Source organism: Stenotrophomonas sp. BIGb0135, assembly GCF_024810105.1.
Classification (GTDB): Bacteria; Pseudomonadota; Gammaproteobacteria; order Xanthomonadales; family Xanthomonadaceae; genus Stenotrophomonas; species Stenotrophomonas maltophilia_AB.
On the sequence record NZ_JANUDX010000002.1, the window covers coordinates 508842 to 563879 of the forward strand.

Sequence of the window (55038 nt, forward strand, 5' to 3'; positions counted from 1 at the left end):
CGGCGAGCACGTCGGCCATCTTGGACGAGTCGTACTCGTTCATCTGGCAACCGTGGGTCTTGATGTACAGCTTGCCGCGCACCGGGCCGTTCACCTGCGGCCGGCTACCGGGCAGGGGGATCAGGTCGGGGCGGGGTGAATCGGGCGAGGCGGAGGCAGGCAGGGCGGAGCCGGCCGAAGTCGGCACGGTCGAAGCTGGCGTCCCGGTCATGGCGCTTATTCCAGTCGGGTGGGCGGGCAGGCAGCCGGAAAGGCTGCGGAGTAGCCGCGCATTGTAGCCGGGAAGGGAGCCGTGGGCCGCCGGGGGGTGAAGGACTTGGCAACGCTCCGTTAACTTGGGACACTCGCGCCCATGAAGGGGATCTTGGGGATCTTTGCGCTGGCCTTGGCTGCGCTGACCGCTATGCCGGCCAGTGCGGGCACGCTGTACAAGTGTGTCGGCGGCGACGGCGTGCCCAGCTACGTCAGCAAGCGCATCTCCGGGGCGGCCTGCAGCGTGGTCAGCAGCTACCGCCCCGACCGCACCGCCCCGCGGCGCCAGGTGCCGTCCGCCGTTGCCGCCCCAGCGCCGGCCCCGAGCGTCACCGCCAGTGCAGCCACGCCCCCGGCCGACGGGGCCAGCGCCGGCGTCGCCCTCACCTCCACGGTCCTGGCCCAGCCGGCCACCGTGCTGACGGCGCCTGCGGCGGCCCCGGCCGCGCGCACCGGCAAGGCCGGCCGCGTCGTCAACGGCCAGGTCTATTCGTACATGAAGGACGGGGTGCGCCACTACACCAGCGCCCGGCCCACCCAGCTGGCCAGCCTCGGCCAGGTCCGCACCATCCACTACAGCTTCATCGAGCGCTGCTACGCCTGTGGCGCCAACCCCGGGGTCAACTTCGGCTCGGTGCGGCTCAACACCACCGCCTTCCAGACCGAGATCGCCGCCGCGGCGCGCGAGTTCGGGGTCGAGGAGGCCGTGGTACGCGCCATCATCCACGCCGAGTCGGCCTACAACCCCACCGCGCTCAGCCGCGCCGGCGCGCAGGGCCTGATGCAGCTGATGCCGCCCACCGCGCGCCGCTTCGGCGTCACCGATTCCTATGACGCAGCGCAGAACATCCGTGGCGGGGTGCAGTACCTGTCGTGGCTGCTCAAGCGCTTCAACGGCAACCTCACCCTGGCCGCCGCCGGCTACAACGCCGGCGAAGGCGCGGTCGACCGCCACGGCGGCGTTCCGCCCTACAGCGAGACCCAGTACTACGTAAAGCGGGTGGCGCAGCTGGCCGAACGCTATCGTGGTGCGCAGGCCACCACCCAATGAGCCGTCGCGCCGATGGCGCTGACCGGCCTTCATGCCGTAATGTCGTGTCGTGATGTGGTTCCGTAGTACCGCGTTGTGTGGCCGACTTCGGTTCAGCTACACTCGCGGCTGATTCAATGTGGACTGGCCCCCACCGGTCCACTGGCAGCCTCAAGCTACCTAAATCAATATCGGAGTGCCGGATGGCCAACGATGGGGTAAACGATCCAGTCAACACCGGACGTCGACGATTCCTTTCAGCAACCACTGCGGTGGTCGGAGCGGTCGGCGTCGGATTTGCAGCGGTACCGTTCATCAAGTCCTGGAATCCCAGCGCCCGCGCCAAACTGGCCGGTGCCCCTGTGATTGCCGATATCAGCGCCCTGCAGGAAGGCCAGCGACTGGTCATGGAGTGGCGTGGGCAGCCGATCTGGATCGTCAAGCGCTCCAAGGCGATCCTGGACGCGCTGCACGGCCTGGACGGCCGCCTGAAGGATCCCGAGTCGGGCGAGAAGGACCAGCAGCCCGCGTACGTGCTCAAGCAGAATCCCGAATTCCGCTCGATCAAGTCCGAGGTCTCGGTCCTGGTCGGGCTGTGCACCCACTTGGGCTGTTCGCCGGAGATGGTCGCCGAGATCCGCCCCGAGCCCTACGACCCGCAGTGGAAGGGCGGCTACTTCTGCCCCTGCCACAAATCGCGTTTCGACATGTCCGGTCGCGTGTTCAAGGATGTCCCGGCGCCGATCAACCTGCTGGTGCCGCCGCACCATTACCAGGACGACAACACCATCATCATCGGCGTTGACCCGCAGGGGGCGGCTTGATCATGGCCAACATCCTTACCCGCACCGCCACCGGCGTGGCCGACTGGGTCAACGCACGCGCCCCCGGCCTGATGCCGGTGTACCGCAAGCACGTGAGCGAGTACTACGCGCCGAAGAACTTCAACCTCTGGTACTACTTCGGTTCGTTGGCGCTGCTGATCCTGGTCAACCAGATCGTGACCGGCATCTTCCTCACCATGCACTACAAGACCAGTGCGGCCGAGGCGTTCAACTCCATCGAATACATCATGCGTGATGTCGAATGGGGCTGGCTGATCCGCTACATGCACTCCACCGGTGCCTCGCTGTTCTTCATCGTGGTCTACCTGCACATGTTCCGCGGGCTGCTGTACGGCAGCTACCAGAAACCGCGCGAACTGGTGTGGATCCTCGGCATGCTGATCTACCTGGTGCTGATGGCCGAAGCCTTCATGGGCTACGTGCTGCCGTGGGGCCAGATGTCGTTCTGGGGCGCCAAGGTGATCATCTCGCTGTTCGGCGCGATCCCGGTGATCGGCACCGGCCTGACCGAATGGATCATGGGCGACTACCTGCCCAGCGACGCCACCCTCAACCGCTTCTTCGCCCTGCACGTGATCGCCCTGCCGCTGGTGTTGTTGCTGCTGGTGGTGCTGCACCTGGGGGCGCTGCACGAAGTGGGGTCCAACAACCCCGACGGCGTGGAGATCAAGAAGGGCCCGAAGGGCAACCGCTGGTCGGCCACCGCGCCCACCGACGGCATCCCGTTCCATCCGTACTACACGCTCAAGGACGGGGTGGGCGCCGGCTTCCTGCTGGTCATCGCCGCCTTCATCATCTTCTTCGCCCCGGCCTTCGGCGGCCTGTTCCTGGAGCATGACAACTTCACCGAGGCCAACCGCCTGGTCACGCCCGAACACATCAAGCCGGTCTGGTACTACACCCCGTACTACGCGATGTTGCGGGTGGTGCCCAACAAGCTGGGCGGCGTGATCGTGATGTTCTCGGCGATCGCGATCCTGTTCCTGGTGCCCTGGCTGGACCGCGCGCGGGTGAAGTCCTACCGCTACCGCGGCTGGCTGTCGCGTGCCCTGCTGGGCGTGTTCGCGGTGTGCTTCGTCTGGCTGGGCGTGATCGGCTCGGGCCCGGGTACCGACGCGCACGAAACCTACGTCGGGCGCGTGCTGACCTTCCTGTATTTCGCCTTCTTCATCACCATGCCGGTATGGACCAGGCTGGACAGGACCAAACCGGTACCGGATCGGGTGACCACGCATGACTGACCACTGGATTGTCCGGCTGGCCTGCGCGGCCGCCATGATGCTGGCCAGCAGCCTGGCCGGCGCCGCCGAAGGCGGTGCGACGCTGCAGGCCGGCAACGACCTCGGCGACCGCGCCTCGCTGCAGCGCGGCGCGCAGCTGTACATGAACTACTGTTCCGGCTGCCACGCGCTCAAATACCTGCGCTATTCGCGGATGGGGCAGGACCTGGGGCTGAGCGAAGAAGAGGTCATGACCAACCTCAACTTCACCGGCGTGCCGATCGGCGAGCCGGTGCCGGTCACCCTGCCCAAGGCGCAGGCTGAAAAATGGTTCGGCAAGATGCCGCCGGACCTCAGCCTGATCTCGCGCGTGCGCGGCAGCGACTGGATCTACACCTACCTCAAGTCGTTCTACCTCGACCCCAGCCGGCCGCTGGGCTGGAACAACCGCCTGTTCCCCAACGCCTCCATGCCCAACCCGTTGTGGGAGATGCAGGGCCTGCAGCACGCCGTGCATGGCAAGCCGGAGAGTCCCGGCGCCGACGCGCCGGTGACCGGGCTGACGATCGAACAGCCGGGCAACGTGAGTGCTGCCGAGTACGACCAGAACGTGCGCGACATCACCAACTTCCTCGAGTACGCCGGCGAACCGGCCGCGCTCAAGCGCCAGAAGCTCGGCGTGTGGGTGATCCTGTTCCTGGCTCTGCTCACCTTCCTGGCGTACCTGCTCAAGAAGGAATACTGGAAGGACGTGCACTGAGCATCATCGCGCCGCCGAGCATCGATCGATCCGACCACGGGTCGATCAGCCTATTGGCTTTTGTGATGGGCAGTTGCACACTCGGGTACTGTGACGACCGCTGGCAATGGGCTGGCGGCGCCGATACGACCGGCGGTTACCGGTCGTTGGAGAGCCTTTGATGGCGGCGAGCGTACGCATGCGGAACACCCTGACGCTGTTTTCCTCGAACGACGATGTCCTGTGCCATCGCGTGCGCCTGGTACTGGCGGCCAAGGGCGTGACCTACGACTTCGTTCCGGTCGACCCGCAGAACCCGCCCGAGGATCTGATCGACCTCAATCCGTACCACTCGGTGCCGACCCTGGTCGAGCGCGAACTGGTGCTGTATGCGGCATCGGTGGTCAGCGAGTACCTCGACGAGCGCTACCCGCACCCGCCGCTGATGCCGGTCGACCCGCTCTCTCGCGCGCGCATCCGCTTGGCGATGTTGCGCATCGAGCACGACTGGGTGCCGCAGGTGCAGGCCATCCAGCTCGGCAACAAGACCCAGGCCGAGGCCGGGCGCAAGCGCCTGAAAGAGCTGCTGACCAGTGCGGTACCGCTGTTCAAGGCCAGCAAGTTCTTCCTCAATCCGGAAATGAGCCTGGCCGACTGCGCGATGGCGCCGATCATCTGGCGGCTGCAGTCGCTGGACGTGGCGCTGCCCAAGGACGGCAAGTCGATCGAGGATTACGGCAACCGCATCTTCCGCCATCCGGGGTTCATCCGCAGCCTGACCGACCAGGAAAAGAAGCTGCGCGATCTGCCCAGCTGAGCCGGCCCCACCGGGCCATCGACTGCATCGACGCTTTACGCCGGGCGCGTGGGTGCTGACCGGCGCGGGTGCGGGCGCGTACACTTGCGGCAGGCAATCCGGATCAAAACAGCCGAGCATGGCTCGGCTCTACCCCATGACAGAAGACACTTTCCGCATGACCAGCCACCGCCCGTACCTGCTTCGGGCCCTGGTGGAATGGATCAACGACAACGACCTGACGCCGCACATCCTGGTCGACGCCGGCATGCCCGGCGTGCAGGTGCCGCAGAGCGCGGTCAAGGATGGCAGGGTGGTGTTGAACATCGCCGAGCGCGCCGTCGTGCGCCTGCACATCGACAATGACAGCGTGAGCTTCTCGGCGCGCTTCTCCGGCACCAGCTACCCGGTGCAGGTGCCGATCTCGGCGGTACTGGCCGTGTATGCCCGCGAGACCGGGCAGGGCATGGCGCTGCCGGACGACATCCCCGGCCACGATCCCGGGCCGGACGATGCGCTGCCACCCGACGACACCCCGACGCCGCCGGATGACACCCCGCCCAAGCCGAGCGGCCGCCCGCACCTGCGCGTGGTCAAGTAACGCATCCGTGGCCGCCGCAAGGCGGCCATTTTGTTGGGGCGCCGAGCGATGGTCGGGGGTTCACACGTCTTCGGCCCCGCTGGTATCCACCCCACGCCGGATCTCGCTGATCCGCGCCGCCGACGGCCCCACGAACGCCACCAGTTCGTCACCCCGCAGCACCATGCGCCCGGTATGGCGGTCCACGCCGTCGTGCGAATACTCGAACTTGAACGTGCGCTCCCAGCCCAGCCAGCCGTTCGGCTTGCGGCAGACGCGCAGGCCGGTGCCATGCACGCTCTGGTCCAGCCATTGCACATCGGCGGCGCGGCAGGCATTGCGCCCGAGTTCACCGGCGCGCTCGGCGGCGGCCCGCGAGGAATTCCAGAACGCGTAGGCGAGCGCGCCGCCAATCATCAACAGGATCAAACTGGGCATCGGCGACTCGGTGCGGTCAAGGAGGTCGAACCTCCAAGATGGCGACGAACGCGGTGCGGATCAAGCCAGCCGCGCGATCGCGATCAGGGCGTGCGCGGTGGCGGGACCGGTGTCGGTGGCTGAGTGGGAGCAGGCGTCGGGCTCGCTGGCGGTAGCGGGGTCGGGTTCGCGTTTGGCAGCGGCGGACGCGGCGGCACCACGGTGGGCGCTCGGATCGGTGCCTGGGAAGCCGGGGCTGCCATCGGCGGTGCCGTCGTCCCGGTACCGGGCAGGATCGCCGGCTCCGCGGCGCCCGTCGGCAACGTCGCCGGCGCGGTGGCCACCAGCTTCAGCAGGGCCGCCCAGTCCTGCCGGTTGAAGCTGCATTCCTCCTCGCGCCCGGGCGTGCAGCCCGGATCGACCCCGTCGCTGGCCGAGGCCTTGGCCGGCGGCAGCTCGATCCGGCCGCTGCGGTCCAGGCCGAGTTTGCGCATCGCCACCGTGTTCATCACATTGCCACCGATCAGGTACAGGGTGTGGTCGCCGCCCATGTTGGCGGCGATCACCACTTCGCAGTGCGATTTCCAGTGCGTCACCGCGCCGCTGCCCAGCGACTGCACCAGCCCGCTGTAGCTCAGCGTCTCGCGCCGGTCGCGCAGGTAGCACAGCAGGTCGCCCGGCGCCGGCTTTTCCTGCGCAGGATCGGCCATCCGGTACGGCCCGCTGTTCTGGTAGGCGGCGCGGATGTAGTCGATGTGGCGCGGCGAGCGGGTGAAGCCGGGCACGCTGGCGCGGGTCATCACCCAGGAAATGAAGGCGGCCGACCACGGGTTGTCGACCAAGAAAGCACGGCAGTCGGTGTCGGTGTAGCGCGTCCCCGGCGGGGCCATGCAGCTCGACGCGCCCGGCTGGTTGCCCATCGGTGACAGCGTGCCGCTCTGCCGCCAGTAGCCGACCACGCGCTGCCAGGCCACCAAGCCGTTGTCGGCCAGGTGCACGTCCTCGGCCTCGGTCACGCTTAGGCTGGCCGCGCGGCCATCGCGATCGATGAAGGGGCGGTACCAGAGGCGGTGTTCGTTGCAGGCGGTCTGCACGACGCTCACCGCCAGCGGGCTCAGGCCGAAGCGCGGGGGGATATCGCAGACCTCGGCGGCGGATGCGGTGGTCGGCAGCAGCGTCGCCAGCGGCGACAGGCACGCAAGCAGGAGCAAGGGGCGCATGCGCGCTCTCCGGGTGGGGGCAGGGCAAGCCTCGCAGACCCGATCTGCCCGTGCCGTGAAAGCAGGGGGCAGATGCACGCGTCGCGCCGACACGCCCGGGTGGCGCCGGCCGCTGCCCGGCGCCCGACCGACGCGGGGAGCCGGCCCACGGCCGGCACGACCCCTGCGGTCGGTGTCGACCGCAGGTCGACACGCGCATCAGCCTGGCGGCGGGCCCAGTTTCAACGACAGGTCGATCGCCTGCACATGCTTGGTCAGCCCGCCGATCGAGATGCAGTCCACCCCGTCCTCGGCGATCGCACGCAGGTCTTCCAGGCCGACGCTGCCGGACACTTCCAGCGGAATCGCGCCAGCGGCGATCCGCACGGCCTCGCGGCGCATCTCCGCGTCGAAGTCGTCGATCAGGATGCGCTCGCAGCCGACTGCCAGCGCCTCGCGCAGCTGGTCGAGGTCTTCGACCTCCACCACCAGCGGCAACTGCGGCCACTGCGACCGTGCCGCCTGCACCGCCGCAGTCAGCGAGCCGGCGGCGCGGATGTGGTTTTCCTTCAGCATCACCGTATCGAACAACCCCATCCGGTGGTTGTCGCCGCCGCCGCAGCGCACCGCGTACTTCTGCGCCACGCGAAGTCCCGGCAGGGTCTTGCGGGTGTCCAGGATGCGCGCGCCGGTGCCGGCCACGGCCGCCACGTGACGCGCGGTGGTCGTGGCGGTGCCGGACAGGGTCTGCAGGAAATTCAGCGAGGTGCGCTCGGCACTCACCAGACTGCGGTTGCGCCCGTGCAGGATCGCCAGCACCGTGCCGGCGACCACCGCGTCGCCCTCGGCCACGCGCCACTCGATGCGCACCTCCGGGTCCAGCGCGCGGTGGGTGGCGTCGAACCACGGCCGGCCGGCAATCACCGCATCCTGCTTGCACAGCAGATAGGCGCTGTCAGGGCGGTCGGGCAGCAGCGCGGCGGTGACATCCCCGCTGCCGATGTCCTCGGCCAGTGCACGCGCCACATCGGCCGCGACCACGGCGGCATCGGGTGCCCCAAGCACGGCCGGACTCATTTTTCCGGGAAATCGGCGATCTGGGCGGTCGCGATGGCCTCTTCGGCCAGCAGCACCGGGATGCCGTCGTCGACGCGGAACACCTGCTTGCGGTCGCGGGTCAGCAGCGCTTCGCGCAGGGCCAGGGCCTGCGTACTGCCGTCGGCCTTGACCACGGCGCCGGCGCCGATGGCGCGGTTGAGTGCCTCCAGGCCCTTGGCATCGAGCAGGGACAGGGGCTGGCGGGTGTCCGGCGAACACAGCAGGTCAAGCAGCTTGCGATCCATGGATTCTTCGTCTTGCGTGGAAGATGGCTAGAATACGTCTTTAAGGCAGGTGACGGCCAATGACCCCCAACCAATCCGCGCCGCTCGTCGGCATCGTCATGGGTTCCCGCTCCGACTGGGAAACCATGCAGCACGCCGCCCAGAAGCTCGATGCGCTCGGCGTTCCCTACGAAGTGAAAGTGGTCTCGGCGCACCGTACGCCGGACGTGCTGTTCACCTATGCAGAGCAGGCCGGCGGGCGCGGCCTGCGTGCCATCATCGCCGGTGCCGGGGGCGCGGCCCACCTGCCGGGCATGATCGCGGCCAAGACCGCCGTGCCGGTGCTGGGCGTGCCGGTGCAGTCCAAGGCCCTCAACGGCATGGATTCGCTGCTGTCTATCGTGCAGATGCCGGCCGGCATCCCGGTCGCCACCTTCGCCATCGGCAATGCCGGCGCCTCCAACGCGGCGCTGTTCGCCGCCGCCATGCTGGCCTCGGACCAGCCGGCGATCGGCCAGGCCCTGGACGCCTTCCGCGCCCGCCAGACCGAAGACGTCATGGCCCACGACGATCCGCGTCAATGACCATGAAGACCGTTGGCATCCTCGGTGGCGGGCAGCTGGCCCGCATGATGGTGCTGGCCGGCGCTCCGCTGGGCCTGCGCTTCGAACTGTTCGACCCGGCTGCCGATGCCTGTGGCGCGCAGCTGGCACCGCTGCAGGTGGCGGCCTTCGAGGATGAGGCGGCGCTGGCCGCGTTCGCCGCGCGGGTGGACGTGGTCACCTTCGATTTCGAGAACGTGCCGGCGCACAGCGCCCGCTTCCTGGCCGCGCGCGTGCCGGTGCATCCCCATCCGGATGCGCTGGCGGTGGCCCAGGACCGGCTCAGCGAGAAGACCCTGTTCCAGCAGCTGGGCATCCCGCTGCCGCCGTTCGCCGACATCCGCAGCCGCGACGAGCTCGCCGCCAGGGTGGCCGAGTTCGGCATGCCCTGCATCGTCAAGACCCGCCGCCTGGGCTATGACGGCAAGGGCCAGTTCCGCATCCGCAGCGCGGCCGACATCGATGCCGCCTGGGCCACCCTGGGGGATTACGTCGAGAATACCGGGCTGATCCTGGAGGGCTTCGTCGCCTTCGATCGCGAAGTGAGCGTGGTGGCCGTGCGCGGCCGCGACGGCGAGTTCCGCGCCTGGCCGGTGACCGGCAACTGGCACGTCGACGGCGTGCTGTCGGCCAGCCTGGCACCGGCCCAGTTGAGCCCGGCCCTGCACGAACGGGCCATCGGCCATGCGCGCGCCCTGGCCGAGCGCCTGGATTACGTGGGCGTGTTCGCGCTGGAGCTGTTCTGCCGGGGCGATGAGCTGCTGGTCAACGAGATGGCCCCGCGCGTGCACAACTCGGGCCACTGGACCATCGAAGGCAGCGAAACATCGCAGTTCGAGAACCACCTGCGCGCCGTGCTCGGCCTGCCGCTGGGCGACACGCGCATGCTCGGCCATGCCTGCATGCTCAACTGGCTCGGGGCCATGCCCGAGGCGGCCGCCGTACTCGGCCGGCCGGGCGGGCATTGGCATGATTACGGCAAGCAGCCGCGCGCCGGTCGCAAGGTCGGGCATGCGACGCTGCGCGACGCCGATGCGCAGGCCTTGGCCGACGCGTTGGACGCGGTCGGCACGCAGTTGGACCGCACCGCCCAGGTCGCCCCGGTGATCGCTGCGCTGCGCAGCTGACGCGGGCGCGCGGCCTGCGCGCCCGCGCCCCCCAACCGACGGCGGCGGAACCAACGGCGAGGCAACCGGCAGGGCCGGCCACTCGCCGGCGCCTCACACCCCCGGCAGCCTGGGCGTCAATCCCGCAGCTGCGCGGCCACGAAGTCCCAGTTGACCAGCTTCCAGAACGCCTCCAGGTAGCGCGCGCGCTCGTTCTGGTAATCGGTGTAATACGCGTGTTCCCACACGTCGCAGGCCAGCAGCGGCCTGCTCTGCCCGGTCAGTGGGGTACCGGCGTTGCGCGTGGCCTGGATCGCCAGCGCACCGGTCGGGTGCTGCACCAGCCACACCCAGCCCGAGCCGAACAGGCCCAGCGCGGCGCGGTCGAACTCCTCGCGCAGGCGGCGGATGTCGCCGAAGTGGCGGGTCACCAGTTCGGCCAGGCGGTCCTTCGGGTCACCGCCGCCGCGCGGATGCAGGCACTGGAAGTAGAAGGCATGGTTCCAGGCCTGGGCGGCGGCATCGAACAGGCTGCCCTGGCTCTGCCGTACGATGTCCTCCAGCGGCAACTCGGCCAGCTCGGTGCCGTCGATGCGCGCGTTGACCGCCTCGACATAACCGCGATGGTGGCGGCCGTGGTGCAGGTCCAGCGTCTCGGCCGACAGGTGCGGCTGCAGGGCGGTACGGTCGTAGGGCAGGCGGGGCAGTTCGAGGGGCATGGCTCGCGACGGATTGGGGAGAGGGGCGCCGGAAGGCTTACAATGGCGCTGAGGGAAGTCTAGCCGACCGGCCAGGTCGGGTTGTCCCACCTGCAGGGAGAGTCGTTGTGGCGGTGATGCAGCAGATCCAGTCCGAAGTGGAACGTTACCCCCTCGTGTTGTTCATGAAGGGCACCCCGCAGTACCCCATGTGCGGTTTCTCCAGCCGGGCCATCCAGGCCCTGATGGCGGCCGGCGCCGTCGCCCTGCGCACGGTCAATGTGCTCGAGGAGCCGGAGGTGCGGGCCAACCTGCCGCGTTTCTCCAACCTGCCCACCTTCCCGCAGTTGTTCATCCACGGCGAGCTGATCGGTGGCTGCGACATCGTGCTGGAGCTGTTCGAGTCCGGCGAACTCAAGCGCATCGTCGAAGAGGCATCGCAGGCATGAGTGCCGTCCCGTCCGTCGCGGTCGGGACTGGATCGCTTGCCGATCGCGTCATTCTCATTGCCGGTGCCGGCGGCGGCTTCGGCAGTGCCGCCGCGGTGGCCTGCGCCTCCGCGGGTGCAACCGTGGTCCTGCTGGGGCGCAAGCCGCGCCGGCTGGACCGGGTCTACGCCGCCGTGCAGGCGGTGGGGCCGGAACCGTTGCTGTACCCGCTGGACCTGGAAGGGGCCACCCCCGACGACTACGCCGCCCTGGCCGAGCGCCTGCAGTCCGAGCTGGGCCGGCTGGACGGCCTGCTGTTCTGCGCCGCCGATTTCGCCGGCCTGACCCCCTTCGAGCTGGCCGACCCGGGCGCCTTCGCCCGCGCGGTGCACGTCAACCTCACCGCCCCGGCGTGGCTGGCCCAGGCCTGCCTGCCGCTGCTGCGCCAGCGCGACGACGCCGCGCTGGTGTTCACCGTGGACGACCCGGCGCGGGTAGGGCAGGCCTACTGGGGCGGCTACGGCGCGGCCCAGCACGGGCTGCGCGGCCTGATCGCCAGCCTGCACGACGAACTCGGCCGCAGCCCGGTGCGGGTCAGTGGCCTGCAGCCGGGCCCGATGCGCACTGCACTGCGCGCCCGTGCCTTCTCGCTGGACGAGGACCGCAGCGCCCGCGACCCGGTCGACTGCGCCGCCAGCGCGGTGCTGCTGCTTTCGGCCGCCGGTGCCGCCCACCGCGGCCAGATCGTGGACGCCTGACAAGGCCGTGCGGGCCGCAGGCCTGCTCCCCGGCAACCCGCCCCGGTCACATCTCCGCAGTGTTTCACGCCTAACCTGCACACCCCGCGTCCCATTCAGCCGATCACGGTCGAATGTGAAGATGGCGTCACGATAGCGTTGTGATGGCGTGTGTTTTGTCGCCAAACCGTCACAATCCAGCGCTACCGTGTTAATCTAGTGTTAACCGTTGCGGCTGAAACCAGCCCTCGGCTAGGGAACCCAGATAAAAGTCCAGTCAGCCGCCAGCAAGGCTGCTTGGGCGCGTTTTTTTCTCCGCCATCGCCAATCTCGCATCGAGGCTACTCCCCAATGACCCACTCACGTTGTCTCCGGATGTCCAAGCTCACCCTTGGTCTCGTGGCCGCACTCGCTGCCGCTCCCGCCTTCGCCCAGAGCACCTCTGCCGGTGTCGGCGGTCAGGTCACGTCCGCCTCAGGTTCGCCTGTTGCCGGTGCCGAAGTCACCATCACGCACACCGAGTCGGGCACGGTCAGCCGTGCGACCACCGATGCGGCGGGTCGTTACAACGCGCGCGGCCTGCGCGTGGGTGGTCCGTACACCATCACCATCACCAAGTCCGGTGAAGGCACCAAGACCGAAGACGGCGTGTACCTGGGCGTCAACCAGACCGGTACCGTCAACGCCGCCCTGACCGGCGACCTGGCCGCGACCAACCTGGACGCCGTGCAGGTGGTTGCCGTCGCCGCCGGCTCGGAAGTGTTCAGCGCCACCAAGATGGGCTCGGGCACCAACATCAGCCAGCAGCAGATCGAAGTTGCCCCGTCCATCGGCGGCAACATCCAGGATCTGATGCGCCTGGATCCGCGCGTCACCTTCATCGACCGCGCCTCGGGCTCGATCTCGGCCGGTGGCCAGAACCCGCGCTTCAACTCGATCAGCATCGACGGCGTCTCGGCCAGCGACACCTTCGGCCTGGAAGGCAACAACATGCCGACCCGCCGCCAGCCGGTCGCCATGGAAGCCATCGAAGCACTGGACATCAACCTGTCCAACTACGACGTCAGCATCGCGGCCGCCGCCGGTGCCACCGTCAACGCTGTGACCAAGTCCGGTACCAACGAATTCCACGGCTCGGTCTACGGCACCTACCGTGACGGCGACTGGTTCGGCGACAACCCGGAAGGCAAGCCGTTCAACGGCTTCACCAAGGAAGAAACCTACGGCATGACCGTGGGCGGCCCGATCGTGAAGGACAAGCTGTTCTTCTTCGCCAACTACGAAAAGTTCAAGCAGGCCGCCCCGGGCGCCGACATCAGCGGCACCGCGCTGGGCAAGGCCAACCCGCAGTTCACCCTGGCCGACGTGACCCGTGCGCAGCAGATCGCGCAGGGCTACGGCATCAACGCCGGCGGCCTGGAAAGCAACGGCGATACGGAGATGGAAGAGTACGCGCTGAAGCTGGACTGGAACATCAGCGACAACCACCGTGCCAACATCCGTTACAGCAAGATCGACCAGAGCAAGCTGCGCATCAACGGCATGTCCACCAGCACGGCCTCGCTGAGCTCGTACTGGTACCAGCACGACAAGACCAACGAGAGCTACGTCGCCCAGCTGTTCAGCGACTGGTCGGACAACTTCTCCACCGAACTGAAGGCCTCGTACCGCGAGTACTCTGCGATCCGTAACGTCTCCACCGACGCGCCGAGCATCCGCATCTTCTTCCAGGGCACCCAGGCTTCGCCGACCGGCGATTCGCTGTACCTCGGTACCGAAGTCAACTCGCAGGACAACATCCTGGAGACCAAGGCGTGGAACTACTACGCTGCCGGCACCTGGACCCTGGGTGACCACGACGTCAAGTTCGGTGCGTCGTACGACACCAACGACATCTACAACTACTTCGGCGCCAACTCGTGGGGCGCGTACACCTTCTACGGCCTAGACAATTTCGCTGCCGGCCGCTGGAGCAGCTACAACTACAACCCGGAACGCAGCCCGGGTTCGATTCCGGCTGACTACAAGTTCAGCAACCTGGCCCTGTTCGTGCAGGACACCTGGTATGTCAACAACAACCTGACCCTGACCCTGGGCCTGCGTGCGGACCGTGCCGATACCTCCCCGGCGCCGACGTACAACGCGACGGCGTCGCAGTTCTTCGGCCTCGACAACAGCGACGTGCTGAGCAACAAGTTCCTGATCCAGCCGCGCGCCGGGTTCAACTACACCTTCGACACCGATCGCCCGACCCAGCTGCGCGGCGGCGTGGGCCTGTTCCAGGGTGATGCCCCGCAGGTGTGGCTGAGCAACAGCTACTCGACGACCGGCTTCAACAACTCGGTCTACACCTACACCGCCTACAACGCGGCGCTGCCGTTCAACCCGAACAAGGATAGCCAGCCGGTTCCCAACACCGCAGGCTCCAACCGGCAGAACGTGAACTTCGTCAGCAGCGACTTCAACATGCCGTCGGTGTACAAGGCCAACCTGGCCCTAGATCACGAGACCCCGTGGTACGGCATCGTGGCCTCGGCCGAACTGCTGGTCACCAAGGTCAAGGACGCCCTGTACTACAAGAACCTGAACCTGGGCCCGGTGCAGTATCAGGGTCCGGACGGCCGTGACATGTACTACTCCACCGGCAGCACCGGTTCGGCCTGGGCCACGGGCAATGCCCGCGCCGGACGCAACCAGGCCTACGACGCCGTGTACGAGATTGCGAACACCGACAAGGGTCGCACCTCGCAGTTCACGGTCTCGCTGACCAAGCCGTGGGATGCCGCCAGCGACTGGTCGTGGAACATCGGCTACACCTACACGGACGCGACCGAAGTGGGCTCGCTGACCAGCTCCACCGCCAGCTCGGGCTGGGGTTACCAGTACGCCTTCAACGCCAACGACAACATCGAGAACACCTCGCGCTACCAGATCCGCGACCGCCTGTCGGGTGGTCTGAACTGGAAGCACAAGTTCTTCGGTGACTACGAAACCAAGATCGGTCTGGTCTACGAAGGCCGCAGCGGCCGTCCGTACAGCTACGTCTACGTGAACGATGCAAACGGCGACAACCGTTCCGCGAACGACCTGTTCTACGTGCCGACCGGCCCGGGCGATGTGCTGTTCGGCAACCTGGTGGGCAGCAACTTCACCCCGGATGCGGCGATGGAGAAGTCGTTCTACGAATGGCTGGCCAACAACCCGCAGCTGGCCAAGTACGCAGGCAGCTATGCTCCGGCCAACCAGTTCCGTACCGGCTGGATCAACACCTTCGACATCCGTGTCAGCCAGCAGCTGCCGGGCTTCATGAAGGGTCACAAGTCGGAGATCTGGCTGGATATCCAGAACGTCGGCAACATGATCAACAAGGACTGGGGCAACATCTACGACTACGGCTTCTTCGCCGATGCGCGTGTGGCCACCCTGCAGGGCATCAAGGACGGCAAGTACGTGTACAACTTCCGCGGCGCGGACCTGCCGGCAGTGGCCAACAATGACGCCGACGGCTTCGACGTCGGTGTCTCGCAGTGGTCGGTGCAGCTGGGCTTCCGCTACCAGTTCTGATGAACTGACGTAGAGGAAATGGAAAAAGAACGGCCGGGGAAACCCGGCCGTTTCCGTTTGTCGGGGCGGATGGCCCCGGCAGGGCAGGGCAGGACGGCCTTCTTGCTGCCTGCCGCCAGTTCCTGTACTCTCAATCGGTTGCGCGCAAACACGCGCACCGCAGCGCCCGAAACGGCCCGCTGCCGCTGAAACATATCCAACGGCCGGGTTTCCTGGCCGTTTTGCTTTTTAAGGGGGCAGCGGTACAGTCGGAAACCTTGAGGAAAGCAGAAAAAATGGAAATGAAGATCACCGAAACCCCGGCGCGGACGCTGCCGGTGCAGGACGCGCGGATCTACCCGCGCGGTGGCCTGGATGTATTGTCGCGTGCCGAAGTAGCGCGCCTGCGCGACGCCTCCGGCGGCGGCATGCACGAGCTGCTGCGCCGCTGCGCGCTGGCCGTGCTGACCAGTGGCAGTGCGTCCGACGATCCGCGCGCGGCGCGCGATCTGTACCCCGATTTCGACATCCAGGTCGCGCAGCAGGATCGCGGCGTCCGCATCGACCTGGTCAATGCGCCAGCGATGGCCTTCGTCGATGGCGAGATCATCCGCGGCGTGGCCGAGCTGCTGTTCGCCGTGGTCCGTGACCTGGCCTACATGGCCATCGAAATGGGCCCGGCCTACGCGGCCGAGCTGGAGTCTTCCGAAGGCATCACCAATGCGGTGTTCGGGCTGCTGCGCAATGCGCGCATCCTCAACCCGGGCGACCCGAACCTGGTGGTGTGCTGGGGCGGCCATTCGATCGGCCGCGACGAATACCTGTATACCAAGCAGGTCGGCTACGAGCTGGGCCTGCGTGGCCTGGATATCTGCACCGGCTGCGGCCCGGGCGCGATGAAGGGCCCGATGAAGGGCGCCACCATCGCCCATGCCAAGCAGCGCAAGCACGTCACCCGCTACATCGGCCTGACCGAGCCGGGCATCATCGCCGCCGAGTCGCCCAACCCGATCGTCAACCACCTGGTGATCATGCCGGACATCGAGAAGCGTCTCGAAGCGTTCGTGCGGATCGGCCACGGCATCATCGTGTTCGCCGGCGGCGTGGGCACCGCCGAAGAGATCCTGTACCTGCTCGGCATCCTGCTGCGCGAGGAAAACAAGGACCTGCCGTTCCCGTTGATCCTGACCGGCCCGACCGTGGCCGCGCCGTACTTCGAGCAGATCGACCGCTTCATCCGCTTGACCCTGGGCGATGCGGCCGCCGAACGCTACGAGATCATCATCGGCGACCCGGTCGCCGTGGCGCGGCGCATGTCCACCGGCATCAAGCGCGTGCGCGAGCATCGCCTGGAGCAGAAGGACTCGTTCTTCTTCAACTGGTCGATCGAGATTCCGTGGGAGTACCAGCAGCCGTTCGTGCCCACCCATGAGGCGATGGCTGCGCTGGACCTGCACCACGGGCGCCCGCCGCACGCCCTGGCCGCCGACCTGCGCCGCGCGTTCTCCGGCATCGTGGCCGGCAACGTCAAGGAAGACGGCATGCGCCGCATCGAGCAGTTCGGCCCGTTCGAGATCCACGGCGACGCCGACATGATGCAGGCCCTGGACGAACTGCTGCGCGCCTTCGTCGAGCAGCGCCGGATGAAGATTTCCGGCGAGTACCAGCCCTGCTACAAGGTCCTGGCCTGACCGGCGACGGGCTGGCCCGGCCTGGCTGACCGGGTCGGGCGAGGGCGGGGTGGGGAGCCCCGCCGTCCGGGATCCGCCGGCCGCCCGTCAACGCATTGACGCCCGTCGCCCCCGGGCGACCGTTCGTCCTGCCGCCGCTTGCCGCCGGGCGGCGGGTCGTTCATCTTCTGTGTCATCACGCTGGGGAGCGTTCCATGTCTTTACGCCGATCCAAGGGTTTTACGCTCGTCGAACTGATGATCACCCTCATCGTCTTTTCGGTGCTGGCGGCCATCGCCTATCCGAGCTTCCAGAACTCGATCCGCAACAACCGCCTCAGCACCACCAACAACGAGGTCCTCGGCCTGCTGTCGCTGGCGCGCAGCGAGGGGATCCGCAACAACACCGGTGGCGGCGTCTGCGGCAGCACCGATGGCACGGCCTGCGACGGCAGTTGGACCGACGGCATGATGGCCTGGGCCGACAGCAACGGCGACGGTGAGTTCGGCACGGGCGACACCGTCCTGCGCTTCGGTCAGGGCAACCCGCAACTGCAGGTCGGCAGCCCCGATCCGGACGTCATCGCCTTTGACCCGCGTGGCCGTCGTCGCGCCGCCAGCGACCAGTCGATCACCCTGACGCCCACCGAATGCAAAACCGGCGAGTCCACCCGCACCCTGACCGTGACCCTGTCCGGGCAGGTGCGCTCCACCAACGGAACCTGCACATGAAGCGCCGCTCCGGATTCCATGGTCGCCGCGGCAGCGGCGGCTTCAGCCTGCTGGAAGTATTGATCGCACTGCTGGTGCTGGCCTTCGGCCTGCTCGGCTTCGCCTTGCTGCAGACCATGAACGTGCGCTTCGTGCAGAGCTCGGGCCAGCGCACCCAGGCCACCAACCTGGCCTCGGACCTGATCGAGATGATGCGCGTGCAGCGCACCGACACCCTCAACGATGGCGACTACGGCGCGGCGTCCTTTGCCGTCGGCGACGTGGACGTCACCGCCGCACCCTGTGCATGGCCGGTGGGCGCGGGTACCACCGCCACTTCCAGCAATGTGGCGCGCTGGCAGTGCCAGGTGGTCAAGACGCTGGGCGACAAGGCCAGTGCCGATGTCAGCGTCGTCGATGGCCTGGTCACCGTCGGGATCGGCTGGGGCGATGAACGCTGGGATGCCGACAACGCCGACAGCACCACCACCTTTACCCTGGTCACCCGCCTATGAGCCGCTCGTCGTTCAATGCTGGTCGCCACGCCGCCGGCCTTTCGCTGATCGAAATGATGATCGCCATGGTCATCAGCCTGATCCTCATGCTCGGCGTCGTGCAGATCTTCATGGCCTCGCGCGCGGCCTCGCGGCTGTCCGAGGGCGCCGCGCGCACCCAGGAAAACGCGCGTTTCGCGCTGGACTTCCTCGAGCGCGACATCCGCATGGCCGGGCACATGGGCTGCGTCAACGACCAGGCCCACGTCATCAAGGATGGCGACAGCATCAAGGTCCACGTGGCCGGGATCACCAGCGGCGACGGTAGCCCGCTGGACTTCTCCGTGCCGATCCAGGGCTACGAGGCCGACGGCACCGCCCCCGGTGACGCGCTCACCATCGGCGGGACCTGGGCCGCGGCGGGCAGCACCCCGGACGGGATCACTGGCCTGTCGCCTGCGCCGATCGGGGGCAGCGACATCCTGGTCATGCGCTACCTGGCGGCCGAAGGCTCGCCGGTGTTGAACATCGTCAACGGCACCGACTCCACCGTCACCATCGCCTCCGACGCCGCCGCGCGCCTGTCGGCCGGTGCGGCGACCACGCCGTCGGTGTTCGCGGTCTCCGACTGCAGCCGGGTGGATATCTTCTCCGGCACCCTGGACGGCAACACCATCACCGCCAATGCCACCTCGCTGGTCAACTACGCCTCCAACAACGCGGTGACGATGGTCTACCGCGCCGAGTCGCTGGTGTACTACGTGGCCATGAACACGGCCAACGAGCCGTCCCTGTACCGTGCCCGCGCCAACGGTGACGGCGAGTTCGAACAGGGCGAGGAAATGGTCGAGGGCATCGAGAGCCTGCAGTTCGTGTACGGCCTGGATGCCGAGTCGGCGATCAGCAGCAGCGCGCCGCCCACCGGGGTGATCGATGTGCAGCGTGTGGCCTCGGAAGTGAGCACCGCCGCCGACGCCACCGCCGTGGCGGAATGGCGCCGCGTCGGCATGGTGCAGCTGGGCATCCTGGTGCGCAGCCCGCAACCGGCCTCGGCCGAGCAGGCCAACGTGGACGTGGCCCAGCTGGGCGTGCTCGGGGTGGCCTTCAATCCACCCCAGACCAATGACCGCCGCTACCGCGCCTCGTACGAGGTGTCGGTGGCCCTGCGCAACCGCCTGTTCGGGAACTGAGCCATGAACGCTTCCGCCCTTCGTCGGTTCTCCCCGCCCGCCCGCCAGCGCGGCGCAGTGCTGTACATCGCCCTGATGCTGCTGATCCTGCTCTCGCTGCTCGGCATCGTCGGCATGCAGGTCGCCAGCATGCAGGAGCGCATGTCCTCCAACTACCGCGCGGTCAACGTTGCCTTCCAGGCCAGCGAGCGCTCGGTGCGGGACACCGAACGCTCGATCGAAGAGATCGACAACAATGCCGGTGACGGCGGCGACCTCAATCCCGCCGACATCCAGCGCCTCTGCGACGACGGCTATGACCCGACCCGCTGGGTGGGCGAACAGGCCCTCGCCGACGCGCCGGCGGTCAACGTGCGCCGGATTGAAACCTGCATCCAGGGGGAGGCTGCGCTGGAAATGGGCCAGCCCGAAAGCGAAGAGCCGACCCGCGTCTACCAGATCACGTCCTTCGCGTCCGACCGCGACGACAACAACAACGATGGCACCAGCTCGGCTGCCATCGACACCGTATTCAAGCTCTGAGGAACGCCATCATGCTCACCCGGAAGACCAAGATCGTCACTGGCTCGGGCCTGCTGCTGGTGGCAGGCGCAGGCTGGCTGGCCTATTCCCTGTTCGCCGCGCAGGCGCAGGGCACGTTGTCGCAGATTCCGATGAACGTGAAGGTGTCGGCTACCCCGTCCTTCATCATGGCCGTGGATGACTCCGGCTCGATGACCTTCCAGACCCAGTTCCCGGGGCAGGACGGTACCGCGTGCTGGAGCAACACGCGGCAGAGCTTCTTCACCGCCAACGGTGCGCTGAACACGCCGGATACCATCAAGAACAGCAGTGGCTCGACGCAGGGCGAGTGCAGTTATTTCTACGTAGCGCCCGGTCCGCGCATCGGCATGACCTACTTCGGCCTGCCGGCACTGGATGCCTATGGATTCGCGCGATCGGCCGCCTACAACCCGACCTATTTCGACCCCTCGGTGAAGTACGAGCCATGGCTGGGCGTGTTCACGACCGGTGGCAGGGAGACCATTGCCTCTTATGGTGACGCGGCGACGGGCAAGACCAGGATCGACCCTCGGCAGACCGCGACGCTGGATCTGACGGCCAAGTACCTGAGTTCCACCGCGACCGATGCGGTGCGCATGCAGAACGGAATGAAGATTCCGGCCGGCACGCAGTACTACCCGATCACCGTGAATAACAATCGCTACACCGTTGGCAATCTCAACACCAACAGGAACGGCGTTACCTGGAACAGCGGTCCCGCCTATGCGCTGGTGGAGTACACCCCGTCGACGTTCTACATGCCCTGGACGGGCACCGACGACCCGCGCCCGGCGATGGCGGGCGATGCGACTGTCTATAGCGGCGTGACCCGCGAGAAGATCAACGACGCGTGTGGCACCAATTGCCACATGTGGAAGTACACGATCGCCAGCGGCAACACGGCGGCCTTGCAGAACTTCGCGAACTGGTTCTCGTACTACGGCAACCGCAACCGGGCCATGATCGCCGGCATGACCCGCGCCATGGATGTGAACAACATGTACGTGGGCTACTTCAAGATCAACGACAACGGCTCCTACGACAGCTCCACCGACAGCGGCAAGCGGCTGGCGATCCAGAACATGGGCACGCCGGCAGACAAGATCGCGCTCTACAAGAAGATGATCGCGTTGACCGCCAGCGGTGGCACGCCCAATCGCCAGGCGGTGAATGCCGCCGGCCTGCAGTTCCAGCGCACCGACGCAAACGCACCGGTACGCCTGTCCTGCCAGAAGAACGCGGTGATGCTGTTCACCGACGGCTACAGCAACAATGATGGTCCGACCGTGGGCAACATCGATGGCGCGATGACCGCGCCGTTCAAGGACGGCCACAGCGACACGATGGCGGATATCGTGTCGCAGTACTACCTCAACCCACTGCGTACCGACGACAACATGCCGCGCGGCCAGGTGCCGGTCCCGCAGGCCTGCGGCACGGGCAACACCGATCTGTCGCTGGATTGCAACAAAGACCTGCATATCAACTTCTACGGCATCACCCTGGGTGCGCGCGGCAATCTGTACGACCCCAACAATCAGCAGAATCCGTACACCACGCCGGCGATCTACAACAACTGGCCGTCGCGGCAGAATGACAACCGCAGTACGGTCGACGACATCTGGCACGCGGCCACCAATACCCGCGGCGAGTACATCAACGCACGCACGCCGGCCGACATCACCGCGGCCATGCGCCGGGTGCTGTCGTCGGTGACCGCCGGCGCGGCCCCGTCCGGCAGCCTGGCACTGACCGGCTCGCGCATCGGTACCGGCACGCTGTCGGTCACCCCGACCTTCGAGGTCGCCAACCAGGAGACCGACTGGTTCAGCCGCCTGACCGCCTCGACGCTGACGGTCAACGATGACACCCGCGTCGCCGAGTACACCACGGCGTGGGAAGCGGCGGCCAAGATGGGGACGCAGACGGCCCGCAACATCGTCGCGACCAAGGGCGAAAACGCGGTCGACTTCACCAACAGCAATATCGCCTTCAACGACCTGTGCACCAAGCCCGGTAACCTGTACCCGGACATGGTGCTGTGCAGCGGTGCGGAGATCGAAGGGCTGGGCGGTGACATCGCCACCGCGATGGCCTACCTGCGCGGCGACCGCTCGCGCGAAGTCGGCAAGACCAACGGCATCTACCGCTTCCGCAGCACGGTGCTGGGCGATATCGTCAACTCCAGCCCGGTGATCAGTTCGCCGCGCGACGACTACGGCTACCAGCGCATCAGCACCGACTTCGCCACTTCCTACGCCGAATACCTGGCCAGCAAGCGCGAGGACGGCCGTTACATGGTCTACGTGGGCGCCAACGACGGCATGCTGCATGCCTTCGATGGCGGGATGAGCGGCGATGGCACCACCGACGGGTCCGGGGGCACCGAGACCTTCGCCTATATTCCCGGCACCGCGCTCGGCCACATGGGCAACCTGCTGTACCCGTACAAGGCCGCCAACAAGAACGACCAGAAGTTCCGCCACCGCTACTACGTGGATGGTCCGATCACCGTGGCCGACGTGCAGTTGAGTGGCAGTTGGGCGACCGCGCTGGTGGGCACCGCGGGCGCCGGCGGCCGGGCCGTGTTCGGCCTGGACGTGACCACGCCGTCGACGTTCGGGACCACCAATCGCCTGTGGGAAATCAGTGACGTCAATACCCGGCTCGCGGACGACGTCCGTGCCAACATCGGCCATGTGCTGGGCAAGCCGGTCATCGTGCCGGTGAAGTCCGGCACCGACGTGGCCTGGAAGGCCATCTTCGGCAACGGCTACAACAGCGCCGACGGCAAGGCCGTGTTGTTCGTGGTCGACATGGCCGATGGTGCGGTCCGCATGATCACCGCCACCGAGGCTTCCAACACGGCGCCAGCCGGCACCAACGGCCTGGGCAACATCGTCGTCCTCGATCGCCTGCGCGCCAATCCGGCGGCCAATCCACCGGTCGGCCAGGAGAGCGTGCGCGGGCGTGACGGACTCGCCGACACCGTGTACGCCGCCGACCAGCGCGGTGCACTGTGGAAGTTCGACCTGGAAGATTCCAGCAACAGCGTCACCGTGCCGGTGTTCACCACCGCGCGCCAGACCGACGGCAACAGCGGCCAGGTGTACCGCCAGCCGATCACCGGCGGCATGACCACCGTGACCGGTCCGGGTGGCGGGGTGATGCTGTTGTTCGGTACCGGCAGCTTCTCCTTCAGCAACGACCCGCAGGACACGGCGCAGCAGGCGCTCTATGGTGTCAACGACATCAGTGCCGGCCAGCCGACCAGCACCATCACGCCGTCCAACCTGGTCAGCTACACCGTCACCACCGATACCGGCGGCACCAAGCGTTCGATCGAGGCGGCATCGTTCACCGGCGGCACCGCCTACGGCTGGACCGTGCTCCTGCCGGGCCTGGGCGAGCGCTTCGTCGGCAATCCCGCGGTGGCGGCCGGCGTGGTCTTCCTGCCAACCTACCTGCCCAACAACGGCGCGGAAGGCTGCTCCACGGAGGGCTCCAACTGGCTGTTCGGGCTCAATCCGGTCAGCGGCGTCGCCGCGCTGGACCAGGCCCGCATCGGCTCGCCAGGCGGCGATCCGTACGGCAGCGGCACGGCGGCCACCAGCCTGAACACCGGCGGTACCGCACCGGTGAAGGACGTCAGTGTGGCCGTGGTGCCGCGACTGGCCGCCGGTGGCGGTCCCAACGACCGTGCCTGCTGGATGGTGGTCAACGTGGCCGGTGCAGAACCGATGTACCTGCCGTATCCGTGTGGTCGCCAATCCTGGCGCCAGATCCAATAACGCTGCGGAAGCCTGGACATGATGAACAACAGCAACACCCTACGGAACAAGGCCGGCAGCGCGGGTTTCACCCTGATCGAGTTGATGATCGTGGTGCTGGTCATCGCGGTCCTGGCGGCCGTGGCCTATCCGTCCTACCAGCAGCACGTGCTCAAGACCCGGCGTGGCGTGGTCAAGGCGGACATGGTCGAGTACGCGCAGCGTGCGGAGCGTTACCACTCGGTCAACAACACCTACGCCAACTTCGCGCTGCCGGTCGAGGTGTCGCCGCGCGAAGGGGGTGTGGTCCGCTACAACCTGGTGTTCGAGGGTGACGGGTCCAGTTTCTCGATCACCGCCACCCCCGACGGCGAGCAGGCCAAGGACAAGTGCGGCACCCTGAGCGTGGACCAGGCCAACCGCAAGACCAGCAGCACCGGCGAGCTGTCCGAGTGCTGGTAGGTCCGACGTAGCGGGGCAGGGCGGCAGGATGCGCACAGGGTGTTGCCCTTCGGCAAAACCACCTTTACAATGCGCCTCCCCGCCCGAATAGCTCAGCCGGTTAGAGCACTTGACTGTTAATCAGGGGGTCGTTGGTTCGAGTCCAACTTCGGGCGCCAGATCTGAAAAAGCCGCGAGAAATCGCGGCTTTTTTGTTGTCCTCCAGCGGCGGCGCGGCGCGCGGTTCAGCGCGGACAGCCGCCGGGCGCATCGTGTACTTCCGAGCGCACGCGACCACTGTTGTTCACCACCACCCGGCCCAGCAGCCGATCATCGCGGCAGATCCGCAGCGAGAGATTGGTGCCGTAGGCGCGCCCGTCGCGCAGATAACGCAGGCGACCGCGGCCGGCACTGCTGACGATCCGCCAGCCGGCCGGGGGCTGCCACCGCTGCTGGCGCAGGATGTCGCCGGCCGCCGCCGGCGTGGTCGCGCGCGGCCCCGCGACGTAGACGATCCAGCCATGTCCCCAGCTGTCGACATCGGTGCAGTGGCGTCCGTCCGCGCTGGCGCAGACACTGACCTCTTCGTGGCGCTGCAGGGCCGAGAGCCGTGCGAAGGCGAGGTCGGTGCTGAGCAGGTGGCGCGCGCTGGCAGCGCGCTGGCGGTCCAGCAACGCCCGCACATCGGGCAGGGCGACCGCGCACAGCAGCGCCAGGACCAGCAGCGTCACCATCGTTTCGATCAGGGTCCAGCCGTGCAGGCGGGGCGGCGCGGCGCGCAGGGGTGGCAGGGGCATGGTCGCACCAGCAGGGGCCAGGACCCCCAGCCTGCAGCGGCGGCCCGCCCAGCCCCATCGGCGCGCGCCGCGCCCCCGGGTAGGCCAGCCCCTCAGCCAGCCGTCACCATGGCCCCCGGTATACTGGAGGGCCCGGGAATTGGCGGCACCATGAGCGATCGCTTCGAACTTGTCTCTCCGTATTCACCGGCCGGCGACCAGCCGGCGGCGATCGAGAAGCTCACGGCCAATTTCGAGGCCGGCATCGCCAAGCAGACGCTGCTGGGCGTGACCGGGTCGGGCAAGACCTACACCATCGCCAACGTCATCCAGCAGGTGCAGAAGCCGACGCTGATCATGGCGCCGAACAAGACCCTGGCCGCGCAGCTGTATGGCGAGTTCAAGTCGTTCTTCCCGCACAACGCGGTGGAGTACTTCGTCAGTTACTACGATTATTACCAGCCCGAAGCCTATGTGCCCTCGTCGGACACCTTCATCGAGAAGGACAGTTCGATCAACGAGCACATCGAGCAGATGCGGCTGGCCGCGACCAAGACCCTGCTGTCGCGCCCGGACGCGATCGTGGTGGCCACCGTCTCGGCGATCTATGGCCTGGGCGCGCCGGAAGATTACCTGTCGCTGCGCCTGATCCTGTCCACTGGCGAGCGCATCGACCAGCGCGACCTGATCAACCACCTCACCCAGCTGCAATACACGCGCAACGAGTACGAGCTGCATCGCGGCACGTTCCGCGTGCGTGGCGAGGTGATCGACGTGTTCCCGGCCGAGTCGGACAGCGAGGCGGTGCGCATCGAGCTGTTCGATGGCGAGGTCGAGCAGATCAGCATGTTCGATCCGCTGACCGGCGAGAGCCTGCGCAAGCTGATGCGCTACACGGTCTACCCCAAGACCCACTACGCCACCACCCGCGAGCGGGTGCTGGCCGCGGTGGAAACCATCAAGGCCGAGCTCAAGCCGCGGCTGGAGCAGCTGTACGAGCAGAACAAGCTGGTCGAAGCGCAGCGTCTGGCCCAGCGCACCCAGTTCGACCTGGAAATGATGGCCGAAGTGGGGTTCTGCAACGGCATCGAGAACTACTCACGGCACCTCACCGGCAAGGCGCCGGGCGAGCCGCCGCCGACCCTGTTCGACTACCTGCCCCCCGACGCGCTGCTGGTGATCGACGAATCGCACGTGACCATTCCGCAGATCGGCGCCATGTTCAAGGGCGACCGTTCGCGCAAGGAAACCCTGGTCGAGTTCGGTTTCCGCCTGCCGTCGGCGCTGGACAACCGCCCGCTGCGTTTCGAGGAGTGGGAGGCGCGCTGCCCGCGCAGCATCTACGTGTCCGCAACCCCGGGCCCGTACGAACTGCGCGAGGCCGGCGATGAGATCACCGAGTTGGTGGTGCGTCCGACCGGCCTGATCGATCCGGTCGTCGAGATCCGTCCGGTCGGTACCCAGGTCGATGACCTGATGAGCGAGGTCAACGAACGCATCAAGCTCGGCGACCGCGTGCTGGTCACCACGCTGACCAAGCGCATGGCCGAGAACCTCACCGAATACCTGACCGAGCACGGCATCCGCGTGCGTTACTTGCACTCGGACATCGACACGGTCGAGCGCGTGGAGATCATCCGCGACCTGCGCCTGGGCAAGTTCGACGTGCTGGTCGGCATCAACCTGCTGCGCGAAGGCCTGGACATGCCCGAGGTGTCGCTGGTGGCGATCCTGGATGCGGACAAGGAAGGCTTCCTGCGCTCTACCGGTTCGCTGATCCAGACCATCGGCCGCGCCGCGCGCAACCTGCGTGGCAAGGCGATCCTGTACGCGGACAAGATGACGCGGTCGATGCAGGCAGCGATCGACGAAACCGACCGCCGCCGTGCCAAGCAGGTCGAATACAACACCCTGCACGGCATCACGCCCAAGTCGGTCCTGCGTCCGATCACCGACGTGCTGGAAGGCGCGCGTTCGGAGGCGGCCGAAAAGGAGTCGCGCGGCAAGGGCAAGGGGCGGGGTGGCCGGGTGGCCGAGGAGGCGGTGGATTACCGGACCCTGGAACCGGCCCAGATCGCCAAGCGCCTGCAGGCGCTGGAGCAGAAGATGTACCAGCACGCGCGCGACCTGGAATTCGAGGACGCCGCCCACGTGCGCGACCAGATCCGGCAGCTGAAGGAGGCCAGCCTGGGCTGAACCGTTCGTTGTGAAATATCTTCACAAAAGTGTTGCGCTTCCCGGGGGACGTCCGTAATATACGCGGCCTGCCCCGACGCAATCGCAACCGGGCAGGGCAGTAAAAACGGGCGGTTAGCTCAGCGGTAGAGCACTACCTTGACATGGTAGGGGTCACAGGTTCGAACCCTGTACCGCCCACCACTCCGACCTCCAGCGAGGTGCGGGTGGAAACGAAGAAGGCCAGCCATCGTGCTGGCCTTTTTGTTTTTTCCGGGCCGCGCATGTCCGCCTGCGGCCGGCCATGCGGTCTGGCCGGTATCGCGTTTTTCGCCGATCGCGACACTTTTGATCGATTCGTTTCGCATCGCCTCCGTCTGCTGCGGCGGCGGCAGATGCCTGCGTCCGTGCATCGATGCAGGCCAGGCCCGGGCGTGCCGGCGTCGGCGGGCAACCTCGACACGGGACCGCCCCCTGACCGGTGTGATAGCGTCTTCGCGCCGATGGAGGGAATGCCTTTGCATCGGAAAATGGATGGATAACCTGACCGTGGGAAGGAGACGAAATGGCGACGCTCAAAGGGCTGACGTTGATGATGGTCGTGGCAGGCGGGATGACGCTTGCCGGTACTGGCTCGATCCAGGAAGCACGCGCGGCCGGGCCGTGCTGCTCCTCTGATCCGCATGGCAGTCAGATCGCGGCAAAGGGTCTGGGTGAAACCGCGCCGCTGGCGCTCAACCTCAGCCAGGTATCGAACTGGCGTGCGTACGAGTTCAAGCGCGATGGCGTCTGGTATCTGCAGGTCAATGACCAGGCCGGCACGGTGCGGGCCATCGTCGGCAACATCGGCGATACGTTCTGGACGTTGCCCGGTGGCGTGGATGCAGACCGGGTTTCGTTGCCGGGCAGCAACCTGGCCATTCCGGCAGGCGCTGCGCGGGAAGTGGTGTACCGCAAGCCGCAGCTGTGGCTGGTGGCCTACAGCACGGCCGGTGGCGTGATCTGGTCCATCGAGGCGCCGGACGGTTCGCGGTAAGCCTGCGGCACGTCGACCAGCAACAGCCGGATACGGTTACGGCGGCAGCTCGCGCTGCCGCCGTAAGCCAGCGTGCGTCCCGCCAGGATCTGCTGTGCGCGCTGGACCGTCGCGGTTCCCAGATGGCGCCTGCCGTCCAGCAGCGATACCGTCATCACGATCCCCGCCACGCCATTGCGCCGTCCGCAACGGGCGCGTACCTGCAGGTAGCCGGTTTCATTATCCAGCAGTACGCCGACCGCGTCGGCCAGGCTGCGGTAGGCCGCCAGCTGCAAGCCCAGGCTGAGCTGGCACGGGTCGCCATCCAGTCGCGGCCGCGCGACCCGGCAGGTCAGTTCCCACAGCCCGGCCAGGCCGCCGGAACGCAGCGCGACGAACAGGCCCGAATACTCGATCTCGGTCGGATAGACCATGCTGATCTGCTCGCGGAACAAGCGCGACTGCGCCTGGCTTGCCGTGAGCATGTCCAGCGCCGAAGCATGCTCGCCCCGCTGCTTGAGTAGCGCTGCAGCGCGCAGGAACGACTGGTCGATGTCCTCGCCGATGAGTTTCATCTGCACGGCGCGTTCGCGGCGCTCCTGTTCGCTGGCCAGGTGACCGGTGCGCGCGAAGGACTCCGCCTGGCCGCGCAGTTTTTCGCGCGATGCGAAGCGGTGGTAATGATGGGAGATGGTGGAGCCCAGCATCAGCAACGCGGTGCCGGTCACGGCCAGAATCTGCTGGGCTACAAAGGCGGTAGCGTCGAATGAACCGGGCCGCCCGGTCATCTCCATGGTCAGCGCCAGGGTCAGGTTGACCGCGGCGAAACTCACCGCCGCCCCGCGCCAGCCATACAGGCAGGTCAGGGCCACGGCAGGCAGCATCATGGCGATACGCAGGCTGTTCTTGGCCAGCGCCATCTCGCCGGTATCGGGCAGGTGGGCCGCAAGCAGGCCCAGGGTGACGATCGCCGACAGGGCCGCCACCACGGCAATGCGCCAGCGCGGGGTGGCCGCGAACGACACGTGGCGATGCCGCCACAGCAGGGCGAGTGGCGCGAACATCAGGATGCCCAGATAGTCGCCCACCATGTAGCGCAGCACGCCCGTCCAGGAGACGGCCTCGTGCAGCGTGGGCATCAGCAGGTACGCAAGGCCCTGGTTGAGCGAGGAGACGACCAGCGCCGACAGGGCGGCCACCGACAGCAGCCACGCTTCGTTCTGCGCCAGCCTGTGCCGGTGCGCGTGCATGATCAGGGCCACCGCGGGCATCAGCACCGCCGAGGCGATCACGACCCAGGCAACGCCGTACGTACCGACCATCGGGACGCGTGCGTACGCAAAGTAGGCGTACTCGCCAAACACGAGATAGAGCCACCAGCGTGGCGGACACAGCAGCAGCGCCGCCACGCGGATGCCGGCGGGCAGGTACATCTGGTCGACCGATGAGCCGCGTGCCACGGCATAGGCAAGGGCGTAGGCGATCGCCAACAGCACCCCGGCCGGATGAATCCGCAGATTGAGGTGAAACTCCTTTTTCAACCAGCTCAACTGCACGGATACCTCCGTTTGCGTGGGTGGTGCATCCACCTCCACGCCGGATGCAGATCGGACACTATCGGCGAATGCACCGTGATGCAACGCTGTCGATGCGCCTTCACGCGACGTCGGTTGCAGTGGGTGTGCTCGGTGATTTGATCGGCATCACAGATTTTGTCCGATCCGGCGTGAGCAGCGGGTCGCCATCTGCCGATCCGGGGCATGCGCGGGAAGCGCCCACCCGATGGCGGCGACGTCGCCGATGGCGTGGGTGAGGCGAGGCGCCGAGCATGCCCGTTCGTCCTGATGCAAGGAGGCGGATCGCGCCGCCATGGCCGGCATTGCTCCCCGTCCGATACACCCGCTGTTCGGCAAAGCCTGTGCCGCCGGGGCGGTGGTGGGGGCGTGCGCGGCCGCCTTCGCCCCCGTGCTTCCAGCGCCGTGGATCGCGCTGCTGCTGATCGCCGCGGGCATGGCAGGCTGGGTCTGGCCGTGGCGCGGACGGTGCTGCGCGGTGCTGTTGCTGGGTGCGGGCCATGTCGTATTGCAGGGCGGTCTGGTGCTGGACCGGCAGCTGCCGGCCGGCCGCCCACCGGTGGACGTAATGCTGCAGGGCCGGGTGGTCAGCCTGCCGGAGCATCGCCCGGGCAGTACCCGCTTTACGCTCCGGATCGATACCACGCCGGCCATGCCGGCGGCGCTGCGGGGGCGGGACGTGTCGCTGGGCTGGTACGACCCGCCGCGAAGCGCCACCTCGGCGCGGCGGCAGGTGATGGCCGGCGCCCACTGGCAGTTCCAGGCGCGCCTGCGCGCCCCACGCGGCCTGCGCAATCCCGGCGGCTTCGACGCCGAGCAGCATGCGGTGCTGCAGCGCGTGGCCGGCACCGGGCAGGTGCGCGCGCCCCACAGCGCGCGCCAGCTGCGCGCAGCGCATGGCCTGCCTGCGTGGCGCGAGCGCATGGCGACGGCCATCGCGACCGAGGTCGATGGCGACGGCGCACGCTTCATCCAGGCGCTGGCGCTGGGCGATACGCGAGGGCTGGCGCCGTCGGACTGGGACGCGTTGCGCGCGCTTGGCCTGACCCATCTGGTGGCGATCTCCGGCTTCCATGTCGGGCTGGTGGCCGGCTGCGCCGCGTGGCTGGGGGCCGCGCTCTGGCGATGCTGGCCGGCCTTGGCGCGACGCTGGCCGCGCCCGTTGGCAGCCGCCACCGCCGCCGTCCTGGGGGCGGCCCTCTACGCTGGCGTGGCTGGTTTCGCCTTGCCCACGGTGCGCACCGTCCTGATGATCGCAGTGGTGGCCGGCGCGCACTGCGCCCGTCGCCCGTGCACGATCGGGCAAGCGCTGGCCCTGGCCGCGCTGGTCATGCTCGCGTTGGATCCACTGGCCGTGCTGGCGCCGGGATTCTGGCTCAGCTTTGGCGGGGTACTGTGGCTGGTCTGGTGCCTGCCCGGGCGCAGGCAACACTGGCTGCGGACCTTCCTGGCCGCCCAAGGGGTGGCCACCCTGGCGCTGTTGCCCTTGACGGTGGCGCTGTTTGGCCAGGCCTCGCGCGCCGGTCCGCTGGTCAACCTGCTGGCCATCCCCTGGTGGAGCCTGGTGGTGGTGCCGCTGGCGTTGCTGGGCACGGTGCTGGAGGCGCTGATGGACGGGGCGGGGCGCTGGCCGTGGCAGCTGGCGGCCTGGTGCTTCCAGGCCAGCTGGTGGTTGTTCGGGCACCTGGCGCAGGCACCTTGGGCGCTGTGGTGGCTGCCTCATGCCGGCGCCGGGGCACTGGCGGCGGCCCTGTGCGGCGTGGCCTGGCTGCTGTTGCCGCGCGGGGTGGCCGGCCGATTGCCCGCCACGGTGCTGTGCCTGCCGTTGCTGTGGCCGGCGCAGCAGCGGCCGGGCGAGGGCGAGGTCGAGCTGCTGGTGATGGACGTCGGGCAGGGGCTGGCCATCTGGGTGCGGACCCGCTCCCATCGCCTGCTGTATGACGCCGGGCCTGCGACAGCCGGGCGATTCGATGCCGGTGAGCGGGTGGTGGTGCCGACCTTGCACGCACTGGGTGAGGACGGGTTGGACCGGATCCTGCTCAGCCACGGCGATGCCGACCATGCCGGCGGCGCACCGGCGGTGCAGGCGGCGCTCGGCCACCCACCGCTGCATGCACCGCGCGGGGCGCTGGCCGGTATCGACGTGCCCTGTGCGGCGGGGCAGCGCTGGCAGTGGGATGGGGTGACGTTCAGCGTGCTGCATCCTGCCCCCGGGGCGCGCTACGCGGGCAACGAGAGCAGTTGCGTGCTGCGCATCGCCACGCCCCACGGTGCGATCCTGCTGACCGGCGACATCGGCCGGGGCAGCGAGCAGCGGTTGCTGGCAGCGTACCGGCAGGCGCTGCGTGCGGCGCTGGTGGTGGTGCCCCACCACGGCAGCGCCGGCTCATCCAGCGCGGCGTGGGTGCGGGCGGCGTCGCCGCAGTTGGCGCTGGTGTCGGCCGGGCACGGCAATCGCTTCGGGCATCCGCGCGTGGACGTGGTGGCGCGGTGGCAGGCGGCCGGCGCCGAGGTACTCAACACCGGCGACAGCGGCGCGCTGCGTGCCTGGCTGGGGCGTGAAGGCCTGCAGGTGCGTGAACAGCGGGTTTTTCAGCCGCGTTGGTGGGATGCCGCGGAGCGGAGCCGGTCGGCTGCTATTCTATCGGCGGTCAAACAGGCGGCCGATGGGCCGGAGGGTTGAAACGTGTGGGAACTGGTCAAGGCCGGTGGCTGGCCAATGGTGCCGCTGCTGCTGTTGGGCGTACTGGCTTTGGCGATCGTCCTGGAGCGTTTCTGGACCTTGCGGCGTAACGAAGTCCTGCCTCCCGGGCTGGGCCAGGAAGTGCGCAACTGGGCCGCGCGCGGCAAGCTCGATCCCAGCCACATCCAGTCGCTGCGGGCCAACTCGCCGCTGGGCGCGCTGCTGGCGGTCGCCCTCGAAGCGCGCAATCGGCCGCGTGACCAGATCCGCGAGCGCATCGAGGATGCCGGTCGGCACCTGGTGCACCGCATGGAGCGCTTCCTGAACGCCCTGGGCACGATCGCCTCGGCCGGGCCGCTGCTGGGCCTGCTGGGCACGGTGGTCGGCATGATCCAGATGTTCCTGGGCATCCTCGACCACGGCGTGGGCGATGTGAACCAGCTCGCCGGCGGCATCGGCAAGGCGCTGGTCTGCACCGCCACCGGCATGATCGTGGCGATCCCGGCGCTGATGTTCCACCGCTATTTCAAGGGCCGTATCGGCGGCTATGTGATCGAGATGGAGCAGGAGGCCAGCGCACTGCTTGACGCGCTCGACGGTCGCCCCGGGGTGATGAACACCGGCGCCCGCGCGCCCGCTGCCGCGCCGGCGGCACCCGTCACGGCCAAGGGCTGACGGATGCGTATCCGCAATGACCGGGTCCAGGACGAGCCGCATATCGATCTGGTCCCCCTGATCGACGTGATCCTCGTGCTGATCATCTTCTTCGTGGTCACCACCACGTTCGACGCGCGCTCCACGCTGCAACTGCAGCTGCCGACCGCCAGCCAGCAGGAGAACAGCGAGCCGCCGCGGTCGCTGAGCGTGCTGGTCAACGCCGAGGGGCGCTACTTCATCAACGACCAGGAAGTGCTGCGCACCGACGTCGAAGCGGTCAAGCAGACCATCGCCGCCGTCGCCGGCAGCGACCGCGAGCAGACCGTGCTGCTGCGCGCCGATGCGCGCACCCCGTACCAGGCCGTTGTCACCGCCCAGGATGCCCTGGGCCAGCTCGGCTTCCGCCGCATCGCCATCGCTACCGCGCCGGAGGTGCGTCCATGAGTAAGAAACACGCGCCGGTCTGGCCGATCTACAAGCGCCTGCTGGGCTACACCAACGCCTACTGGGTGTTCATGGTGGCCGCGGTGATCGGCATGGTGGTCGAGGCGTTGGCCGGCTACCACTTCAGCAAGCTGATGGAGCCACTGGTCAACCGCGGCTTCGTCAACCCCGAGCCGCGCATGGCGGTGATCCTGCCGTTGACCATCCTGGGCCTGTTCGTGGCCCGCAGCGCGGCCACGTTCGTCAGTGATTACGCGCTGGCACGCACCGGCCGCAGCGTGGTCCGCGACCTGCGCGAGCAGGTGCTGGAAAAATACCTGCACCTGCCGTCCTCGCATTTCGACGCCGAGTCCACCCCAGTGATGGTCAGCCGGTTGAACTTCGACACCGAGCAGGTCACCCAGGCCAGTGCCGACGCGCTCAAGACCCTGGTCGCCGACACCCTGACCATCATCGCCATGCTGGTGGTGATGCTGCAGATGAGCGTCAAGGTGACCGTGGCGATGCTGGTGGTGGTGCCGCTGATCGGCGTCATCGTGTCGTTCGTGGGCAAGCGCTACCGGCGTATCAGCCGCGGCATCCAGGACGGCATGGGCAGCATGGCGCAGACTGCCGAGCAGTCGCTGGCCGCACAGCAGGAAGTGAAGGTCCACGGCACCCAGGCGCATGAAATCTCGCGCTACGCGCGCCTGGCCAACCGCATGCTCGGCCTGAACATGAAAGTGGAAACCACCCGTGCGGCGGCCTCCAGCGTGGTCCAGTTCCTGGCCGCGCTGGCGCTGGCGGTGATCGTGTGGGTCTCCACCCGCGAGGCCCTGGCCGGCCGCCTCAATGCCGGCCAGTTCATGGGCCTGATGATCTCGATGACCGCGATCATTCCCTCGCTGCGCCGCCTGACCAGCGTGCAGTCGTCCATCGCACGCGGCGTGTCTGCGGCCGAGCGCCTGTTCTCGATTCTGGACATGCCGGTCGAGCGCGACCAGGGCGTGCAGAAGATCGGCCGATCGCGTGGCGAACTCAGTTTCGAGCACGTGATGCTGCGGTATCGCGAAGACACCGGCGTGGCGCTGGATGACATCAGTTTCGTCGCCCGGCCCGGCACGGTGACTGCGATCGTCGGCCGCTCCGGCAGCGGCAAGACCAGCCTGATCCGGCTGGTGCCGCGCTTCTATGAGCCCAGCGGTGGCCGCATCACCCTCGATGGCGTGGCGCTGGACGACTACCCCTTGGCCGACCTGCGTCGCCAGGTGGCGATGGTCGGGCAGAAGGTGATCCTGTTCGACGATACCGTCGGCGCCAACATCGCCTACGGCATGGACGCCAGCGAGGAACAGATCCGCGCGGCAGCCGAGGCCGCCAACGCGTGGGAGTTCATCGAACGCATGCCGCAGCAGTTGCAGACGCCGGTCGGCGAAAACGGCGCGCTGCTGTCCGGCGGCCAGCGCCAGCGCCTGGCGATCGCCCGGGCGATCCTGCGCGACGCCCCGATCCTGATCCTGGACGAAGCCACCGCCGCGCTCGACAACGAGTCCGAACGGCTGGTCCAGGATGCGCTGCAACGGCTGATGCCCGAGCGCACCACGCTGGTGATCGCGCACCGCCTGTCGACCATCGAACACGCCGACCAGGTGCTGGTGATGGACCACGGTCGCATCGTCGAGCGGGGCACCCACCAGGAGCTGCTGGCACTGGGCGGCCTGTACGAGCACCTGCACAAGATGCAGTTCCGCGAAAGGCAGCCTTGATGGCGGCCAAGGGCACCTCCACGCCGTCGTACTGGTACGACGGCAGCGCGATCCCGTTCGCGGCGCGCCTGCTGGCGCCGGTGTATGGCGCCGCGATCGCATTGCGTCGGCTGCTGTACCGGCGGCGCTGGCTGAAGCGGCATGCGTTGCCGGTGCCGGTGATCGTGGTCGGCAACGTCACCGCCGGTGGCACCGGCAAGACGCCGCTGACCATCGCCCTGGTCGATCGCCTGCGCGAGGCCGGCTGGAAGCCGGGCGTGGCCAGCCGCGGCTACGGTCGTGAGGAGCCGGGCGTGGCGCGCTGGGTGGAGGCAGGCACGTCCACCGCCCTCGGCGGCGACGAGCCGGTGCTGATCGCTTGGAAGACCGGCGTGCCGGTGCGCGTGGACGCCGACCGCGTGGCGGCCGGCAAGGCGCTGGTCGAGGCGGGGTGCGACATCATCGTCTGCGACGACGGCCTGCAGCATTATCGGCTGGCGCGCGACATCGAGATCGAAGTGGTCGACGCGCAGCGCCGCTACGGCAACGGCCGGATGATCCCGGCCGGGCCGCTGCGCGAACCGGCCAGCCGGGCCAACGACTGCGATTTCCGCGTGGTCAACCTGGGCCAGGCCAGCGATGGCGTGGGCGCGCAGCCGGCGTGCGGGTTTGGCGAGTGGGCGATGCAGCTGCGCATCGACAGTGCCCAGCCGCTCAGCGGGGGGCGGGCTCGCAAACTCGCGCACTTCCGCGGTCAGCGCGTGCATGCGGTGGCTGGCATCGCCCATCCGCAGCGCTTCTTCGACATGCTGCGCGCGCAAGGCATCGGCGTCGTACCGCACGCCTTCCCCGACCACCACGCCTACCAGCAGTCGGACCTGCGCTTCGGCAGCGAGCTGCCGGTGCTGATGACCGAGAAGGACGCGGTGAAGTGCAAGGTGTTCGCCAACGAATGGCATTTCGCCGTGCCGCTGGCTGCCGACCTGCCGGCCGCGTTCTGGATCAACCTGCTGGACCGGTTGGACAAACTCGGCAAGCGTTGATGGCCGCGCCAGCCGCCCTGTATTTCCTGCTTCACTGCCGAGAGTTTTGCGCATGAGCCCATCCGTCGATTTCGTCGTCGCCATCCCGGCCCGTTTCGCGGCCTCGCGCCTGCCCGGCAAGCCGCTGCGCCTGCTCGGCGGTGAACCGCTGGTGCTGCGCGTCGCCCGGCGTGCGTTGCTGGCCGGGGCACGCGAGGTGTGGGTCGCCACCGATGACGTGCGCATCGCCGACGCCCTGCAGGGGCTGCAGAGCGTGCGCGTGGCGATGACCTCGGCCGACCACGCCTCGGGTACCGACCGCCTGGCCGAATGTGCCGCCCAGGCGGGCTGGAGCGACGACACCGTGGTGGTCAACCTGCAGGGCGACGAGCCCTTCGCGCCGGCCGAGGGCATCGTCGCGGTGGCCGAGGCGCTGGTCTGCAGCGGTGCGGAGATGTCTACCCTGGCCACGCCCGTGGACGACGCCGAGAGCCTGTTCGACCCGAACGTGGTCAAGGTGGTGCGCAAGCAGAACCTGGACGCGTTGTACTTCAGCCGGGCGCCGATCCCGTGGCACCGCGACGCCTTCGCGCGCTCGCGCGAGCAGTTGTCCGGGCCGCACTGGCTGCGCCATATCGGCATCTACGGCTATCGTGCCGGCTTCCTGCGCCAGTTTGCGGCGTTGCCGCCGGGCGCGCTGGAACAGCTGGAGTCGCTGGAGCAGCTGCGCGCGCTGGAGGCGGGCCATCGGATCAGCGTGGCTCTGACCCCGGCCGCGTTCCCCCCGGGCATCGATACTCCCGAGGACCTGGCCCGCGCCGACGCCTGGCTGGCGGCGCAGTCCTGAGCCGGGGCAGGGGCCCGGATAGGCGATGACAATGCCCGCCGCGATTTTGGCGCCGGCACGACGATTGCATGACGCCGACTCCGGCATAATCGGGGCATGAACGTACAGCCTGTCCAGGACCTGCCCGAATTCGCCACGTGGCTCAACGCCACGCCCACCACCCTGACCGAACTGCGTGGGCGGCCGGTGGTGCTGGCCTTCGTCAATGCCGCCTCGGTATGGTGCGCGCAGCGCCTGGCCGAACTGGGCCAATGGCAGTCGCGCAACCCCGGCAAGCTGCAGCTGCTGGTCCTGCAGGTGCCGCGCTTCGATTGCGAGCGCGAGCCGGAGCAGGCGCTCAAGCTGCTGCGGCGGCAGGGCCTGACCGCGCCGGCGCTGCTCGATGCCGACTGGGATGGCTGGCGCCGTTTCAACATCACCGCCTGGCCGACGCTGGTACTGCTGGATGCGCAGGGCCGCGAACGTGATCGTCTGGTCGGGTTCGGCGGGGAACTGGAACGCGCGCTCACCGCGCTGTGCGAGGACAGCAGCCGCCCGGCCGACGCCGAGCCGGCGCGCGAGCTGCATCCCGAGCCGCGCCTGCCGTTGCGGTTCCCGGTGGGCCTGGTCGCCACGACCGAACGCCTGTACATCGCCGACAGCGGCCACCACCGGGTGCTCGAGTGCAGTCATGGCGGCCGCGTGCTGCGCCAGTTCGGCCTGGGCACCGCCGACTTCATGGACGGTGGCCCCGGCGAAGCCGCGTTCAACCGGCCGCAGGGCCTGGCCCTCGAGCGCGATGCGCTGTACGTGGCCGACACCGGCAACCATGCGCTGCGCCGTATCCATCTGCTGACCGGCCAGGTCGACACCCTGTGCGGCACCGGTCGCCCCGGCGAGCCCATCGAGGGCGTGGTCGAGCAACCGCGGCGGGTACCGCTGAACCACCCGCAAGGGCTGGCCGTGGCCGACAACCAGATCCATATCGCCATGGCCGGCGACAACCGCATCTGGAGTTACCACCTCGGCCAGCGCACCTTGAACTGGCGCGCCGGTTCCGGGGCCATCGAGGAGCGCGACGGCAGCGGCCACCTGGCCGCGTTCGCGCAGCCGGCCTCGGTCGCCGCCGTGCAGCAGGTGCTGTACGTCTGCGATGCGCTGGGCTCGTCGATCCGGGCGATGCAGCTGCGCGGCGACCTGGTCCAGACCCTGGTCGGGCAGGGCCTGTGGTCGTTCGGCGAACAGGATGGCCCGCGCGCGCTGGCGCAGTTGCAGCACCCCCAGGCGATCGCCCTGAGCCCGGACGCCCCCCTGCTGTGGATCGCCGATGCGGGCAACGGGCGCCTGCGCACCTTGCGCCTGGGCGGCGGTGAACTGAGCACGCTGGAACTGCCGCGCCGCCTGCATGGGCCGGCCGGCCTGGCCCTGGGCGGTGGCGCGGTGTGGATCGCCGAGACCGACGCCCACGCCGTGCTGCGTTTCGATCCGGTCAGCGGCGTACTGAGCGACGTCCCGATCAGCGAATGACCGTGTCCACCGCTCCGGCCTTCGATGGCAAGGCATTCGCGGCCCACCTGAGTACCGCGCCCGGCGTCTACCGCATGTACGCCGCCGACGACAGCCTGCTGTACGTCGGCAAGGCGCGCGCGCTGCGCAATCGCGTGGGCAGTTACTTCAACGGCACGCCCAAGACCACGCGGATCATGTCGATGCTGTCGCAGGTCGCGCGCATGGACGTGACCGTGACCCGCTCGGAGGCCGAGGCGCTGCTGCTGGAAAACCAGCTGATCAAGTCGCTGTCGCCGCGCTACAACGTGTCCCTGCGCGACGACAAGACCTATCCGCACGTGCTGCTCACCCGCGAGGAGTGGCCGCGCATTGCGCTGCATCGCGGCCCGCGCGCGGTGCCGGGGCGCTACTTCGGCCCGTATCCCGGCGTGACCGCGGTGCGCGACACGCTCAACCTGATGCACAAGCTGTTCAAACTGCGCAGCTGCGAGGACAGCGTGTTCCGCAACCGCACCCGGCCGTGCCTGCAGTACCAGATCGGCCGTTGCAGCGCGCCCTGCGTGGACCTGGTGCCGGCCGGCGACTACGCCGAGTCGGTGCGACGCGCCTCGATGTTCCTGGAGGGCAAGAGCGACCAGCTCGGCCGCGAGCTGGGCACCCAGATGCAGGCGGCCAGCGAAGCGCTGGAGTTCGAGCAGGCCGCGCGCCTGCGCGACCTGATCACCGCGCTGCGCAGCATGCAGACCCGCCAGTACGTGGACGGCCGCGCCGCCGACCTGGACGTGCTGGCCTGCGCTACCCAGGGCGCCAACGCCTGCGTGATGCTGCTGGCCTTCCGTGATGGCCGCAACATGGGCACGCGGCCGTTCTACCCGCGCACCAACGGCGAGGAAAGCGCCGAGGAAGTGCTGGCCGCGTTCGTCTCGCAGTACTACGCCGAGCATTCGCCGCCGCGCGAGATCCTGCTCGATCGCGAGATCCCCGATGCCAGCCTGATCGAATCGGCGCTGTCGGCCTCGGCCGAGGTCAAGGTGCAGCTGAAATGGAACGTGCGCGGCGAGCGTGCCGGCTACGTGGAGCTGGCCAGCCGCAATGCGCAGATCACCCTGGTCAGCGAACTGAGCAGCCGCAGCGCCCAGCATGCGCGCAGCGAAGACCTGCGGCAGATGCTGGGGCTGGCCGAACAGGTCAAGCGGGTGGAGTGCTTCGATATCAGCCACACCATGGGCGAGGCCACCGTCGCCTCGTGCGTGGTGTTCGATGCCAGCGGCCCGGTGCGCAGCCAGTACCGCCGCTTCAACATCAGCGGCATCGAGCCGGGCGACGACTACGCCGCGATGCGCCAGGCCATCGAGCGCCGCTTCCGCCGCGCGGTGGAAGAAGACGGCGTGCTGCCGGACCTGCTGCTGATCGACGGCGGTGCCGGCCAGCTCGGCCAGGCCCAGGCGGCGCTGGCCGACCTGGGCGTGGAAGGGGTGATGCTGGTGGGCGTGGCCAAAGGCGTGGAGCGCCGGGCGGGGCACGAGGCGCTGGTGCTGCCTGACGGCCGCGAACTGCGGCCCGGGGCGGCGTCGCCGGCCCTGCAGTTCATCCAGCAGGTGCGTGACGAGGCCCACCGGTTCGCCATCACCGGCCACCGTGGGCGTCGCCAGAAGGCGCGCATGACCAGCAAGCTGGAAGACATCGCCGGCATCGGCCCGCGCCGTCGCGCCAGCCTGCTCAAGCATTTCGGCGGCCTGGTCGGGCTCAAGGCCGCCGGCGAAGCGGAAATCGCGAAAGTGGAGGGCATCAATGACGCCCTCGCTGCACGCATCTACGCTAACCTTCATGGACTGCCCACGCCCGACGCGGCGGGCGAGTAGAGAGATGCGATGAAGTTGACCCTCCCCACCTGGCTCACCCTGCTGCGGATCGTGATGATCCCGGTGCTGGTACTGGTGTTCTACCTGCCCTACAAATGGACCAATTTCGCCTCCGCGGCGATCTTCGGCCTGGCCGCCATCACCGATTGGCTGGATGGCTGGATCGCGCGCCGCTACAACCTGGCGTCCGCGTTCGGTGCGTTCCTGGACCCGGTGGCCGACAAGCTGATGGTGGCCGTCGCGCTGTTCCTGATCGTGCAGGGCCATCCGACCGCATGGATGGCCGTCTGGGCGGCGGTGATCGTCGGGCGTGAAATCGCCGTTTCCGCGCTGCGCGAATGGATGGCCGAAATCGGCCAGCGCGCCAAGGTGCGGGTGGCGCTGATCGGCAAGATCAAGACCACCGCGCAGATGGTGGCGCTGCTGTGTCTGCTGTATTCGGTGGCGCCGCATACCCCGATGCAGGACATCTGGATGGGCGTGCAGGTCTTCCACATCGGCGACTGGACCCTGGCGATCGCCTCGATCCTCACCCTGTTCTCCGGTCTGCAGTACCTGCATGCGGCATGGCCGAGCCTGCGTGAGGACGAACGTGCGGCACGGGAAAACGCACGGGCGAAAAAGAATGGCTGAGGGCTGTTGACACCTGCGCATTTGGTTGTAGAATTTCGCCTCCCAAGCGGGAATAGCTCAGTTGGTAGAGCGCAACCTTGCCAAGGTTGAGGTCGCGAGTTCGAGTCTCGTTTCCCGCTCCAGATACCGGTTTTCCAGTCAATTGATCGGCATGGAAGCCAAACGAAAAAGCGACCGCAAGGTCGCTTTTTTCGTTTGCGCGGCGTGCCGCGCGCCGTACCGATCAGGGCGCAGCCAGCGGCGCGGCCGTGCAATCGTCCTGGACGGTCAGCCGTTCATCGCGGATGCCGACGCAGCGCTGCACGGCGGTGTCCTCCTGCATGGCGGCAAAGCTCACCAGCCAGGGCGCTGGCACGGGACGGAAGGCGGTGGCAGGATCGGCCAGGTCCACGGCCTGTGCGATCGAGTGCAGGCAGCTCTGCAACATCATGACGTCCAGCGCCACCAATGCGCCATCGCGCACCGCCAGCAACAGCAACCCGTTTTCCTGCCCGGCGCCGCAATAGCCCATCGGCGCGGCGGGGCGCGACGGCGCGCTGATGAACAGCAGCAGGCTGTTGTCCGGTTCGGCCGCGCCGCGGTGACGCCCCAGCACGAGTGCCGTGTCCGAGCGGGACAGCGCATCACGCAAGGTGCTGTTCATCCGCAGCGGGATCGCTGCGGAGGCCGCCAGCAGCTGTGCGCTGCCGTGGACGCTGTCGATGTGCAGGCGTGCGCCGCTGCCATCTGTCAGGGGCACGCTGATCGGGGCAGGCGCCGCCGTCGCCGTCGCCGGTAGTACAACGGCAACGGCGACCCCCTGCATCGTCGCGCGCACGCATCGCAGTACCCGGCTGAAGCGGCCAGCGCGTGTCGGGCGCATCGCAGCCGGTGCGGTAACGATGGTGTCCAGGCCGGTGTTCATGTCGCCGATTGTCCCATGCAGCACGCGCGATGGTGATCCGCCATGCCGCTTCATACCCGCTTCACCGGCACTTCATGGCGTCTCCGCCGGCGCCCGTGATCCTGCGCGCCTGGACATGCAGAGGAGAGTCGCCCGATGGAGAGCGTTGCATCGCCCTACGACTGGGACCTGGTGGTGGTGGGTGCCAGCTTCGCCGGCGCGGCCTGCGCGTTGGCCGCCGCGCAGTACGGGCTGCGCGTGTGCGTGCTCGAGCGCAAGACCGACCCCGGGGCGCGCCTGCATACCACCGGCATCATCGTGAAGGAGGCGATCGAACAGACTTGGCTCGGCCGCGCGCCCGCAGCGCTGCTGCAGCGCGTGGAGCGCGTGCGTCTGTACGCGCCGAACCTGCGCAGCGTGCTGCTGGCTGCGCCCGGGTACTACTTCATGACCACCGACACCCCCAACCTGCTGCGCTGGCTGTCAGCCGAATTGCGCGGCAATGGCGTGGACCTGCGGCTGGGCCAGGCGTTCACCCAGGCGCAGCGTGACGGCGACGGCTGGCGGGTGGAGGGGGCCGGGCGGACGCGTTACCTGATCGGCGCCGATGGCGCGACTTCGCGCGTGGCCCAGCGCACCGGCCTGGGTCGGGTGCGGGACACCCTCTACGGCGTGGAACAGGAATTTGCCGGCGTGCAGCTTGCCGAAGCCGGCGCGCTGCACTGTTTTGCCAGCAAGCGCTTCGCGCCGGGCTACATCGGCTGGGTCGCGCAGAACCCGACGGGCGTGCAGGTGGGCCTGGCGCTGCGCCACGATCCGGCCAACGCACGGCAGCCGGACCTGGACGGTTTCCTGCAGCACGTGCGCAGCGTGGTCGGCCTGCCGACCTCCGTCCGGCCCAGCGCCACGCGTGCCGGGCTGGTGCCGTGCGGGCTGCCGGATGGACCGATCACCGCGCCCGGGGTGATCCTCACGGGCGATGCGGCGGGAATCGTTTCGCCGCTGTCGGCCGGCGGCATCCATTCCTCGTGGCGCCATGGATGGGCGGTTGGCGATGCGGCGGGGTTGCACCTGCGGGGCAAGGGGGCGGCGGCGGAAGCCGTCGCCCGGCAGGCCGCCCCCACGTTCCGTCGCAAGCGCCTGATGCGCTGGGCGATGGATCACCTGCAGATGGACTGGCCGCTCAACCTGCTGCTGCAGTCCGCCGCCATGCGGCGGACGGCAGAGCAGGTCTACTTCCACCGGCGTGGCATGCGGGTGGGCGGGTAGCGGAGGGGGATGGCCCGAGGCCGTGTCACACCGCCGTGCGCCGGGCTGCTCGCCAGCGGTACAGGCGCTTGAACAGGCATGCGGCAATGTCCGCGAACATGGCGATCAGCAGGCACGCATCCAGGGCAAGCAGCCACAGAAGATGCGCGCCCTGTGCCGGTGGCTGGTGCATCGCAATCAGGACCCAGTAGACACTCCAGGCCAGCATCAGCACGGTAGTGAGCAGCAGGCGTCGCCAGCGACGATGGCTGCGCCAGGGCCGCACCATGGCGCAGACCATGGCGATCTCGATGGCGGATACCACGCAAAGCACGCTGACGGCCCTGATCGGGTAGGGCGGTTCGATACCGTCGATCAAGCGCGGCCGCCCATGGTCCGGCTGGAAACCGGCGTGGATGTATATGGCGGCGACAATGGCCCAGACCAGTATTGCCGCTATCCAGGAGGAGCGGGACAGGGAGGTTGTCATGTGGAGGCGTGAAGCAGCGGGGGGGGGCCTTGTTTTAGCCCGCGTCTTCATGCGTTGGAATGCAACTACGTGCAATCGATCGCCGCAGCAGGCGGCTCCCGCGCCGCTCCTTTCGCGTGAACAAGGCTGTTGACGGCGTGAAGGAATCCCGACACAATAGCGCTCCTTCGACGCAGGTCGATGGGCCGACAGCCTCCAGCGCCTCACGGTGCGGTGCGGTCGGGGCAAGCGAAAGTCTGCGGGAATAGCTCAGTTGGTAGAGCGCAACCTTGCCAAGGTTGAGGTCGCGAGTTCGAGTCTCGTTTCCCGCTCCAGATTTCGACAGGGCCCCTCAGGGGCCTTGTTTTTCTCCGCGGTGGCACGCGGGCATCCTGATCGGCACGCCCGGTCGGCATGTGAAATAAAGTGTGAAAAGGCTGGTGTGTTACCTGCGGTTTCGGTAAGATACGCGCCTGATTTTGCGGGAATAGCTCAGTTGGTAGAGCGCAACCTTGCCAAGGTTGAGGTCGCGAGTTCGAGTCTCGTTTCCCGCTCCACATCCAGACCAGGCCCCGTTCTCGGGGTCTTGTTTTATCAGGGTATGATTACCCGGGTAAGCGGTAAGGTCACCGGCCTGGTGGCAGAGTGGTTATGCACCGGACTGCAAATCCGTTGAGATGGGTTCGATTCCCGTCCAGGCCTCCAGAGTCAAGCAAGAGCCCGCGCAAGCGGGCTCTTTGCGTTGGACCGCCGCCCGCCGCGTCGCTGCCCTGACATTATCTGAACGCTTCAGTCAGCGGCTTTATTCATCTGTCTGAAAGTGACAGCATGACCGCCTATTTCAAGGATACAGCCGATGCCACTTCGCGCGATTGCCTACGTCAGTGAGGCGTCCGCCGGATTGTCCAGCAGCATGCTGGATACGTTGGTCGAGGACGCTACCCGCTTCAACTCCCTCGCCGGAGTCACCGGGGTATTGCTGTTCGATGGCCAACGGTTCCTGCAGTACTTCGAAGGCCCCGAGGACGGCGTGGCCGCTGTCCACGAGCGTGTGCGCCAGGCCCGCAGCCACGGGGAAATCACCGAGCTGAGCCGCGGCTGGGTGCCGCAGCGCTACTTTCCCTATTGGGGCATGCGCTGGCTGGCGGTGGATCCGGCATTGATCCAGCAGTTGTCGGCCGGCGACTGGGCCGGCTTCGCACGCGGGCTGGAGCAGGGCCCACCCGCCGAGGGTGCGCTGAGCCAATTGCTTGGGCTGGTGGTGCGCACCCTGGAACTGCCGCGGCCCGTCCCCGCCGGGGGATGAGCCTGCCAGGGGGTGGGCACGGACCTTCACCTGTTCAGGACGATGGCCTGACCAAGATGGACGCCGGTCCCCCCAAGAGGTTGCGTTGATGGCTCTGGCCCTGTTGTTTGCCGCCGGCGCGCCCGGTTCGTTCTGGGCGTCCCCCAGCAACGTGAGTGGTGTGGTGTGGGTGCTGATCGGGCTGGCCGGCATCGCGTTCTCGCTGGTGCTGGCCAAGGCGCTCAAGCGCTTCAACGGCCTGGTGTGGGCGCTGCTGCTGGCCGGGATCGGCATCGGCGTGTATGGCGCCTGGCGGCTGGGGAGCTGAGCGCGCCGCCCGTGCCGCGCTGACATCACCCTGTCACCGCCCCCCGGGCATGCTGCCTGTGCGCGAGCGCACCGGGATGAACCATTCAGCGACTTCTCCGGCTGCGACCCACGCGGCGATTGACTTCGTGCGAAGACCGTGCAAATTTCGGGTGAATCGCAAGTGAATTCTTCGCTGGCCGGGGGTCTTTGTTGTCTTTGCGCGACAAGCTGCACACAGGGTGGTTGCTCGTCTCCGATGCAGGGCAGGTCCAAGGGAGGTCGTATGCAATACGGCGTACATGACTTGGCTGACGGCGTGCGCACCGAGCTGGAAGCCAGTTACAGCAAGCATGGCTGCGGCCCGGAGTTCTGGACGACCTATCAACAGGTACTGGAGCGGTTGGTGCCCAAGGGGCGCAGTCGCACCCAGGTCACCAATGAGCTGGCGTTGATCATCGAGCAGCTGGGCATCGTCCGGCGGGCGCAGATGGTGCCGCCGCGAACCACGCGCACGCGCTGATTCCGGTTGGGGGACCGGGCCATCCATCGATGGCAGGCAAGACGCGGGGAACCCGTGCTTACAACCGATGCAGGCCGATACCCAGCAGCACCAGCAGGGTGGCCAGCGCCGTGAGCGTGCGCGGACGCAGCCAGCGCGTGGGACGCTGGCGGGTGCGGTTGAGACTGGCATGGCCGATCAGCCCGGTCGGGAAGCCCGAGGCGCGCATCTGCGCGTCGCACGCATCCACGCAGGCGCCACAGGCAATGCAATCCGGATGCGGGCCGCTGCGGATATCCAGCGCCATCGGGCACACCTGCACGCAGGCCGCGCAATCCACGCAGTCGCCGAGGCGGTCATCGGGGAAGCGCGGCATCGGGCCGGCCAGCGCCGGGTGCGCGGCGCGAAACGCGTAATCGTTGGCGCTGATTGGATCGAGCAGGCCACGTCCGCGCTGCATCACGGCCCCTTGGCCGGGCGCGCGCGGGCCGCGCGGCTCGCCCCGGCGCGCGTCGTAGTACACCTGCGGGGTATCGGCATCGCACAGGCTGGGGCAGGCCCGCGCGAACGGGCACAGGTCGATGCAGACCTGCTCGCGCAGGAAGCCCGCGTTGCCCCAGGTGGCCAGGGCGTAGAACAGCACCCAGAAGGTGACCCAGGCACTCCACGCGCTCGGCCACCGGGCGTCCACCAGGTCCTGGATCGGGGTGAACAGGCCGACGAAGGTGATCCCGGTCCATGCCGCCACCAGTGCCCACGCCGCGTGCTTGGCTGCGCGTGCCAGCCGCGGATGGCGCAGATGCCGGGCGGTGGTGCGCTCGATCCGGCGGAACAGCGCGCTCCACAGGGTCTGCGGGCACCCATACCCGCACCAGACCCGGCCAGCCAGGGTGGTGAGCAGCACCAGCCCGGTGGCCAGCACCGCCAACAGGCCGAGCAGCACGCCCAGGTCCTGCGGCCAGAGGGTCAGGCCGAACAGGTCGAAGCGTCGCGCGGGCAGGTCGAACAGCAGGGCCTGGCGGCCCTCCCAGCGCAGCCACGGCAGCAGGTAGAACAGGGTCAGCAACGCGGCCGACAACAGGGCGCGCCAGCGCAGCGCCCGGCGCGGCCGCGGCGGGGACGGGGAGGCGGTCGCGGGCTCGACCAGCTGCAGGTGCAGTCGCCGCGGCATGGTCAGCCCAACGGCACGTCGTCGGCGTCGCGGCGCATCGGCCGCAACAGGTACCAGGTCACGCTGCTGGCCGCGGCGGTCACGGCCCAGAACATGAAGAAGCCCAGCGTGTAGCCCAGCTCGCGGCTGAGCGCGTGCTGCGGGAAGCTGATGTCGCGCAGCATGAGGGGGTCGACGAAGGCGAAGAACACCATGCAGGCCAGGCCCGCGGCGACGAAGCTGGGCCACAGGATGGCGCCCCATTGCTGGATCAACTGCCGGCGGCGGCTGGGCGCGGGCGGGAGGTGCAGGTCGGTCATTGCGGCCACGGTCAGGAGGGGAGGGCAGGGCGCGGCTATACTTGGCCACGGTCGTGGTGCGCCGGCGCGCAGGTTGTCGAGGCTCACAGACTAGGGCGGCACTACAGCCCCGACATTGATCCTGATCAAGGCACCGCGGGGCCTGCGCGCGCATCCTGCGCTGCATACGCCGCGGACCGCCGCCGCAGAGGACTCTCCCATGCTGGACCCGTCCGCCACCGCGCTGCCCACGCCCTCGCTGGCGTTGTGCAGCGAGCAGGAAGTCACCCGGCTGGTGCACGATTTCTATGCGCGCGTGCGTGGCGAAGCGCGCCTGGCGCCGGTGTTCGCCGCGCGCGTGGACGATTGGGACGCGCACCTGGCACAGCTGGTGGATTTCTGGTCGGCGATGCTGCGCGGCACCCGCCGTTTCAGCGGCGCGCCGATGCCCAAGCACATGGCCATGGATGAACTCGACCGCGATCTGTTCGATCGTTGGCTGGCGTTGTTCCGACAGACCACGGCCGAGAGCGGCAACCTGCCCATGCAACGCCTGGCCGACGATGTCGCCACGCGTATCGCCGATACCTTCTGGCGCCGCTTCCAGATGCTGCGCTGGCCGCAGTTGCCGGTGGCCGGTGTCATGCCTGCAGGAACGCCGCGGCTGGATTGATCTGGCTCAATGCGCGGCTGCCCGCGCGCGCGCACCCTGACGGCATGCACACGATCCCGCCTGCCGCCGCCGGCCTCGCCTGGCACTTCGACCCGGACCTGCTGCGTCGCCACGACCGCCCCGGCCCGCGTTACACCTCCTATCCGGCCGCGCCGCATTTCCATGACGGCTTCGGCGAGCAGCAGCTGCACGCGGCGATCCACGCCAGCAACGCACGCGCCCGCGCCCTGTCGCTGTATGTGCACGTGCCGTACTGCAGCAGCCCCTGCTTCTACTGCGGGTGCAACCGCGTGATCACCCGCGACCACGGCCGCGGCGTGGCCTACGTGGCGCGCGTGCTCCGCGAGGCGGACCGGATCGCGCCGTTGTTCGATCCGTCGCGCGAGGTCATCCAGCTGCACCTGGGCGGCGGTACGCCCAATTTCCTGGCCGCCGCGCAACTGCGCGCGCTGGTCGACGGGCTGCGCCAGCGGTTCCGCTTCAGCGCGGCCGACAGCCGCGACGTGTCCATCGAACTGGACCCGCGTTTCGTCACCCGCGCCGATATCGCCGGCCTGGCCGAGCTTGGCTTCACCCGCGCCAGCCTGGGCATCCAGGATTTCGATCCGGCGGTGCAGCGTGCGATCAACCGCGAACAGGACGTTGACCAGACCCTGGACATCCTGCGGGCATGCCGCGATCACGGCCTGCGCTCGGTCAACGTCGACCTGATCTACGGCTTGCCGCACCAGACCCCGGCGGGCTTTGCGCAGACGCTGGAAACGGTCTTGCGCGAACGCCCTGACCGGCTGGCGATCTACGGTTACGCGCACCTGCCGCACCTGTTCAAGGCGCAGCGGCAGATTCCCGATGCGGCGCTGCCCAGTCCGGAGCAGAAGCTGGCCCTGCTCGGTCTGGCAGTGCGCCGCCTGACGCTGGCCGGCTACCAGTACATCGGCATGGACCACTTCGCCCTGCCCGGGGAAGACCTGTCGCAGGCGCAGCGCGCCGGGCAGCTGCACCGCAACTTCATGGGCTATACCACGCATGCCGACACCGACCTGGTCGGGTTGGGGGCGAGTGCGATCAGCCACATCGGCGATACCTACAGCCAGAACCCGCGCGACCTTCCGGGCTGGGAGGTCGCGGTGGATGCCGGACGCCTGCCGGTGTGGCGCGGCCTGCACCTGGATGCCGACGACACGCTGCGCGCCGAACTGATCGGCCAGTTGATGTGCCAGGGGCAGGTGGATGGGCGTGCACTGGCGCGCCGCCACGGCGTGGACTTCGAGGTGTATTTCGCCGATGCGTTGATCGCGCTGCAGCGCCTGCAGGACGATGGGCTGGCCGAGTACACCGACGGTGTGGTGCGCAGCACCGAACGCGGCCGGCCCCTGCTGCGCCTGCTGGCCATGTGCTTCGACCGCTACCTGGCACGCCCGGACCAGCCGGTGCGCTACTCGCGGGCGATCTGAGCCGCGTCATCGGTGTCGACCGGCGCGGTAGTGCCGTACCCTGCGCCGGCCATGGTGAGCGGCGCGTTGGATGAAGAAGATGCCGTCACTACCGCGGCATCGGCACCCGAGGCGCAGGCACCGGACGTGCGCCAGACCGCTACCGGGATCAACGCGCAGCCATGACTGGAATCCCGTCGGTGGCGAGCCTGCTGGCTGCGCCAGGGATACCGCGCGAGAACGTACGCATTCTCTCCCACCCCGACGCCCCCACGCAGGTGCTGTTGCCGGCACGGCGAGGCAGCCTGCATTCCCAAACCGGGCGCGATCAGGCACCCTATGCGCGGCGCTGCCCGGATGGCGAAATTGGTAGACGCATCGGACTTAAAATCCGCCGGGGGCAACCCCATGCCGGTTCGATTCCGGCTCCGGGCACCAACGCGGCAAGCACCCCGACGCACCGGTCGGTCAGGGCCAGTTGTCCACGCGGAAATAGAACGGGCGGACGGTGTCACCGTCGCGGAACGCATAGGCGTCGCACCTGCCTGTTTGCCGCCCCGGCTGCAGTGGGCAGGAGGCCAGGCTGCGGCCCTCGAACTCGAATTGCTCCGGCACGTTGAGCGACAGCCAGTTTTTCTGGAGATCGGTCCGGAGCGTTTTATCGCGGGGTCTGAGGTCCCGCCCCTGCACGCTGATGACAATCGGGTCCGAGTCGGTGGCCATCGCCGCGGAGTAGACGAACACGTCGCCCTTTGGCTTGCCGTGCTGCACCACGGAAAACGCGTCGTAGACCTTTCCTTGGACGTCCTCTGCCGCCGCCGGGGGGGGGAGCGAAAGAAGAATGAGCAGGCTGTGCAGGTAACCGATTATCGAGCGGGTGTCCTTTTCGCCGTGTGCGCACGACGATAGTGCATTCCAGGGCGGTTCTGATGGCGCGGCCGATTGCGCCTGCCGGTGTCCTGCGTTGCCGGTAGCATGGGCATTCCCGTCCTGCCCGGTGCCGCCATGCTCACCCTCCATATCGGCAACAAGAACTACTCGTCCTGGTCGATGCGCCCGTGGGTACTGATGACCCAGGCCGGCATCCCGTTCGAGGAGGTGCTGCTGCGCTTCGACAGCTTCGATCCGGCGTCGCAGTTCAAGCGGCAGGCCACCGCGCTGTCGCCGTCGGCAACCGTGCCGGTGCTGGTCGACGACGGCTTGGTCGTGTGGGACACCCTGGCCATTGCCGAGTACCTGGCCGAGCGCTTCCCGGACAAGGCACTGTGGCCGCGGGACGTGGCCACGCGCGCCCTGGCGCGCAGCGTCTGCGCGCAGATGCACAGCGGCTTCGGTGCGCTGCGCCAGCATTTCCCGATGAACATCGAAGCGCATCTACCGGCGGTGGGGGCGCGCGTGCTGCGTGAGCAGCCGGCGGTGCTGGAGGACCTGGAGCGCCTGCAGTCGCTGTGGGAGGCACTGCTGGCGCGCCATGGCGGGCCGCTGCTGTTCGACGGCTTCAGCATTGCCGACGCGTTCTTTGCCCCGGTGGTGATGCGGCTGAAGACCTACGCGGTGCCGGTCAGCGCGCGCGTGCAGGCCTACATGGCGGCGGTGCTGGCCTTGCCGGGCGTGGCCCGTTGGGTGGCCGATGCGCTCGCCGAGCACGACTTCCGCCCGTTCGAAGAGCCTTACCGGCAGGGCCCCGATCCGGCCTGATCAGGCGCTGGTGGGGGCCGTCGTCGCGGCACCGAGCGCGGCCAGGGCGTGCGTGTACTTCTCGGCCAGCCGCTGGCGCATCGCGTCCGGCAGGTAGTGCAGGCGTGCCGGATCGCTGTTGTCGGCGATGTCGGCCAGCTTGACCTTCAGTGCCAGCGGATTGGCGCGGATGGCGGCGTAGTAGGTGTCGGCTGGCAGGTCCTTGCGCCGGGTCAGGCAGGCCACCGCCGTGCGGATGTGCAGCGGGAACGCGTCCACCTCGTTGGCGAACGCCGGGCAGTCTTCCACCACGTCGTGCAGCCAGGCGACTGCTTCGGCGTCGGCATCGCCGTGCACCCGCGCGGCCACGCGCGCGACGTGGCCGATGTAGGGCCGGCCGGCCTTGTCGGTCTGGCTGGCATGCGCGCGGCGCGCCAGGGCTTCGGCATTGCGCAGGGTGTCGATGGGGCCTACTCCGTTGAAGGGCGGTGTCGCATTATGCCGCCCGGGCCGTGCAGGGCAGGGGCAACGCAAACTTTACGCAGCCGCACCCGGCTCCCCGTAGGCTGCGCACGACTCCATCACAGGCAAGGCAGCATGGCGAGCGCGGCGTGGGCAAGGACGACGGTGGCGGTGAGCATGGCGATGCTGTGCGCGGCGGGGATCAACGCACAGCCCGCACCGCCGGCGGCGGCCGGGCAGGCGGCCGTCGTCGACCTTGCACCGGTGGTGGTCTCGGGGGTGCAGCCCGGGCCTGGCATGTGGAAAGTGACGGCCAGCGACGGCCACGTGCTGTGGATCCTCGGCACCGTATCGCCCCTGCCGGCCAAGCTGGACTGGCGCGCCGACGAGGTCGAGGCGGTGGTCGCCAGTGCCGATGAAGTACTGGGGCCGCCGGGCTGGACGCTGGATGCCGACGTAGGGTTCTTCAAGGGGCTGACCCTGCTGCCTTCGGCGATGAAAGCCGCGCATGATCCGCAGGGACGGCGCCTGGAGGAAATCCTGCCGGCCGCGACCTACACCCGGTGGCTGGCACTCAAGCAGCGTTACCTGGGACGCGACCGGGGCGTGGAGAAAGACCGCCCGCTGGTGGCGGCCACGCGGCTGTATACCGAGGCGCTCAAGTCGGTCGGGCTCGGCCGCGGCTCGCCGGTTTCCGCTGTGCTGGACAAGGCCTACAAGGCGCGCGGCCTGAAGCCGGTGGTGACCCGGGTGGTGATCCGGGTCGAGGATCCGCGCCAGGCGCTGAAGGAAGCGCGCGCCAGTCCGTTGCAGGATGTGCAGTGCCTGGAGCGCACCCTGGATGTGGTGGAACACCAGTTGCCGCTGCTGGTCGAGCGCGCCAACGCCTGGTCGATGGGCGACACCGAGGCGCTGCAGCGGCTGGCCCTGCAAAGCCAGTACGACGCCTGCGTTGGCGCGATCGCCGAGAGCCCGTTCGGGCGTCGCCGCGGCCTGGCCGCGGTGGACCGGCAGGCGGCGGACAAATGGCAGCAGGTGGCGCGCGCCGCGCTGGCCCGCAACCGCACCACCTTCGCGGTCGTCCCGGTGCATTCCCTGGTAGCGCCCGAGGGGTATCTGGCACGCCTGCAACAGGCCGGCTACGAGGTGCAGGCGCCCTGATCCTGCGAGCGGGAGGCGCACGGTTGCCGGCGTCTCCGCGCACAGTATTCATCTATCCCGACGTCAGGGTTCGTGGCATAGTCAGGGCAGTTCACAGGGGGCTTCACCTGCATGCCGTTGCGTGCGATCGCCTATACCAGCGTCGCCTTCGAAGGGATCCAGGCATCGGATATCGATCGGATCCTGGCGGCCGCGTCCAGCTTCAACAAGATGGCCGGTGTCACCGGGGTGCTGATGTTCGATGGCACCCGCTTCCTGCAGTATTTCGAAGGCCCCGAGGACGGGGTCGATTCGGTCTACCAGCGCGTGGCCAATGCGCGCAGCCACCTGTGCCTGCGCGAACTGGCGCGCGGGCCGGTCGCGGCGCGGCACTTCCCGCGCTGGACCATGACCTCCGCGGCGATCGAGCCGGCGGTGCTCACGGCGATGATCGACCGTCCGTGGGATGGCTTCAGTGCCGCCGCGCCGGTCGATGGCCAGGCGCGGGTCGGCTTCGCACGACTGCTGTCGCTGTGGACCGGCGACTCGGGCGAGCTCGAACCTGCCGCGGTGATGCTGGGTTCGTAACGGAACGGTTCGATCCTCGTAACATGATTCTCACGGGTGGTCGCCTAGCATCTGTCTACCAGCTGTGACCGGTCCTGCGGAAATCCCGACAGGCTGTTCTGAAAGGGTAGTAACCGCAGCTGGACCACTTGTTGGCCGTCGTCCGTACTCTCCGCGGGCGGCGGCTTTGTTCTTTGTGGCCGGGCCCCTCCCGCGTTAGGCTTGCGCTATTCGTTTCCTGGCGCCGCCCTCCATGAGTCTTTCCCGCCGTCCCCGCACCTCCTCCTGTTTCTGCATTGCGCGGGGGCAGGGCTGATGGCGGCCGCCATCGGCGCTGCGACCGACGCGCGGATCGGGGTGATCGGGCTGGGCTATGTCGGCCTGCCGCTGACGGTCGCCTTTGGCTGCCGCCAACCCACGCTCGGCTACGACATCGACCGTGCACGCGTATTGGAACTGCAGCAGGGCCATGACCACACCCTGGAGATGGAGCCGCACGAGCTGGCGGCGGCCGGGCAGGCGCGTTACAGCGCCGATCCGGCCGAGCTGGCGGGGTGCAATGTCTACATCGTCACCGTGCCCACCCCCATCGATGCCTTCGAGCAGCCCGACCTCGGGCCGCTGCGCAGTGCCTCCACGCTGATCGCCGGGGTGCTCAAGCCCGGCGACCTGGTCATCTACGAATCCACCGTGTACCCGGGCACCACCGAAGAGGTGTGCGTGCCGCTGCTGGAAGCCGGGTCGGGGCTGCGCTTCAACCACGACTTCTACTGCGGTTACAGTCCGGAGCGGATCAACCCGGGCGACCGCCAGCGGCGCCTGCCGGACATCCGCAAGATCACCTCCGGCTCGACCGCCGAGGTCGCCGAAGTGGTGGACGCGCTGTATGCCGCGATCATTACCGCCGGCACCTGGCCGGCGCCGTCGATCCGCGTGGCCGAGGCAGCCAAGGTGATCGAGAACATCCAGCGCGACGTCAACATCGCCCTGGTCAACGAACTGGCGCTGATTTTCGACAAGCTCGGCATCGATACCCAGGACGTGCTCGACGCCGCCGGCAGCAAATGGAATTTCCTGCCGTTCCGCCCGGGCCTGGTCGGCGGCCACTGCATCGGCGTGGACCCGTACTACCTGCTGCACAAGTCCGAAAGCGTCGGTTACCACCCGGACCTGATCCACACCGCGCGCCAGGTCAACAACCGGGTCGGTGCGCACGTGGCGCAGCGCGTGCTGGCTCTGCTGGAAGGGCGCGGCAAGGCGCCGATGGGGGCACGCATCCTGGTGCTGGGGGTGACCTTCAAGGAAAACTGCCCGGACCTGCGCAACAGCCGGGCGCTGGAACTGGCCCAGGCGCTGGGCGCCAGCGGTGCGCGGGTGGACGTGCAGGACCCGTGGGTTGGCCCCGCCGTACTGGCCGAGAGTGGCGTGCAGTGGGTGGAGCGCGCCGATCCGGGTGTCTTCGACGCGGTGGTGCTGGCGGTGGCGCACGACGAGTTCCGGGCGTTCGACGCCGGCAGCGTGCGTGCGCTGCTCAAGCCGGACGGCGTGGTGTACGACGTCAAATCGGTCTGGCCGCGCGACGTGGTCGACGACCGGTTGTAGACTCGACGGCGTTATTGATCGAGGAAAGCCATGCATCGTTACCTGGTCTACGTGCTCGCCATCCTGCTGTTCCCGGTCTGCCTGTGGCTGGCCACGATCTGGCCGGCCTG

General features: G+C 68.1%; 54 protein-coding genes and 7 tRNA genes (2 of these 61 running past the window's edge). 47 read left to right on the forward strand and 14 right to left on the reverse strand.

The window, feature by feature from the left end; all coding sequences use genetic code 11:
- Nucleotides 1-187, reverse strand: the start of a protein-coding gene (gene miaB, locus M2421_RS06700) for a tRNA (N6-isopentenyl adenosine(37)-C2)-methylthiotransferase MiaB (RefSeq protein ID WP_259205039.1). It extends 1247 nt beyond the left edge of the window; the window shows 187 of its 1434 coding nt (coding positions 1-187); the start codon lies at nucleotides 185-187; the stop codon falls past the left edge of the window.
- A gap of 165 nt (nucleotides 188-352) precedes the next feature.
- Between miaB and M2421_RS06705 the strand changes: the two genes are divergently transcribed.
- The 6 genes from M2421_RS06705 (at nucleotide 353) to M2421_RS06730 (ending at nucleotide 5483) form a co-directional block, all read left to right on the forward strand.
- Nucleotides 353-1303 (forward strand): lytic transglycosylase domain-containing protein, encoded by a 951-nt coding sequence (locus tag M2421_RS06705; RefSeq protein WP_259204337.1) that lies wholly within the window; start codon nucleotides 353-355, stop codon nucleotides 1301-1303.
- A 182-nt stretch (nucleotides 1304-1485) separates the two neighbouring features.
- On the forward strand, nucleotides 1486-2106 hold the full coding sequence (gene petA, locus M2421_RS06710; RefSeq protein WP_259205040.1) for a ubiquinol-cytochrome c reductase iron-sulfur subunit: 621 nt from the start codon (nucleotides 1486-1488) through the stop codon (nucleotides 2104-2106).
- Between the two features lie 2 nt (nucleotides 2107-2108).
- Complete coding sequence (locus tag M2421_RS06715) at nucleotides 2109-3368, forward strand: cytochrome bc complex cytochrome b subunit (RefSeq protein WP_259204338.1); 1260 nt, start codon at nucleotides 2109-2111, stop codon at nucleotides 3366-3368.
- A complete protein-coding gene (locus tag M2421_RS06720) occupies nucleotides 3361-4107 on the forward strand; it encodes a cytochrome c1 (protein ID WP_259204339.1) in 747 nt (248 codons plus the stop codon). Before M2421_RS06715 ends, M2421_RS06720 begins: the two co-directional genes overlap by 8 nt.
- A gap of 160 nt (nucleotides 4108-4267) precedes the next feature.
- Nucleotides 4268-4903: a glutathione S-transferase N-terminal domain-containing protein gene (locus M2421_RS06725; protein ID WP_259204340.1), complete on the forward strand. Its 636-nt coding sequence runs from the start codon at nucleotides 4268-4270 to the stop codon at nucleotides 4901-4903.
- Between the two features lie 136 nt (nucleotides 4904-5039).
- The gene (locus M2421_RS06730; protein WP_259204341.1) at nucleotides 5040-5483 is read left to right on the forward strand and encodes a ClpXP protease specificity-enhancing factor; all 444 of its coding nucleotides are present in this window, start codon (nucleotides 5040-5042) and stop codon (nucleotides 5481-5483) included.
- Between the two features lie 60 nt (nucleotides 5484-5543).
- On the opposite strand, the gene M2421_RS06735 is transcribed toward M2421_RS06730, so the two are convergent.
- The 4 genes from M2421_RS06735 to M2421_RS06750 all read right to left on the reverse strand — a co-directional run bounded on the left by M2421_RS06735 (nucleotide 5544) and on the right by M2421_RS06750 (nucleotide 8421).
- Nucleotides 5544-5900: a DUF3301 domain-containing protein gene (locus M2421_RS06735; RefSeq protein WP_259204342.1), complete on the reverse strand. Its 357-nt coding sequence runs from the start codon at nucleotides 5898-5900 to the stop codon at nucleotides 5544-5546.
- 83 nt (nucleotides 5901-5983) lie between these two features.
- Nucleotides 5984-7099 carry a DUF2272 domain-containing protein gene (locus M2421_RS06740; protein ID WP_259204344.1) on the reverse strand — a complete coding sequence of 372 codons (1116 nt, stop codon included), beginning with the start codon at nucleotides 7097-7099 and terminating at the stop codon, nucleotides 5984-5986.
- A gap of 198 nt (nucleotides 7100-7297) precedes the next feature.
- Entirely contained in the window at nucleotides 7298-8155 is an 858-nt protein-coding gene (gene nadC, locus M2421_RS06745; protein ID WP_259204347.1) for a carboxylating nicotinate-nucleotide diphosphorylase, read from the reverse strand.
- The gene (locus M2421_RS06750) at nucleotides 8152-8421 is read right to left on the reverse strand and encodes a Trm112 family protein (RefSeq protein WP_259204349.1); all 270 of its coding nucleotides are present in this window, start codon (nucleotides 8419-8421) and stop codon (nucleotides 8152-8154) included. The genes nadC and M2421_RS06750 overlap by 4 nt, the downstream gene beginning before the upstream one ends.
- A gap of 59 nt (nucleotides 8422-8480) precedes the next feature.
- On the opposite strand from M2421_RS06750, the gene purE reads away from it, so the two are divergent.
- Nucleotides 8481-8984 carry a 5-(carboxyamino)imidazole ribonucleotide mutase gene (gene purE, locus M2421_RS06755; protein WP_259204351.1) on the forward strand — a complete coding sequence of 168 codons (504 nt, stop codon included), beginning with the start codon at nucleotides 8481-8483 and terminating at the stop codon, nucleotides 8982-8984.
- Entirely contained in the window at nucleotides 8981-10129 is a 1149-nt protein-coding gene (locus M2421_RS06760) for a 5-(carboxyamino)imidazole ribonucleotide synthase (RefSeq protein WP_259204355.1), read from the forward strand. Before purE ends, M2421_RS06760 begins: the two co-directional genes overlap by 4 nt.
- Nucleotides 10130-10245: 116 nt before the next feature.
- Here the strand turns inward: M2421_RS06760 and M2421_RS06765 are convergent, their stop codons facing one another.
- Entirely contained in the window at nucleotides 10246-10827 is a 582-nt protein-coding gene (locus M2421_RS06765) for a Fe-Mn family superoxide dismutase (protein ID WP_259204357.1), read from the reverse strand.
- 107 nt (nucleotides 10828-10934) lie between these two features.
- On the opposite strand from M2421_RS06765, the gene grxD reads away from it, so the two are divergent.
- From grxD to M2421_RS06820, 11 genes are all read left to right on the forward strand, one after another.
- Nucleotides 10935-11255, forward strand: coding sequence for a Grx4 family monothiol glutaredoxin (gene grxD / locus M2421_RS06770; RefSeq protein ID WP_259204358.1), 321 nt, complete (start codon nucleotides 10935-10937; stop codon nucleotides 11253-11255).
- Nucleotides 11252-11992, forward strand: coding sequence for an SDR family NAD(P)-dependent oxidoreductase (locus M2421_RS06775; RefSeq protein ID WP_259204361.1), 741 nt, complete (start codon nucleotides 11252-11254; stop codon nucleotides 11990-11992). Before grxD ends, M2421_RS06775 begins: the two co-directional genes overlap by 4 nt.
- Before the next feature lie 354 nt (nucleotides 11993-12346).
- The gene (locus tag M2421_RS06780) at nucleotides 12347-15535 is read left to right on the forward strand and encodes a carboxypeptidase regulatory-like domain-containing protein (RefSeq protein ID WP_259204369.1); all 3189 of its coding nucleotides are present in this window, start codon (nucleotides 12347-12349) and stop codon (nucleotides 15533-15535) included.
- A 281-nt stretch (nucleotides 15536-15816) separates the two neighbouring features.
- The gene (gene ppnN, locus M2421_RS06785; protein WP_259204372.1) at nucleotides 15817-17205 is read left to right on the forward strand and encodes a nucleotide 5'-monophosphate nucleosidase PpnN; all 1389 of its coding nucleotides are present in this window, start codon (nucleotides 15817-15819) and stop codon (nucleotides 17203-17205) included.
- A 194-nt stretch (nucleotides 17206-17399) separates the two neighbouring features.
- Nucleotides 17400-17915 (forward strand): GspH/FimT family pseudopilin, encoded by a 516-nt coding sequence (locus M2421_RS06790; RefSeq protein ID WP_259204375.1) that lies wholly within the window; start codon nucleotides 17400-17402, stop codon nucleotides 17913-17915.
- A complete protein-coding gene (gene pilV / locus M2421_RS06795) occupies nucleotides 17912-18409 on the forward strand; it encodes a type IV pilus modification protein PilV (RefSeq protein ID WP_259204378.1) in 498 nt (165 codons plus the stop codon). Before M2421_RS06790 ends, pilV begins: the two co-directional genes overlap by 4 nt.
- Nucleotides 18406-19578 (forward strand): PilW family protein, encoded by a 1173-nt coding sequence (locus tag M2421_RS06800; RefSeq protein WP_259204380.1) that lies wholly within the window; start codon nucleotides 18406-18408, stop codon nucleotides 19576-19578. Before pilV ends, M2421_RS06800 begins: the two co-directional genes overlap by 4 nt.
- A 3-nt stretch (nucleotides 19579-19581) precedes the next feature.
- A complete protein-coding gene (locus M2421_RS06805) occupies nucleotides 19582-20100 on the forward strand; it encodes a PilX N-terminal domain-containing pilus assembly protein (protein ID WP_259204386.1) in 519 nt (172 codons plus the stop codon).
- A gap of 11 nt (nucleotides 20101-20111) precedes the next feature.
- Nucleotides 20112-23912: a PilC/PilY family type IV pilus protein gene (locus M2421_RS06810; RefSeq protein ID WP_259204392.1), complete on the forward strand. Its 3801-nt coding sequence runs from the start codon at nucleotides 20112-20114 to the stop codon at nucleotides 23910-23912.
- A 21-nt stretch (nucleotides 23913-23933) separates the two neighbouring features.
- Nucleotides 23934-24353: a type IV pilin protein gene (locus tag M2421_RS06815; protein WP_259204394.1), complete on the forward strand. Its 420-nt coding sequence runs from the start codon at nucleotides 23934-23936 to the stop codon at nucleotides 24351-24353.
- Nucleotides 24354-24434: 81 nt separating this feature from the next.
- A tRNA-Asn gene (locus M2421_RS06820) sits at nucleotides 24435-24511 on the forward strand.
- A 66-nt stretch (nucleotides 24512-24577) separates the two neighbouring features.
- Here the strand turns inward: M2421_RS06820 and M2421_RS06825 are convergent.
- The gene (locus M2421_RS06825; protein WP_259204397.1) at nucleotides 24578-25129 is read right to left on the reverse strand and encodes a GspH/FimT family pseudopilin; all 552 of its coding nucleotides are present in this window, start codon (nucleotides 25127-25129) and stop codon (nucleotides 24578-24580) included.
- A 150-nt stretch (nucleotides 25130-25279) separates the two neighbouring features.
- On the opposite strand from M2421_RS06825, the gene uvrB reads away from it, so the two are divergent.
- The 3 genes from uvrB to M2421_RS06840 all read left to right on the forward strand — a co-directional run bounded on the left by uvrB (nucleotide 25280) and on the right by M2421_RS06840 (nucleotide 28319).
- Nucleotides 25280-27304 carry an excinuclease ABC subunit UvrB gene (gene uvrB / locus M2421_RS06830; RefSeq protein WP_259204407.1) on the forward strand — a complete coding sequence of 675 codons (2025 nt, stop codon included), beginning with the start codon at nucleotides 25280-25282 and terminating at the stop codon, nucleotides 27302-27304.
- Nucleotides 27305-27412: 108 nt separating this feature from the next.
- A tRNA-Val gene (locus M2421_RS06835) sits at nucleotides 27413-27487 on the forward strand.
- A 361-nt stretch (nucleotides 27488-27848) separates the two neighbouring features.
- Nucleotides 27849-28319 carry a hypothetical protein gene (locus tag M2421_RS06840; RefSeq protein WP_259204409.1) on the forward strand — a complete coding sequence of 157 codons (471 nt, stop codon included), beginning with the start codon at nucleotides 27849-27851 and terminating at the stop codon, nucleotides 28317-28319.
- Here the strand turns inward: M2421_RS06840 and M2421_RS06845 are convergent.
- Nucleotides 28262-29854: an MASE1 domain-containing protein gene (locus M2421_RS06845; protein WP_259204416.1), complete on the reverse strand. Its 1593-nt coding sequence runs from the start codon at nucleotides 29852-29854 to the stop codon at nucleotides 28262-28264. The two genes, M2421_RS06840 and M2421_RS06845, sit on opposite strands and share 58 nt — an antisense overlap.
- A 313-nt stretch (nucleotides 29855-30167) precedes the next feature.
- Here M2421_RS06845 and M2421_RS06850 point away from each other — a divergent pair, with 313 nt between their 5' ends.
- The 10 genes from M2421_RS06850 to M2421_RS06895 all read left to right on the forward strand — a co-directional run bounded on the left by M2421_RS06850 (nucleotide 30168) and on the right by M2421_RS06895 (nucleotide 41354).
- Complete coding sequence (locus tag M2421_RS06850) at nucleotides 30168-32555, forward strand: DNA internalization-related competence protein ComEC/Rec2 (RefSeq protein ID WP_259204426.1); 2388 nt, start codon at nucleotides 30168-30170, stop codon at nucleotides 32553-32555.
- 3 nt (nucleotides 32556-32558) lie between these two features.
- Nucleotides 32559-33230 carry a MotA/TolQ/ExbB proton channel family protein gene (locus M2421_RS06855; RefSeq protein WP_259204428.1) on the forward strand — a complete coding sequence of 224 codons (672 nt, stop codon included), beginning with the start codon at nucleotides 32559-32561 and terminating at the stop codon, nucleotides 33228-33230.
- A gap of 3 nt (nucleotides 33231-33233) precedes the next feature.
- A complete protein-coding gene (locus M2421_RS06860; RefSeq protein WP_259204440.1) occupies nucleotides 33234-33656 on the forward strand; it encodes a biopolymer transporter ExbD in 423 nt (140 codons plus the stop codon).
- On the forward strand, nucleotides 33653-35401 hold the full coding sequence (gene msbA, locus M2421_RS06865; RefSeq protein ID WP_259204446.1) for a lipid A export permease/ATP-binding protein MsbA: 1749 nt from the start codon (nucleotides 33653-33655) through the stop codon (nucleotides 35399-35401). Before M2421_RS06860 ends, msbA begins: the two co-directional genes overlap by 4 nt.
- On the forward strand, nucleotides 35401-36423 hold the full coding sequence (gene lpxK / locus M2421_RS06870; RefSeq protein WP_259204450.1) for a tetraacyldisaccharide 4'-kinase: 1023 nt from the start codon (nucleotides 35401-35403) through the stop codon (nucleotides 36421-36423). Before msbA ends, lpxK begins: the two co-directional genes overlap by 1 nt.
- Before the next feature lie 52 nt (nucleotides 36424-36475).
- Nucleotides 36476-37249, forward strand: a complete 774-nt coding sequence (kdsB, locus tag M2421_RS06875) for a 3-deoxy-manno-octulosonate cytidylyltransferase (RefSeq protein ID WP_259204459.1) — start codon at nucleotides 36476-36478, stop codon at nucleotides 37247-37249.
- A 96-nt stretch (nucleotides 37250-37345) separates the two neighbouring features.
- Nucleotides 37346-38755, forward strand: coding sequence for a hypothetical protein (locus M2421_RS06880; RefSeq protein WP_259204462.1), 1410 nt, complete (start codon nucleotides 37346-37348; stop codon nucleotides 38753-38755).
- Complete coding sequence (uvrC, locus tag M2421_RS06885; protein WP_259204464.1) at nucleotides 38752-40599, forward strand: excinuclease ABC subunit UvrC; 1848 nt, start codon at nucleotides 38752-38754, stop codon at nucleotides 40597-40599. Before M2421_RS06880 ends, uvrC begins: the two co-directional genes overlap by 4 nt.
- A gap of 9 nt (nucleotides 40600-40608) precedes the next feature.
- Complete coding sequence (pgsA, locus tag M2421_RS06890) at nucleotides 40609-41232, forward strand: CDP-diacylglycerol--glycerol-3-phosphate 3-phosphatidyltransferase (protein WP_259204466.1); 624 nt, start codon at nucleotides 40609-40611, stop codon at nucleotides 41230-41232.
- A 46-nt stretch (nucleotides 41233-41278) separates the two neighbouring features.
- Nucleotides 41279-41354, forward strand: a tRNA-Gly gene (locus M2421_RS06895).
- Nucleotides 41355-41455: 101 nt separating this feature from the next.
- Here the strand turns inward: M2421_RS06895 and M2421_RS06900 are convergent.
- On the reverse strand, nucleotides 41456-41971 hold the full coding sequence (locus tag M2421_RS06900) for a hypothetical protein (RefSeq protein ID WP_259204467.1): 516 nt from the start codon (nucleotides 41969-41971) through the stop codon (nucleotides 41456-41458).
- 300 nt (nucleotides 41972-42271) lie between these two features.
- Between M2421_RS06900 and M2421_RS06905 the strand changes: the two genes are divergently transcribed.
- Entirely contained in the window at nucleotides 42272-43384 is a 1113-nt protein-coding gene (locus M2421_RS06905) for an NAD(P)/FAD-dependent oxidoreductase (protein WP_259204469.1), read from the forward strand.
- A gap of 25 nt (nucleotides 43385-43409) precedes the next feature.
- On the opposite strand, the gene M2421_RS06910 is transcribed toward M2421_RS06905, so the two are convergent.
- Entirely contained in the window at nucleotides 43410-43853 is a 444-nt protein-coding gene (locus M2421_RS06910; protein ID WP_259204470.1) for a hypothetical protein, read from the reverse strand.
- A gap of 238 nt (nucleotides 43854-44091) precedes the next feature.
- On the opposite strand from M2421_RS06910, the gene M2421_RS06915 reads away from it, so the two are divergent.
- The 6 genes from M2421_RS06915 (at nucleotide 44092) to M2421_RS06940 (ending at nucleotide 45946) form a co-directional block, all read left to right on the forward strand.
- Nucleotides 44092-44167, forward strand: a tRNA-Gly gene (locus M2421_RS06915).
- 146 nt (nucleotides 44168-44313) lie between these two features.
- Nucleotides 44314-44389, forward strand: a tRNA-Gly gene (locus M2421_RS06920).
- 74 nt (nucleotides 44390-44463) lie between these two features.
- A tRNA-Cys gene (locus tag M2421_RS06925) sits at nucleotides 44464-44537 on the forward strand.
- Between the two features lie 151 nt (nucleotides 44538-44688).
- Complete coding sequence (locus tag M2421_RS06930) at nucleotides 44689-45138, forward strand: BLUF domain-containing protein (protein ID WP_259204471.1); 450 nt, start codon at nucleotides 44689-44691, stop codon at nucleotides 45136-45138.
- 88 nt (nucleotides 45139-45226) lie between these two features.
- Nucleotides 45227-45445 carry a hypothetical protein gene (locus M2421_RS06935; RefSeq protein ID WP_259204472.1) on the forward strand — a complete coding sequence of 73 codons (219 nt, stop codon included), beginning with the start codon at nucleotides 45227-45229 and terminating at the stop codon, nucleotides 45443-45445.
- A 264-nt stretch (nucleotides 45446-45709) separates the two neighbouring features.
- Nucleotides 45710-45946 carry a hypothetical protein gene (locus tag M2421_RS06940; protein ID WP_259204473.1) on the forward strand — a complete coding sequence of 79 codons (237 nt, stop codon included), beginning with the start codon at nucleotides 45710-45712 and terminating at the stop codon, nucleotides 45944-45946.
- Between the two features lie 58 nt (nucleotides 45947-46004).
- On the opposite strand, the gene M2421_RS06945 is transcribed toward M2421_RS06940, so the two are convergent.
- A complete protein-coding gene (locus M2421_RS06945) occupies nucleotides 46005-47096 on the reverse strand; it encodes a 4Fe-4S dicluster domain-containing protein (RefSeq protein WP_259204475.1) in 1092 nt (363 codons plus the stop codon).
- A 2-nt stretch (nucleotides 47097-47098) separates the two neighbouring features.
- The gene (locus tag M2421_RS06950; RefSeq protein WP_259204476.1) at nucleotides 47099-47395 is read right to left on the reverse strand and encodes a hypothetical protein; all 297 of its coding nucleotides are present in this window, start codon (nucleotides 47393-47395) and stop codon (nucleotides 47099-47101) included.
- A gap of 199 nt (nucleotides 47396-47594) precedes the next feature.
- Between M2421_RS06950 and M2421_RS06955 the strand changes: the two genes are divergently transcribed.
- The 3 genes from M2421_RS06955 (at nucleotide 47595) to M2421_RS06965 (ending at nucleotide 49918) form a co-directional block, all read left to right on the forward strand.
- Nucleotides 47595-48047: a group III truncated hemoglobin gene (locus M2421_RS06955; protein ID WP_259204478.1), complete on the forward strand. Its 453-nt coding sequence runs from the start codon at nucleotides 47595-47597 to the stop codon at nucleotides 48045-48047.
- A 44-nt stretch (nucleotides 48048-48091) separates the two neighbouring features.
- Entirely contained in the window at nucleotides 48092-49501 is a 1410-nt protein-coding gene (gene hemN, locus M2421_RS06960) for an oxygen-independent coproporphyrinogen III oxidase (protein ID WP_259204480.1), read from the forward strand.
- 330 nt (nucleotides 49502-49831) lie between these two features.
- Nucleotides 49832-49918 (forward strand) — tRNA-Leu (locus tag M2421_RS06965).
- A gap of 30 nt (nucleotides 49919-49948) precedes the next feature.
- Here the strand turns inward: M2421_RS06965 and M2421_RS06970 are convergent.
- Nucleotides 49949-50500, reverse strand: a complete 552-nt coding sequence (locus tag M2421_RS06970; protein ID WP_259204482.1) for a hypothetical protein — start codon at nucleotides 50498-50500, stop codon at nucleotides 49949-49951.
- Between M2421_RS06970 and M2421_RS06975 the strand changes: the two genes are divergently transcribed.
- On the forward strand, nucleotides 50486-51178 hold the full coding sequence (locus tag M2421_RS06975) for a glutathione S-transferase family protein (protein ID WP_259204483.1): 693 nt from the start codon (nucleotides 50486-50488) through the stop codon (nucleotides 51176-51178). The two genes, M2421_RS06970 and M2421_RS06975, sit on opposite strands and share 15 nt — an antisense overlap.
- Here M2421_RS06975 and M2421_RS06980 read toward each other — a convergent pair whose 3' ends face one another.
- Nucleotides 51179-51691, reverse strand: coding sequence for a phosphohydrolase (locus M2421_RS06980; RefSeq protein WP_259204484.1), 513 nt, complete (start codon nucleotides 51689-51691; stop codon nucleotides 51179-51181).
- Nucleotides 51692-51796: 105 nt separating this feature from the next.
- On the opposite strand from M2421_RS06980, the gene M2421_RS06985 reads away from it, so the two are divergent.
- The 4 genes from M2421_RS06985 to M2421_RS07000 form a co-directional block, all read left to right on the forward strand.
- On the forward strand, nucleotides 51797-52780 hold the full coding sequence (locus M2421_RS06985) for a TraB/GumN family protein (protein ID WP_259204485.1): 984 nt from the start codon (nucleotides 51797-51799) through the stop codon (nucleotides 52778-52780).
- Nucleotides 52781-52891: 111 nt separating this feature from the next.
- Nucleotides 52892-53347: a BLUF domain-containing protein gene (locus tag M2421_RS06990; protein ID WP_259204488.1), complete on the forward strand. Its 456-nt coding sequence runs from the start codon at nucleotides 52892-52894 to the stop codon at nucleotides 53345-53347.
- A gap of 294 nt (nucleotides 53348-53641) precedes the next feature.
- Nucleotides 53642-54928 (forward strand): nucleotide sugar dehydrogenase, encoded by a 1287-nt coding sequence (locus M2421_RS06995; protein ID WP_259204498.1) that lies wholly within the window; start codon nucleotides 53642-53644, stop codon nucleotides 54926-54928.
- 30 nt (nucleotides 54929-54958) lie between these two features.
- Nucleotides 54959-55038, forward strand: partial view of an FMN-binding glutamate synthase family protein gene (locus M2421_RS07000; protein ID WP_259204500.1) — the beginning only. It continues 1543 nt past the right edge of the window; the window shows 80 of its 1623 coding nt (coding positions 1-80); its start codon is at nucleotides 54959-54961; its stop codon lies off the right edge, out of view.

Excerpts from the sequence above, each read along its gene's own strand:
- M2421_RS06990 (WP_259204488.1), top strand. The coding sequence starts at position 52,892 with ATGCCGTTGCGTGCGATCGCCTATACCAGCGTCGCCTTCGAAGGGATC.
- M2421_RS06800 (WP_259204380.1), top strand. The coding sequence starts at position 18,406 with ATGAGCCGCTCGTCGTTCAATGCTGGTCGCCACGCCGCCGGCCTTTCG.
- M2421_RS06740 (WP_259204344.1), bottom strand. The coding sequence starts at position 7,099 with ATGCGCCCCTTGCTCCTGCTTGCGTGCCTGTCGCCGCTGGCGACGCTG.
- ppnN (WP_259204372.1), top strand. The coding sequence starts at position 15,817 with ATGAAGATCACCGAAACCCCGGCGCGGACGCTGCCGGTGCAGGACGCG.
- M2421_RS06715 (WP_259204338.1), top strand. The coding sequence starts at position 2,109 with ATGGCCAACATCCTTACCCGCACCGCCACCGGCGTGGCCGACTGGGTC.
- M2421_RS06760 (WP_259204355.1), top strand. The coding sequence starts at position 8,981 with ATGACCATGAAGACCGTTGGCATCCTCGGTGGCGGGCAGCTGGCCCGC.
- M2421_RS06985 (WP_259204485.1), top strand. The coding sequence starts at position 51,797 with ATGGCGATGCTGTGCGCGGCGGGGATCAACGCACAGCCCGCACCGCCG.
- pilV (WP_259204378.1), top strand. The coding sequence starts at position 17,912 with ATGAAGCGCCGCTCCGGATTCCATGGTCGCCGCGGCAGCGGCGGCTTC.
- M2421_RS06905 (WP_259204469.1), top strand. The coding sequence starts at position 42,272 with ATGGAGAGCGTTGCATCGCCCTACGACTGGGACCTGGTGGTGGTGGGT.
- M2421_RS06940 (WP_259204473.1), top strand. The coding sequence starts at position 45,710 with ATGCAATACGGCGTACATGACTTGGCTGACGGCGTGCGCACCGAGCTG.
- M2421_RS06825 (WP_259204397.1), bottom strand. The coding sequence starts at position 25,129 with ATGCCCCTGCCACCCCTGCGCGCCGCGCCGCCCCGCCTGCACGGCTGG.
- M2421_RS06815 (WP_259204394.1), top strand. The coding sequence starts at position 23,934 with ATGAACAACAGCAACACCCTACGGAACAAGGCCGGCAGCGCGGGTTTC.
- M2421_RS06790 (WP_259204375.1), top strand. The coding sequence starts at position 17,400 with ATGTCTTTACGCCGATCCAAGGGTTTTACGCTCGTCGAACTGATGATC.
- pgsA (WP_259204466.1), top strand. The coding sequence starts at position 40,609 with ATGAAGTTGACCCTCCCCACCTGGCTCACCCTGCTGCGGATCGTGATG.
- uvrC (WP_259204464.1), top strand. The coding sequence starts at position 38,752 with ATGACCGTGTCCACCGCTCCGGCCTTCGATGGCAAGGCATTCGCGGCC.
- M2421_RS06995 (WP_259204498.1), top strand. The coding sequence starts at position 53,642 with ATGGCGGCCGCCATCGGCGCTGCGACCGACGCGCGGATCGGGGTGATC.
- M2421_RS06930 (WP_259204471.1), top strand. The coding sequence starts at position 44,689 with ATGCCACTTCGCGCGATTGCCTACGTCAGTGAGGCGTCCGCCGGATTG.
- M2421_RS06805 (WP_259204386.1), top strand. The coding sequence starts at position 19,582 with ATGAACGCTTCCGCCCTTCGTCGGTTCTCCCCGCCCGCCCGCCAGCGC.
- M2421_RS06720 (WP_259204339.1), top strand. The coding sequence starts at position 3,361 with ATGACTGACCACTGGATTGTCCGGCTGGCCTGCGCGGCCGCCATGATG.
- M2421_RS06910 (WP_259204470.1), bottom strand. The coding sequence starts at position 43,853 with ATGACAACCTCCCTGTCCCGCTCCTCCTGGATAGCGGCAATACTGGTC.
- M2421_RS06850 (WP_259204426.1), top strand. The coding sequence starts at position 30,168 with ATGGCCGGCATTGCTCCCCGTCCGATACACCCGCTGTTCGGCAAAGCC.
- M2421_RS06935 (WP_259204472.1), top strand. The coding sequence starts at position 45,227 with ATGGCTCTGGCCCTGTTGTTTGCCGCCGGCGCGCCCGGTTCGTTCTGG.
- M2421_RS06840 (WP_259204409.1), top strand. The coding sequence starts at position 27,849 with ATGGCGACGCTCAAAGGGCTGACGTTGATGATGGTCGTGGCAGGCGGG.
- M2421_RS06880 (WP_259204462.1), top strand. The coding sequence starts at position 37,346 with ATGAACGTACAGCCTGTCCAGGACCTGCCCGAATTCGCCACGTGGCTC.
- M2421_RS06970 (WP_259204482.1), bottom strand. The coding sequence starts at position 50,500 with ATGGAGGGTGAGCATGGCGGCACCGGGCAGGACGGGAATGCCCATGCT.
- M2421_RS06705 (WP_259204337.1), top strand. The coding sequence starts at position 353 with ATGAAGGGGATCTTGGGGATCTTTGCGCTGGCCTTGGCTGCGCTGACC.
- M2421_RS06975 (WP_259204483.1), top strand. The coding sequence starts at position 50,486 with ATGCTCACCCTCCATATCGGCAACAAGAACTACTCGTCCTGGTCGATG.
- M2421_RS06775 (WP_259204361.1), top strand. The coding sequence starts at position 11,252 with ATGAGTGCCGTCCCGTCCGTCGCGGTCGGGACTGGATCGCTTGCCGAT.
- M2421_RS06955 (WP_259204478.1), top strand. The coding sequence starts at position 47,595 with ATGCTGGACCCGTCCGCCACCGCGCTGCCCACGCCCTCGCTGGCGTTG.
- M2421_RS06725 (WP_259204340.1), top strand. The coding sequence starts at position 4,268 with ATGGCGGCGAGCGTACGCATGCGGAACACCCTGACGCTGTTTTCCTCG.
- nadC (WP_259204347.1), bottom strand. The coding sequence starts at position 8,155 with ATGAGTCCGGCCGTGCTTGGGGCACCCGATGCCGCCGTGGTCGCGGCC.
- kdsB (WP_259204459.1), top strand. The coding sequence starts at position 36,476 with ATGAGCCCATCCGTCGATTTCGTCGTCGCCATCCCGGCCCGTTTCGCG.
- M2421_RS06945 (WP_259204475.1), bottom strand. The coding sequence starts at position 47,096 with ATGCCGCGGCGACTGCACCTGCAGCTGGTCGAGCCCGCGACCGCCTCC.
- M2421_RS06750 (WP_259204349.1), bottom strand. The coding sequence starts at position 8,421 with ATGGATCGCAAGCTGCTTGACCTGCTGTGTTCGCCGGACACCCGCCAG.
- M2421_RS06730 (WP_259204341.1), top strand. The coding sequence starts at position 5,040 with ATGACAGAAGACACTTTCCGCATGACCAGCCACCGCCCGTACCTGCTT.
- M2421_RS06950 (WP_259204476.1), bottom strand. The coding sequence starts at position 47,395 with ATGACCGACCTGCACCTCCCGCCCGCGCCCAGCCGCCGCCGGCAGTTG.
- M2421_RS06765 (WP_259204357.1), bottom strand. The coding sequence starts at position 10,827 with ATGCCCCTCGAACTGCCCCGCCTGCCCTACGACCGTACCGCCCTGCAG.
- M2421_RS06780 (WP_259204369.1), top strand. The coding sequence starts at position 12,347 with ATGTCCAAGCTCACCCTTGGTCTCGTGGCCGCACTCGCTGCCGCTCCC.
- uvrB (WP_259204407.1), top strand. The coding sequence starts at position 25,280 with ATGAGCGATCGCTTCGAACTTGTCTCTCCGTATTCACCGGCCGGCGAC.
- petA (WP_259205040.1), top strand. The coding sequence starts at position 1,486 with ATGGCCAACGATGGGGTAAACGATCCAGTCAACACCGGACGTCGACGA.
- M2421_RS06810 (WP_259204392.1), top strand. The coding sequence starts at position 20,112 with ATGCTCACCCGGAAGACCAAGATCGTCACTGGCTCGGGCCTGCTGCTG.
- M2421_RS06860 (WP_259204440.1), top strand. The coding sequence starts at position 33,234 with ATGCGTATCCGCAATGACCGGGTCCAGGACGAGCCGCATATCGATCTG.
- M2421_RS06735 (WP_259204342.1), bottom strand. The coding sequence starts at position 5,900 with ATGCCCAGTTTGATCCTGTTGATGATTGGCGGCGCGCTCGCCTACGCG.
- lpxK (WP_259204450.1), top strand. The coding sequence starts at position 35,401 with ATGGCGGCCAAGGGCACCTCCACGCCGTCGTACTGGTACGACGGCAGC.
- msbA (WP_259204446.1), top strand. The coding sequence starts at position 33,653 with ATGAGTAAGAAACACGCGCCGGTCTGGCCGATCTACAAGCGCCTGCTG.
- hemN (WP_259204480.1), top strand. The coding sequence starts at position 48,092 with ATGCACACGATCCCGCCTGCCGCCGCCGGCCTCGCCTGGCACTTCGAC.
- purE (WP_259204351.1), top strand. The coding sequence starts at position 8,481 with ATGACCCCCAACCAATCCGCGCCGCTCGTCGGCATCGTCATGGGTTCC.